56 protein-coding genes and 1 pseudogene (1 of these 57 cut by a window edge) are annotated in these 54451 nt (G+C 63.1%); 21 read left to right on the top strand and 36 right to left on the bottom strand.

Going from position 1 to position 54451, the window contains the following annotated elements:
• On the top strand, positions 1-649 hold the 3' portion of the coding sequence (locus ACSQ84_RS29320) for a hypothetical protein (RefSeq protein ID WP_436215215.1). It extends 5 nt beyond the left edge of the window; only the last 649 of its 654 coding nucleotides appear in the window; its start codon lies beyond the left edge, outside the window; it ends in the stop codon at positions 647-649.
• A 163-nt stretch (positions 650-812) separates the two neighbouring features.
• On the opposite strand, the gene ACSQ84_RS29315 is transcribed toward ACSQ84_RS29320, so the two are convergent.
• Positions 813-1793: an NAD(P)H-dependent flavin oxidoreductase gene (locus ACSQ84_RS29315; RefSeq protein WP_436215395.1), complete on the bottom strand. Its 981-nt coding sequence runs from the start codon at positions 1791-1793 to the stop codon at positions 813-815.
• A 97-nt stretch (positions 1794-1890) separates the two neighbouring features.
• Between ACSQ84_RS29315 and ACSQ84_RS29310 the strand changes: the two genes are divergently transcribed.
• Complete coding sequence (locus tag ACSQ84_RS29310) at positions 1891-3453, top strand: AMP-binding protein (protein WP_436215214.1); 1563 nt, start codon at positions 1891-1893, stop codon at positions 3451-3453.
• A gap of 176 nt (positions 3454-3629) precedes the next feature.
• Here the strand turns inward: ACSQ84_RS29310 and ACSQ84_RS29305 are convergent, their stop codons facing one another.
• From ACSQ84_RS29305 to ACSQ84_RS29275, 7 genes are all read right to left on the bottom strand, one after another.
• Positions 3630-4115 carry a GFA family protein gene (locus ACSQ84_RS29305; protein ID WP_436215213.1) on the bottom strand — a complete coding sequence of 162 codons (486 nt, stop codon included), beginning with the start codon at positions 4113-4115 and terminating at the stop codon, positions 3630-3632.
• A 94-nt stretch (positions 4116-4209) separates the two neighbouring features.
• Positions 4210-4509, bottom strand: coding sequence for a cell division topological specificity factor MinE (minE, locus tag ACSQ84_RS29300; protein ID WP_436215212.1), 300 nt, complete (start codon positions 4507-4509; stop codon positions 4210-4212).
• Positions 4506-5321 (bottom strand): septum site-determining protein MinD, encoded by an 816-nt coding sequence (gene minD / locus ACSQ84_RS29295; protein ID WP_436215211.1) that lies wholly within the window; start codon positions 5319-5321, stop codon positions 4506-4508. Before minD ends, minE begins: the two co-directional genes overlap by 4 nt.
• Before the next feature lie 20 nt (positions 5322-5341).
• Positions 5342-6037, bottom strand: a complete 696-nt coding sequence (minC, locus tag ACSQ84_RS29290) for a septum site-determining protein MinC (protein ID WP_436215210.1) — start codon at positions 6035-6037, stop codon at positions 5342-5344.
• A gap of 140 nt (positions 6038-6177) precedes the next feature.
• The gene (locus ACSQ84_RS29285) at positions 6178-6951 is read right to left on the bottom strand and encodes a thioesterase family protein (RefSeq protein WP_436215209.1); all 774 of its coding nucleotides are present in this window, start codon (positions 6949-6951) and stop codon (positions 6178-6180) included.
• 116 nt (positions 6952-7067) lie between these two features.
• Positions 7068-7805 carry an SDR family NAD(P)-dependent oxidoreductase gene (locus ACSQ84_RS29280; RefSeq protein ID WP_436215208.1) on the bottom strand — a complete coding sequence of 246 codons (738 nt, stop codon included), beginning with the start codon at positions 7803-7805 and terminating at the stop codon, positions 7068-7070.
• 174 nt (positions 7806-7979) lie between these two features.
• Positions 7980-9068 carry a substrate-binding domain-containing protein gene (locus ACSQ84_RS29275; protein ID WP_436215207.1) on the bottom strand — a complete coding sequence of 363 codons (1089 nt, stop codon included), beginning with the start codon at positions 9066-9068 and terminating at the stop codon, positions 7980-7982.
• A 114-nt stretch (positions 9069-9182) separates the two neighbouring features.
• On the opposite strand from ACSQ84_RS29275, the gene ACSQ84_RS29270 reads away from it, so the two are divergent.
• Complete coding sequence (locus ACSQ84_RS29270; protein ID WP_436215206.1) at positions 9183-10670, top strand: aldehyde dehydrogenase family protein; 1488 nt, start codon at positions 9183-9185, stop codon at positions 10668-10670.
• A gap of 181 nt (positions 10671-10851) precedes the next feature.
• On the opposite strand, the gene ACSQ84_RS29265 is transcribed toward ACSQ84_RS29270, so the two are convergent.
• The 5 genes from ACSQ84_RS29265 to ACSQ84_RS29245 form a co-directional block, all read right to left on the bottom strand.
• Positions 10852-11820 (bottom strand): NAD(P)H-dependent flavin oxidoreductase, encoded by a 969-nt coding sequence (locus ACSQ84_RS29265; protein WP_436215205.1) that lies wholly within the window; start codon positions 11818-11820, stop codon positions 10852-10854.
• Between the two features lie 188 nt (positions 11821-12008).
• Positions 12009-12590, bottom strand: coding sequence for a hypothetical protein (locus ACSQ84_RS29260; protein ID WP_436215204.1), 582 nt, complete (start codon positions 12588-12590; stop codon positions 12009-12011).
• A gap of 83 nt (positions 12591-12673) precedes the next feature.
• Positions 12674-13255: a YqaA family protein gene (locus ACSQ84_RS29255; RefSeq protein WP_436215203.1), complete on the bottom strand. Its 582-nt coding sequence runs from the start codon at positions 13253-13255 to the stop codon at positions 12674-12676.
• A 62-nt stretch (positions 13256-13317) separates the two neighbouring features.
• Entirely contained in the window at positions 13318-13758 is a 441-nt protein-coding gene (gene hisE / locus ACSQ84_RS29250) for a phosphoribosyl-ATP diphosphatase (RefSeq protein WP_436215202.1), read from the bottom strand.
• Between the two features lie 123 nt (positions 13759-13881).
• On the bottom strand, positions 13882-14304 hold the full coding sequence (locus ACSQ84_RS29245) for a hypothetical protein (protein WP_436215201.1): 423 nt from the start codon (positions 14302-14304) through the stop codon (positions 13882-13884).
• A 285-nt stretch (positions 14305-14589) separates the two neighbouring features.
• Here ACSQ84_RS29245 and ACSQ84_RS29240 point away from each other — a divergent pair, with 285 nt between their 5' ends.
• The 6 genes from ACSQ84_RS29240 to ACSQ84_RS29215 all read left to right on the top strand — a co-directional run bounded on the left by ACSQ84_RS29240 (position 14590) and on the right by ACSQ84_RS29215 (position 22331).
• Positions 14590-15654, top strand: a complete 1065-nt coding sequence (locus tag ACSQ84_RS29240) for an ABC transporter substrate-binding protein (protein ID WP_436215200.1) — start codon at positions 14590-14592, stop codon at positions 15652-15654.
• A gap of 93 nt (positions 15655-15747) precedes the next feature.
• Positions 15748-17526, top strand: coding sequence for a glucan ABC transporter ATP-binding protein/ permease (locus ACSQ84_RS29235; protein WP_436215199.1), 1779 nt, complete (start codon positions 15748-15750; stop codon positions 17524-17526).
• 259 nt (positions 17527-17785) lie between these two features.
• Positions 17786-19291 carry a D-alanyl-D-alanine carboxypeptidase family protein gene (locus tag ACSQ84_RS29230; RefSeq protein ID WP_436215198.1) on the top strand — a complete coding sequence of 502 codons (1506 nt, stop codon included), beginning with the start codon at positions 17786-17788 and terminating at the stop codon, positions 19289-19291.
• A 181-nt stretch (positions 19292-19472) separates the two neighbouring features.
• Positions 19473-21155, top strand: coding sequence for a long-chain fatty acid--CoA ligase (locus tag ACSQ84_RS29225; protein ID WP_436215197.1), 1683 nt, complete (start codon positions 19473-19475; stop codon positions 21153-21155).
• A 27-nt stretch (positions 21156-21182) separates the two neighbouring features.
• Positions 21183-21737, top strand: a complete 555-nt coding sequence (locus ACSQ84_RS29220) for a DUF924 family protein (protein ID WP_436215196.1) — start codon at positions 21183-21185, stop codon at positions 21735-21737.
• A gap of 108 nt (positions 21738-21845) precedes the next feature.
• The gene (locus ACSQ84_RS29215) at positions 21846-22331 is read left to right on the top strand and encodes a peroxiredoxin (RefSeq protein ID WP_436215195.1); all 486 of its coding nucleotides are present in this window, start codon (positions 21846-21848) and stop codon (positions 22329-22331) included.
• Positions 22332-22639: 308 nt separating this feature from the next.
• On the opposite strand, the gene rnhA is transcribed toward ACSQ84_RS29215, so the two are convergent.
• The 3 genes from rnhA to ispH are packed head-to-tail and all read right to left on the bottom strand — an operon-like array spanning position 22640 to position 25074.
• Positions 22640-23110 carry a ribonuclease HI gene (rnhA, locus tag ACSQ84_RS29210; protein ID WP_436215194.1) on the bottom strand — a complete coding sequence of 157 codons (471 nt, stop codon included), beginning with the start codon at positions 23108-23110 and terminating at the stop codon, positions 22640-22642.
• A complete protein-coding gene (locus tag ACSQ84_RS29205) occupies positions 23107-24087 on the bottom strand; it encodes a homoserine kinase (RefSeq protein WP_436215193.1) in 981 nt (326 codons plus the stop codon). Before ACSQ84_RS29205 ends, rnhA begins: the two co-directional genes overlap by 4 nt.
• Before the next feature lie 9 nt (positions 24088-24096).
• Entirely contained in the window at positions 24097-25074 is a 978-nt protein-coding gene (gene ispH, locus ACSQ84_RS29200; protein ID WP_436215192.1) for a 4-hydroxy-3-methylbut-2-enyl diphosphate reductase, read from the bottom strand.
• Between the two features lie 220 nt (positions 25075-25294).
• On the opposite strand from ispH, the gene ACSQ84_RS29195 reads away from it, so the two are divergent.
• Entirely contained in the window at positions 25295-25990 is a 696-nt protein-coding gene (locus tag ACSQ84_RS29195) for a DUF1013 domain-containing protein (RefSeq protein WP_436215191.1), read from the top strand.
• Between the two features lie 79 nt (positions 25991-26069).
• On the opposite strand, the gene ACSQ84_RS29190 is transcribed toward ACSQ84_RS29195, so the two are convergent.
• From ACSQ84_RS29190 to ACSQ84_RS29165, 6 genes are all read right to left on the bottom strand, one after another.
• Entirely contained in the window at positions 26070-26330 is a 261-nt protein-coding gene (locus ACSQ84_RS29190) for a SemiSWEET transporter (protein WP_436215190.1), read from the bottom strand.
• Positions 26331-26624: 294 nt separating this feature from the next.
• Positions 26625-26843 (bottom strand): alkylphosphonate utilization protein, encoded by a 219-nt coding sequence (locus tag ACSQ84_RS29185; RefSeq protein ID WP_209841252.1) that lies wholly within the window; start codon positions 26841-26843, stop codon positions 26625-26627.
• A 180-nt stretch (positions 26844-27023) separates the two neighbouring features.
• Positions 27024-27230 (bottom strand): DUF6494 family protein, encoded by a 207-nt coding sequence (locus tag ACSQ84_RS29180; RefSeq protein WP_436215189.1) that lies wholly within the window; start codon positions 27228-27230, stop codon positions 27024-27026.
• A gap of 13 nt (positions 27231-27243) precedes the next feature.
• Positions 27244-27513 (bottom strand): hypothetical protein, encoded by a 270-nt coding sequence (locus ACSQ84_RS29175; protein WP_436215188.1) that lies wholly within the window; start codon positions 27511-27513, stop codon positions 27244-27246.
• Between the two features lie 265 nt (positions 27514-27778).
• The gene (locus tag ACSQ84_RS29170; protein WP_436215187.1) at positions 27779-29689 is read right to left on the bottom strand and encodes a propionyl-CoA synthetase; all 1911 of its coding nucleotides are present in this window, start codon (positions 29687-29689) and stop codon (positions 27779-27781) included.
• Between the two features lie 300 nt (positions 29690-29989).
• On the bottom strand, positions 29990-31348 hold the full coding sequence (locus tag ACSQ84_RS29165; RefSeq protein ID WP_436215186.1) for a tetratricopeptide repeat protein: 1359 nt from the start codon (positions 31346-31348) through the stop codon (positions 29990-29992).
• Between the two features lie 300 nt (positions 31349-31648).
• On the opposite strand from ACSQ84_RS29165, the gene ACSQ84_RS29160 reads away from it, so the two are divergent.
• Positions 31649-32107, top strand: coding sequence for a hypothetical protein (locus ACSQ84_RS29160; RefSeq protein WP_436215185.1), 459 nt, complete (start codon positions 31649-31651; stop codon positions 32105-32107).
• A 99-nt stretch (positions 32108-32206) separates the two neighbouring features.
• Complete coding sequence (locus ACSQ84_RS29155; protein ID WP_436215184.1) at positions 32207-33181, top strand: right-handed parallel beta-helix repeat-containing protein; 975 nt, start codon at positions 32207-32209, stop codon at positions 33179-33181.
• Positions 33182-33267: 86 nt separating this feature from the next.
• Here ACSQ84_RS29155 and ACSQ84_RS29150 read toward each other — a convergent pair whose 3' ends face one another.
• The gene (locus tag ACSQ84_RS29150; protein ID WP_436215183.1) at positions 33268-34038 is read right to left on the bottom strand and encodes a hypothetical protein; all 771 of its coding nucleotides are present in this window, start codon (positions 34036-34038) and stop codon (positions 33268-33270) included.
• 211 nt (positions 34039-34249) lie between these two features.
• Here ACSQ84_RS29150 and ACSQ84_RS29145 point away from each other — a divergent pair, with 211 nt between their 5' ends.
• Entirely contained in the window at positions 34250-35020 is a 771-nt protein-coding gene (locus ACSQ84_RS29145) for a hypothetical protein (RefSeq protein WP_436215182.1), read from the top strand.
• Between the two features lie 16 nt (positions 35021-35036).
• Here the strand turns inward: ACSQ84_RS29145 and ACSQ84_RS29140 are convergent, their stop codons facing one another.
• On the bottom strand, positions 35037-35840 hold the full coding sequence (locus tag ACSQ84_RS29140; protein WP_436215181.1) for an SDR family NAD(P)-dependent oxidoreductase: 804 nt from the start codon (positions 35838-35840) through the stop codon (positions 35037-35039).
• 256 nt (positions 35841-36096) lie between these two features.
• Between ACSQ84_RS29140 and ACSQ84_RS29135 the strand changes: the two genes are divergently transcribed.
• From ACSQ84_RS29135 to ACSQ84_RS29125, 3 genes are all read left to right on the top strand, one after another.
• Positions 36097-38136, top strand: a complete 2040-nt coding sequence (locus ACSQ84_RS29135) for a TRAP transporter permease (RefSeq protein ID WP_436215180.1) — start codon at positions 36097-36099, stop codon at positions 38134-38136.
• Between the two features lie 30 nt (positions 38137-38166).
• Positions 38167-39141, top strand: coding sequence for a TAXI family TRAP transporter solute-binding subunit (locus ACSQ84_RS29130; protein ID WP_436215179.1), 975 nt, complete (start codon positions 38167-38169; stop codon positions 39139-39141).
• A 449-nt stretch (positions 39142-39590) separates the two neighbouring features.
• Entirely contained in the window at positions 39591-40808 is a 1218-nt protein-coding gene (locus tag ACSQ84_RS29125) for an EAL domain-containing protein (protein WP_436215178.1), read from the top strand.
• Between the two features lie 17 nt (positions 40809-40825).
• Here ACSQ84_RS29125 and ACSQ84_RS29120 read toward each other — a convergent pair whose 3' ends face one another.
• Together ACSQ84_RS29120 and ACSQ84_RS29115 are read right to left on the bottom strand one after the other, a co-directional pair.
• A complete protein-coding gene (locus ACSQ84_RS29120) occupies positions 40826-41428 on the bottom strand; it encodes a GNAT family N-acetyltransferase (RefSeq protein WP_436215177.1) in 603 nt (200 codons plus the stop codon).
• Positions 41429-41521: 93 nt separating this feature from the next.
• Positions 41522-42001 carry a hypothetical protein gene (locus ACSQ84_RS29115; RefSeq protein WP_436215176.1) on the bottom strand — a complete coding sequence of 160 codons (480 nt, stop codon included), beginning with the start codon at positions 41999-42001 and terminating at the stop codon, positions 41522-41524.
• Between the two features lie 196 nt (positions 42002-42197).
• Here ACSQ84_RS29115 and ACSQ84_RS29110 point away from each other — a divergent pair, with 196 nt between their 5' ends.
• Positions 42198-42503 (top strand): hypothetical protein, encoded by a 306-nt coding sequence (locus ACSQ84_RS29110; RefSeq protein WP_436215175.1) that lies wholly within the window; start codon positions 42198-42200, stop codon positions 42501-42503.
• A gap of 52 nt (positions 42504-42555) precedes the next feature.
• Here ACSQ84_RS29110 and ACSQ84_RS29105 read toward each other — a convergent pair whose 3' ends face one another.
• From ACSQ84_RS29105 to ACSQ84_RS29095, 3 genes are all read right to left on the bottom strand, one after another.
• Positions 42556-43743: a hypothetical protein gene (locus tag ACSQ84_RS29105; protein ID WP_436215174.1), complete on the bottom strand. Its 1188-nt coding sequence runs from the start codon at positions 43741-43743 to the stop codon at positions 42556-42558.
• A gap of 76 nt (positions 43744-43819) precedes the next feature.
• Complete coding sequence (locus ACSQ84_RS29100) at positions 43820-44800, bottom strand: Bug family tripartite tricarboxylate transporter substrate binding protein (RefSeq protein WP_436215173.1); 981 nt, start codon at positions 44798-44800, stop codon at positions 43820-43822.
• A gap of 185 nt (positions 44801-44985) precedes the next feature.
• Positions 44986-45615, bottom strand: coding sequence for an NUDIX hydrolase (locus ACSQ84_RS29095; protein ID WP_436215172.1), 630 nt, complete (start codon positions 45613-45615; stop codon positions 44986-44988).
• 79 nt (positions 45616-45694) lie between these two features.
• Between ACSQ84_RS29095 and ACSQ84_RS29090 the strand changes: the two genes are divergently transcribed.
• Together ACSQ84_RS29090 and ACSQ84_RS29085 are read left to right on the top strand one after the other, a co-directional pair.
• The gene (locus tag ACSQ84_RS29090; RefSeq protein WP_436215394.1) at positions 45695-46123 is read left to right on the top strand and encodes a PaaI family thioesterase; all 429 of its coding nucleotides are present in this window, start codon (positions 45695-45697) and stop codon (positions 46121-46123) included.
• 225 nt (positions 46124-46348) lie between these two features.
• Positions 46349-47362, top strand: a complete 1014-nt coding sequence (locus ACSQ84_RS29085; protein WP_436215171.1) for an aldo/keto reductase — start codon at positions 46349-46351, stop codon at positions 47360-47362.
• Between the two features lie 319 nt (positions 47363-47681).
• On the opposite strand, the gene ACSQ84_RS29080 is transcribed toward ACSQ84_RS29085, so the two are convergent.
• From ACSQ84_RS29080 to ACSQ84_RS29060, 5 genes are all read right to left on the bottom strand, one after another.
• Positions 47682-47855 (bottom strand): hypothetical protein, encoded by a 174-nt coding sequence (locus ACSQ84_RS29080; protein WP_436215170.1) that lies wholly within the window; start codon positions 47853-47855, stop codon positions 47682-47684.
• Positions 47852-49252 carry an amidase gene (locus tag ACSQ84_RS29075; protein WP_436215169.1) on the bottom strand — a complete coding sequence of 467 codons (1401 nt, stop codon included), beginning with the start codon at positions 49250-49252 and terminating at the stop codon, positions 47852-47854. Before ACSQ84_RS29075 ends, ACSQ84_RS29080 begins: the two co-directional genes overlap by 4 nt.
• A gap of 31 nt (positions 49253-49283) precedes the next feature.
• Positions 49284-50633: a TRAP transporter large permease gene (locus tag ACSQ84_RS29070; RefSeq protein ID WP_436215168.1), complete on the bottom strand. Its 1350-nt coding sequence runs from the start codon at positions 50631-50633 to the stop codon at positions 49284-49286.
• On the bottom strand, positions 50630-51250 hold the full coding sequence (locus tag ACSQ84_RS29065; RefSeq protein WP_436215167.1) for a TRAP transporter small permease subunit: 621 nt from the start codon (positions 51248-51250) through the stop codon (positions 50630-50632). The genes ACSQ84_RS29070 and ACSQ84_RS29065 overlap by 4 nt, the downstream gene beginning before the upstream one ends.
• A gap of 104 nt (positions 51251-51354) precedes the next feature.
• Complete coding sequence (locus ACSQ84_RS29060) at positions 51355-52479, bottom strand: TRAP transporter substrate-binding protein (RefSeq protein ID WP_436215166.1); 1125 nt, start codon at positions 52477-52479, stop codon at positions 51355-51357.
• Between the two features lie 540 nt (positions 52480-53019).
• On the opposite strand from ACSQ84_RS29060, the pseudogene ACSQ84_RS29055 reads away from it, so the two are divergent.
• Together ACSQ84_RS29055 and ACSQ84_RS29050 are read left to right on the top strand one after the other, a co-directional pair.
• Positions 53020-53250 (top strand): annotated as a pseudogene (locus ACSQ84_RS29055) (TRAP transporter large permease subunit); the annotation flags it as partial.
• Between the two features lie 212 nt (positions 53251-53462).
• The gene (locus ACSQ84_RS29050) at positions 53463-53723 is read left to right on the top strand and encodes a DUF1488 domain-containing protein (RefSeq protein ID WP_436215165.1); all 261 of its coding nucleotides are present in this window, start codon (positions 53463-53465) and stop codon (positions 53721-53723) included.
• A gap of 13 nt (positions 53724-53736) precedes the next feature.
• On the opposite strand, the gene ACSQ84_RS29045 is transcribed toward ACSQ84_RS29050, so the two are convergent.
• Both ACSQ84_RS29045 and ACSQ84_RS29040 read right to left on the bottom strand, forming a co-directional pair.
• Positions 53737-53964 carry a hypothetical protein gene (locus ACSQ84_RS29045; protein ID WP_436215164.1) on the bottom strand — a complete coding sequence of 76 codons (228 nt, stop codon included), beginning with the start codon at positions 53962-53964 and terminating at the stop codon, positions 53737-53739.
• A gap of 271 nt (positions 53965-54235) precedes the next feature.
• Positions 54236-54451: hypothetical protein (locus ACSQ84_RS29040; RefSeq protein ID WP_436215163.1), on the bottom strand; the 216-nt coding region annotated here is incomplete at its 5' end.

The raw sequence follows: 54451 nt of genomic DNA, 5'->3' as shown, positions 1-54451 counted from the left end.
AGAGACAACAGCCGAAACGACGATCGCCGCAACCAGGCCGTCGGTCCGCACCGCCCTGTTGGCGGCCAGCGTCATTTCGATCGGCACGCTGCTGCTTGCGACGTTTGAATTGTCGATGGCGGACTTCCCGTCCGCCTTTGTGCTGCTCGGCATTCTGCCGCTGACGGCGCTGATGTTCGTCGGCTGCGGCATCTGGACGGCGACGCTGCTGCTTCGTATTCGAACCGGCGGCGCGAAATTCGCGCTCCCGTTCCTGGTCTGCGCGGCGACGCTCGCGATACTCGTCTACGCCCCGCTGCAGCAAGTCGCGCTGCAGCGGAATTTCTACTGGCACCGCGCCGATCGCGAACGGATCGTGGCCCGCATCGAGGCCGGCGAACTCAAGCCGAACGTTCCCTACAATAAATCCATGATCGCGCTGGGCGCCAGCGAGCCCAATGTTTCCGCCGGCGGCAACGACATCGTCATCGACCAGGCCAGGGGCGGCACCTACGTGCTGTTCCTGACCTCGCGCGGCCTGAAGCACTATTTCACCGGCTTCCTGCGCGTGCCGCCGGGCAGTGATCCCAAGGATTTTTTCGAGTTCGACGACAAGCCGCCGAGCCAGCTCGTGCGCTACGACAAGGATTGGTATTACGTGTCGAATTAGCCGGGCTTCATCCTTCGAGACGGCGCTGCGCGCCTCCTCAGGATGAGGTCTGATCGCTCAGGTTGATGACTAAAACCCTCATGGGGAGGAACGCGGCAAAGCCGCGCGTGCCCGGACGATGCAACGCATCGCCGGTCGAACCACGAGGCCGCAGAACTCGAAACTAGCCGATCTGGACCCGCGCAACCGCCGCGCGGTATTCAGCCAGCGTCCGCGCAACGAGTTCATCGACAGCGAGAACCTCGGACACACCAGACGTCGAATGCCCGGCGCTCCAGATGTCGCGCCAGCGTGTCGGACGGTGGTCGCGGGCGCCGATATCGATGTCCTTGCCGATATCGATGGCGCCGCGCGCCGGCAGATCGTCGGGATCGAGGCCGGCGGCTGCGATCGACGGCCGCAGCATGTTGGTCTGCAAGCCCGTGAACGCCGTGGTCAAAAGAATGTCGTCAGCGCTGCTGGCGACCAGCATCTCCTTGTATCTCGGGTCCGCCATGCTCTCGCGCGTGGCGATGAATTTGGTGCCCATGTAGGCGAGGTCGCAGCCGAGCGCCTGCGCCGCGCGCAAGGCGTGGCCGTCGCTGATGCCGCCGGCGAGCACCAGCGGCCCGTCGAAGAAGCCGCGCACCGCACGCACGAACACGAACGGGTTGAGCCAGCCGGTCTGGCCGCCGGCGCCAGCCGTCAGCAGCACGAGGCCATCGGCGCCGGCGGCGACCGCGCGTTCGGCATGGCGAATGCTGGCGACGTCGGCAAAAACCAGCGCGCCGGCATCATGCAGCGGTGCCAACACAGGTGCCGGCGAGCCAACGGAGGTGATGACGATCTCGGGCTTGTGGCGGAGCAGCACGGCGAGATCCTGCGCCAGCCGCGCATTGGAGCGGTGCACGATCAAGTTCGGGCAAGTCGGCGCGGCGGGTTTTCCACTCTCATCGGAATGGCGCTGCAAGCGGCCTTCGATCTCATCGAGCCATTCGTCGAGCTGCTCGGGGCTGCGGCAGTTCACCGTCGGGAATGAACCGATCACGCCGTTGCGGCAGGCGGCGACCACGAGATCGACGCCGGAGACGAGAAACATCGGCGCCGCGATCAGCGGCAGGCTGAGGCGATCGTGGAAGCGCGCGAGGAGATCGGTTGTATGCATCATCGTGGCTTGAGCCGTGCCCTTGTTGTGCTAGCGTCGGAGAAACATTGGCACGATCGACAGTCGATTACAAAAGTTGCCGGGGGAAATTTAGGAAATGGACAATCCACTGTACGCGTCTCCGGTTGCTTGCGAGCAAACGCTGCGGGCGCTGGCGCGTTATCCGGAGCGCACCGCGTTCAGCTGGCCCGGCGGATCGATCACCTACCGGGGCACGACCGATCTGATCGGCCGTATCCAAAGCGTGTTCATGCAGCTGAACTTCAAGCCGGGCACCCGCGTCGCGTTTCTCACCGCCAACCGCGCCGACAGCTGGTGCGCCGGTGTCGCCGCGCAATTGTCGCGGCTCGCGATCACCTGGCTGCATCCGCTCGGCTCACTGGACGATCAGCTGTTCCAGATCGAGGATTCCGAAGCGCAGATGCTGGTGGTCGACGGTACTACGTTTCGCGATCGCGGCGGCGAACTCGCGGCCAGGGCAACCGGCCTCAAAACCGTTTTCACACTCGGCCCGGCCGAATACGGCGCTGACCTGCTCGCCGCAGTGGAAGCCTTCGGTAGCGCGACGCCGCGCTGCTTCGCCGGCCGGGACGATATCGCGATTCTCAACTACACCGGCGGCACCACGGGCAAGTCCAAGGGCGCGCTGCGCTATCACCGGGAAGCGGCCGGCTCTGCCAACGCGATCCTGGCTGATTTCGAAATTCCGGATCGGCCGAGCTACCTCACGGTGGCGCCGATCAGCCATGTCGCGGGGACAAAGGTGCTGCCAACCCTGATGCGCGGCGGCACCGTGCACATGCTGAAAGGCTTCGACCCCGAAGCCGTGTTCAAGACCGTCGAGCGCGAGCGCATCAATTTCACGCTGCTGGTGCCGACCATGATCTACGTGATGCTGGATCACCCGTCGCTCGACAAGACCGACCTCTCCTCGCTCGAACTGCTGCTGTACGGCGCCTCCGCGATGTCGCCGAGCCGGCTGGTCGAGGGCATCGCGCGGATCGGGCCGGTATTCTCGCAGCTCTACGGCCAGACCGAGTGCTATCCTTTGTCGGTGCTGCGCAAGGCCGACCACGATCCCAAAACGCCGGAAATGTTTTTGTCCTGCGGCTTCCCGGTGAGCGCGTGCGAGGTCAAGGTGCTCGATGACAACGACCAGGAGGTCGCGACCGGCGAGGCCGGAGAAATCTGCGTGCGCGCGCCGCATGTCATGGCCGAATACTGGAAGCGGCCGGAGCAGACCGCCGAGACCTTGAAGAACGGCTGGCTGCACACCGGCGACATCGCGCGATCAGACGAGCGCGGCTATTTGTTCATCCTCGACCGCAAGAAGGACATGATCGTCTCCGGCGGCTTCAACATTTTTCCGCGCGAGGTCGAAGACGTCTTGTCGCAGCACGCCGACGTCGCAATGGTGGCCGTGGTCGGCGTGCCCGACGACAAATGGGGCGAGGCGGTGACGGCCGTCGTGGTGGCGCGCGAGGGTACAAAACCGAACGCGGACGAGCTGATCAACCTCGTGAAAACGAAAAAAGGTTCGGCGCACGCGCCCAAGCACATCCAGTTCGTCACGGAGCTGCCGATGACCGGCGTCGGCAAGGTCGACAAAAAGGTGCTGAAAGCCGGCTTCTGGACCGGTCGCGACCGGATGGTGGGGTAGTTCGCGCGGACTCGTGTCCCGGACGCGGTGCAGCGCCCTTCGCGCTGCTCCGCAGAGCCGGGACCCACGCAGCGCGATGCTCCGATAGATGGGTCCCGGATCAGCAGCGCACCACGCCGCGAAGTGCTGCGCGCTGCGCAGCATCCGGGACACGAGAGTGCCCTCAACCGCGTGGACTATTTTTCCGGAAAAAACTCCGGCCACAATGCGCGCCATTTCTCCGCCAGCGGCGCGAAATCGCTCGGGCCGATCTCGTGGCATTCGGCGCTCGGCGCAGGCGCGATCCACGGCTGCGCGCTCTTCATGTACATATGCGCCACCGGCGTCAGCCAACTCGTATCGTCAAGCGTCCCGGCCCGCAAATTGACGATCTGCTCGCGCCCCGCGCGGTCGCCGGAGATGCGGCCGCCGCAATCGCCGCAAAACCAGGAGATGACCGCAACGCCCATCGGCGAAATGTGGTGCCATGGCTTCGGCGCACCCTTCAGGATATGAAAATCCCTGGCGAAGACCGGCATGTTGAGCGCAAAGGCGCTGCCGGAGGCGGTCTGGCAATCCGTGCAATTGCAGCTGTAGAGCAGCAAGGGAAACGACGCGACCTCGTAGCGGATCGCGCCGCAGGAGCAGCCGCCGGTCAGGGGAAGCACGGGTCGCGTGGTCATGGTCAGCCTGGCCGCGAGGGACGCCGCATCCTATCCAAAAAGCGGTGTCCAGGCGACCCCGCAGCCGCGCGATGGCGCGGCTGCTACGGCGGTATCAAGCCGCCCCAGCGCGCCGTTCGACCTGAAGCTTGGTCTGCTCGAAGTTATTCGGCACTTCGATATCGACTTCGAGCGTCGATACGGTCGGGCCGCGATCGAGCCTGACCGTGACCTTGTCGGGATCAAGCTGGATGTGGCGCGAAACCACCGCCAGAATCTCCTCGCGCAGCGTAGCCAACAGGTCCGGCTGACCGCGCAGACCACGCTCGTGCGCCAGCAGAATCTGCAGCCGTTCCCGCGCCACCGGGGCGGACGCCTTGCGGCCGCTGAACAGTCGCAGCAAATTCATGCTCATGCCGCCCTCCGTCCGAGCAACCGGTTCATCAGGCCCCGGCGTTCGGCCGGCACGATCATGTCGACGGTTTCGCCCAGCAGGCGGCGAGCGGCGTCGAAATAGGCCCGCGCCGGCGCGCTGGCCGCATTGTTCAGCGTAACGGGAGAACCGACATTCGAGGCGCGAAGCACGTCCTGGCTCTCGGGAATGATGCCGAGCAGCGGGGTGGCCAGAATTTCGAGAATGTCGTCGATGCTCAGCATCTCGCCGCGCGCGGCGCGCGCCGGATCGTAGCGCGTGATCAATATGTGCTTGGTCACCCGCTCGCCCTGCTCCGCCTTGACGGTTTTCGAATCCAGCATCCCGATGATGCGGTCGGAGTCGCGCACCGAGGAGACTTCGGGATTGGTGACGATCACCGCCTCGTCCGCATAGCGCATCGCCAGCATCGCGCCGCGTTCGATGCCCGCCGGGCTGTCGCACAGGATCCAGTCAAATTTCGTGCGCAGCTCCGCGATGATCCGGCCGACGCCCTCGTCGGTCAGCGCATCCTTGTCCCTGGTCTGGGATGCCGGCAGCAACCACAGATTCTCCAGACGCTTGTCGCGGATCAGCGCCTGCTGGAGCTTGGCGACGCCCTGCACCACGTTGATGAGGTCGAACACCACGCGCCGTTCGGCGCCCATCACCAGATCGAGGTTGCGCAGGCCGACGTCGAAATCGATGACGACGACGCTCTCCCCGTTCTGGGCAAGTGCCGCACCGAGGGCGGCCGTGGACGTCGTCTTTCCGACGCCCCCTTTGCCGGATGTAACGACCAGGACTTTGGCCATAGCGTGATCTCCTTAGCCGGTTAATTCAGCGGGGTGATTTTCATGGTGTCGCCTTGCAGCCAGGCCTGGGCCGGGCGGTTGCGAAGCGAAGCATCGATTTCTTCAGCGGTCTGGTAGTAGCCGTCGATCGCGAGCAGTTCCGCCTCGATCTTCTGGCAATAAATCCGTGCCGACGAATTGCCGTTCACGCCGGCCATCGCCCGACCGCGCAGCGTGCCGTAGACGTGGATCGAGCCGCCGGCGACGATTTCCGCTCCTGAGCCGACCGAACCCAGCACGGTGACGTCGCCATCGGTGAAGACGATCGACTGGCCCGAGCGCACCGGGCTTTCGAGCAGCAGCGAGTTCGGCTTCGGTTTGGCCTCAGGCTTTTCGGTGGGCTCGGTTCGCGTGATGACGCAGGAACGGCCGCCGGTCAAAAGCGGCGGCATGCTATTGGTGAGCTTCTCGGCGTCGACGCCCTCGATACCCAGCACGCGGATGTTGCGCTCTTCCAGATTATTGACGAGGTGGGTGATGGCCGCACGGCTGAGGTCCAGCGCCGACAGGTCGAGCACGACAGGCTTGCCAACGAAGAAGCCCGGCGATCGCGCCAGGGTCGCATCGATCTCCGCGAGCCAGCCGAGAATCGGAATCTCCGGCGTAAACACGAAGGCGACATAGGAGCGGCCCCGCATGCGAACCAGTTGTCGCGTTGCCCCCGCTGTTGCGTGCATGATGGATCCGCCCGATCGTGGTTACTGAATAATTAAGAATGGGGCTGATTTGGTTAACGAGTGATTAATTGCCAGCACGCATTCACCGGCCGCGTCCCGGTTTGTGCCGACCCTGATGCGGCTGACCGACCGCCGGCGAATCAGCGCCGCTCGATCACCAGGCTCTGGACGGCGCGGCCGAAATAGCCGCGGCTGTCCGCCAGCCGGGCCATGGCGAGGCCGGCACCGTCGGGGCCAATCCAGGACTCGGCGTCGAGCAATATCCAGTCACCGACCGGAGCCCGCGCGAAATTGACGGTGAGATCGGCGTTGAGAAACGTCCATTGCCGGAAATCCAGCACCGCCGAGGTGCCGTTGCAGAAGTCGGCGGCGACCATGGCCCGCATCGCCTGCGACACCGCGAAGCCTTGGACGATCGGCCGATCGACGCGATACCAGATCGAGCCCGGACCGGGAACGCCGAACCGGCCGCGGGCGGCGCGCAGCGACATGCCGGTCACGAACGGGCTCGAGGAAAAATCCGCCGGCTCGACCCGCGATTGCTCCGGTCCCGGCAGCGTGACCGGCTCGATCACGGCTTCCGGCGGCAATTCGCTCGCCTGCAGTTTGATCTTGAGTACGGTGGCGCCCACCACGACGACGCCATCGGCGCGAAGTTTTACGGCGCAAAGCTGAATCTTGCGGCCCTCGCGCAAAATTTCGGTCTCGATCGTCAGCGGCGCCACCGGCACGGGCCGCATCAAATCCACGGTCACCCGCGCAATCCGCATCGGCACGGCCGTGGGCAATGCTTCCGCCGCCCACACCACCAGCGCCGCCGGCGGCGAGCCGTGCTGCATGCTCGGGTCCCATGGTCCGGCTGCAAGGGGACTGGTGAGGACGCTGTTGCCGTCCACGCGAAAAATAGCGTCCATCAATCAATGATCCCTTGTGAGGAGAATATTGCTTTCTGCCCGCTCGCTGTCGGAGAGTCGAGAGCACGGCGACACAGGGCGCCGTGCGCGATTTGCACGGGCTGCTCAGGCTTTCGTCAAATGAACGCCATGCCGCCATTGAGGATGATGGTCTGCCCGGTCATGTAGTCGTTGCCGAGTACCATCGCGACGGCCTGCGCCACTTCTTCGGGCTGGCCCATTCTGCCGAGCGGAATGTTACGGGCGAGATCGGTGCGGCCGCGCATCATGTCGGTCTCGATCAGCGACGGCGCCACGTTGTTGACGGTGATGCCTTCCTTGACCAGCCGCGCGGCGTACCCCCGCGTGAGTCCCTCCATGCCGGCCTTGGACGCATTGTAATGCGGGCCGATGGCGCCGGCGCCGCGCGCGGCGCCCGAGGAGATATTGACGATGCGGCCCCATTGGCGCGCCCGCATCGCCGGCAGAACGGCCTGAGTGCAGAGGAATACCGACTTCAGGTTGACCAGGATGGTCTGATCGAAATCGGCCTCGGAGAGTTCGTCGACGCTGCGCACGAGCGCGATGCCGGCATTGTTGACGAGAACGTCGATCGGACCGAGGTCGCGCGCGACCTGTTCGACCATCGCGGTGACGGCGGCGGCCTGCGATACGTCGGCGGCAACTGCGATCGCGCGGCCACCACCGGCCTTGATCTTCGCGACCACCGCTTCTGCGTCAGCTGCGCGCTCGCGATAATTGACCGCAACGGCGGCGCCGAGTTCGGCCAGCATCATCGCGATCGCCGCACCGATGCCGCGCGAGCCGCCCGTCACCAGCGCGACATGCGCGCTCAGATCCTGTTTGGTCGTCATGATACTCGATCTCGCTGATTGCAAGTTTGGAGGCCTGTGACGATATCATTTTGTGCCTCGTCATGCCCGGCCTTGTGCCGGGCATCTACGTGTTGCTTCACTTGAGTAAGGAAGGCGTGGATGGCCGGGACAAGCCCGGCCATGACGGAAGGGCTGCGGTGTCGCGCGAAATTCTTACGCCGCGCCGCTAGCCACGCTCTCCAGAAACCCCTTGACGTTGCTGACCATGCCGGTGTCGGTCGCGACATAACCGGGCAGGCTCGCCACCTCGCGCTGGAACTCGCGGCCCTTCATGATGTCGATGACGCGCCGCATCGGTTCGGTCTCCAGAAACGCGCGCTTGCAGACAAAGAAATAGTCCTCGGTCAGCAAGCGGATGAAATCGAGCCCGAACTGCCGCGCCGCGGCCTCGACGCCAAAACTCACATCCGCCATGCCGCTGGCGACATAGGCGGCGACCGCGGCGTGCGTGAACTCCATCTGCTGGGCGCCGTTGATCTTGGCCTCGTCGATTTTGTGCAGCGCCAGCAGTTGATCGAACAGCAGCCGTGTCCCGGAATCATGATCGCGGTTCACGAAGCGCGCCTTGCGATCCACGATATCCTTGATCGATGAAATCTTGAGCGGGTTGCCCGGCTTGACCATCAGTCCCATCTCGCGCGTCACGAAACTGATGACGCGGTCCTCGCGCGGATCGAGCCATTCCTTGCAGGCGCGGATGCCCTGCGCCCGCAGTTCGCCGCGTGGCAGATGCACCCCGGACAGATCGCAGGCTCCCTGCGCCAGCGACAGCAGCGAGTTCTGGTTGCTGACATAGCGCAGGTCGACGCCGATGCCGGGTTCGCGGTCGAGCAATTCGCGCAGCTTCGAGACCGCAAAACCGTGGCTGGCGTGAACGCGGATCACGGACGGACGCTGGTGCAGGAACGGCTTGATCTCGGTCGCGAGTTCCTGCGCCAGATTTTCAAGCTGCGGGCCGAGCCGCGCCTGCATCCGCTCGCCAGCCCAGACCAGCTTCTCGCCGAACGCCGTCAAAATCGTGCCCTTGCCGCGCTGGGTCTCGACCAGCGGCACGCCGAAGAAATCCGACCATTGCTCGACCAGATTCCAGACATGGCGATAGGACAGATGCGCGTGCGTGGCTGCGCTGGTGAGTTTGCCGGTTTTGCGGATCTCGTTGAGAATTCCGAGCATCACCACGGCGGTCTGCGGGCTGCCCTCCTTGTGAAACCGCCAGACGGTTTCGATCTCGATGTGGTGCATTGCGCTCAACCTATGAAGTCGACTGCATATCCTGGATCGTTCATAGGCAAATCATATCATATTTACTGCGGAAAATATCCTCCTAGGCTGAGATCAGAAATTGGAGGTAATATGATGTCTATTGCATATGATTACGTCGATGCGGCGGCGCCCGCGATAGCGGCCGCAAAACCCCGGTTGCTGCTGATCGATGGCCAGCACGTGCTTTCCCTCTCCGGGGTTACGTTCAAGACGCTCAATCCGGCCACCGAACAGGTGATTGCCACCGTGGCCGAAGGCAATGAGGCCGATGTCGATCGCGCCGTAGCCGCGGCCCGCCGGGCCTTCGAAGGCCCCTGGCGCAGCCTCCGCGCCGCCGAGCGCGGGCAGATCCTGCTCCGTCTTGCGGAGTTGATGAAAAAACACGCCGACGAAATCGCGGCGCTCGAAAGTCTCGATGCAGGCAAGCCGATATCAGGCGTGCTGCGGCAGGATCTGCCAGCCGCTATCGACACGCTGACCTACTACGCGGGCTGGGCCGACAAGATCAACGGCGAGGTGGTCTCGACGCGGGACGACGCACTGACCTACACATTGCGCGAGCCGGTCGGCGTGGTCGCGGCGATCGTGCCCTGGAATTTTCCGCTGATGATCGGGATGTGGAAGCTGGCGCCGGCGCTGGCCTGCGGTTGCACGATCGTGATGAAGCCCGCCGAACTGACCTCGCTGTCGGCGCTGCGGATCGGCGAGCTGGCGCTGGAAGCGGGCCTGCCGCCGGGCGTGCTCAACATCGTCACCGGCCCCGGCCGGGTTGTCGGCGACGCGCTGGTCAATCACCCTGACGTCGACAAGGTCACGTTCACGGGATCACCCGGCGTCGGCCGCGGCATCCTGCGCGGTGCAGCCGGCAACTTCAAACGGGTGTCGCTCGAACTCGGCGGCAAATCCGCCAACGTGATCTTCGACGACGCCGATATCGAGGCGGCCAGCAAGGCGGCGGCCTCGGGGATCTTCTTCAACGCCGGGCAGGTGTGCTCGGCCGGTTCGCGTGTACTCGTCCATGAGAAAGTGTACGACGAAGTGGTCGAACGGCTAACGCAGCGCGCCCAGTCGATCCGCATCGGCGACCCCGGTGATCGCGCCACGGCGCTCGGTCCCGTGATCTCCGAAAAGCAGATGAAGAGCATCCTCGACTATGTCGATATCGGCCAGAAGGAAGGCGCGCTGCTGACGACCGGCGGGACACGCGTCGGCGACCGCGGCTATTTCATCAGCCCCGCCGTGTTCGCTAACGTCAAACACGAGATGCGCATCTCGCAGGAGGAAATTTTTGGGCCGGTCGTCAGCGTCATCAAGTTTCGCGATGAAGCCGATGCGCTGCGGATCGCCAACGGCACCGCCTATAGCCTCGCCGCTGGCGTATGGAGCCGCGACATCGGCCGCGTCCAGCGCTTTGCCAGGAAGGCAAAGGCCGGGACGGTCTGGATCAACACCTATGGTTATACCGATGTGCGGTTGCCCTGGGGCGGCGTGCGCGACTCCGGTTTCGGCAGGGAACACGGCTCAGCTGCGATCGAGAATTTTACCGAGCCGAAGGCGGTGTGGATGAATCTGAACGTGTGATGGCGGCGCCGCGACGGAGCGTCGCTTTCTTCCCTCTCCCCTTGTGGAGAGGGTGGCTTCGCGAAGCGAAGACGGGTGAGGGGTTCTCTCCTCACCGTAAGATTCGAGAGGAGGATACAGAGCTCTCATCCGGCGCTTCGCGCCACCTTCTCCCACAAGGGGAGAAGGGAAGATAAGAATCTCACAGCGGCGGATCGATCGCCTCAGTGTATTCCTTTTTGAATCTTGCGATCAGTTCGGCTGTCGGCAAGACTTTTGCGACGCTGCCGACGCCCTGGCCCGAGCCCCAGATTTCCTTCCAGGCCTTCGGCTTGGCCCGTTCGCCCGAAGCGTCGGTGCCGAAACTCATCTTCGACGGATCCGAGATCGGCAGGTTTTCGGGGTCCATGCCGGCCGCGACGATCGACGGCTTCAGATAATTGCCGTGCACGCCGGTGAACAGGTTGGAATAGACGATGTCTTCCGCGGCCGAGGCCGTGATCATCTCTTTGTAGCCTTCCACTGCATTGGCCTCGGCGGTGGCGATGAAGGCGGAGCCGATATAGGCGAAGTCGGCCCCCAGTATGCGAGCCGCACGAATGGCGCGGCCGTTCGCGATCGCGCCCGACAACGCGATCGGGCCGTCGAACCATTGCCTGGTCTCCGCCACGAAGGCCAACGGCGAGATTTCGCCGGCATGGCCGCCGGCGCCGGCCGAGACCAGGATCAGGCCATCGGCACCCTTCTCGACCGCCTTGTGCGCGAACCGCTGATTGATGACGTCGTGGAACACGATGCAGCCCCAGCCGTGCGCCGCCTGGTTGAGCTCTTCGCGCGCGCCGAGCGAGGTGATCATCATCGGCACCTTGTGCTTTTCACAGAGCGCCAGATCCTGATCGAGGCGGTTGTTCGACTTGTGCACGATCTGGTTGACCGCGAACGGCGCCGAGAGCGCTTGCGGATTCGCCTTGTCGTGAGCCGCGAGTTCTTCCTTGATCCGGGCCAGCCATTCGTCGAGCAGCGCCGGCGGGCGCGCGTTCAGCGCCGGAAACGAGCCGACCACACCCGCCTTGCATTGCGCGATCACCAGATCAGGCACGGAAATGATGAACAGCGGCGCACCGATCACGGGGATCGAAAGGCGGCCCTTGAACAAGGCAGGCATGGACATTCGAAGCAATCCTTTTGCGTGTTCCGGTACTGGCATGGGCATGACCCAAGAGACACCTCATATCTCAAGAGATGCCGGACGTCATACCAACAAGGCAATCTTTCCAGTGTCAAGTATTGCGTTTTGGCGCTATTTTTGGGCGCATGACCTCTTCGGAAAACCGGTGCCCACTTTTCCGGGTCAGTGCGCTATTGGCACAACGCGCGCGTGACGTAATTTTCGGTCTTGCAGTCGCCCGGCTCGCGCTTGCGGCCGGGGATGAACACTTTCGGCGAGCATTTCTCGGCCGCATCGGTGTCGAGGCTCTTGCCTTCCTTGTAGCCCTTGGTCTGGCAAAGCCTGTCGGCGCCCGCCTTGCAGTCCGGCGCGCCATTGGCCGACACCAGGCAGGCCGCGCGTCCGCTGACCATGATCGAGGGCCGCGCCATGTTCGACAGGCTCTCGCCGGCACCTTTGGCGCGGCTGTTGAGGTCGTCCATGGTCTCGCCCGGGCTCTTCAGGCTCGGCAGCATCGACTTGGATTTCTCGAGCAGCTTGCCGATTTCGTTGATCAGGCCGGGATTTTCCGGCTGGGGCGCCGGCTCGATCTGCTGCGGCGCCGGTCCTTGCGGCACCGGCTGCTGGGCCGGCGACTGCACGCCGAGCGAGGGCTGCGGCGCGCCTTGCGACCAGGCCGCGTCAGAGGTCAGCGCCAGCATCGACAGCGCGAGGCCCGCGGCCGCGAACTCCGTCCCGAATGACTTGAAACCATGGCTGATTCGATCGGGCATGGAACGAGCGTAGCCTGAAGCGGGCGTAGTCTGAAGCGGTCTTGACTTGAACACCTGGACCGGCAAAGCGCGCCGCGCGCAGGTCAGACCAGTTTAACCGCAATGACGAAGCCGAGCACCAGCACCACCGCGCCGATCGCGACCCAGAGACCGAGCCGCTTTTCCAGCTCGCTGCGAATGAGATCGCCGTAACGGTTGAGCAGGACGGCGACCACGAAGAAGCGCCCGCCCCGCGCGATGATCGAGCACAGGATGAACAGCCAGATATTGTAGCCGGCAAATCCTGACGTGATGGTGACGAGCTTGTAGGGGATCGGCGTCAGCCCCTTGCCGATGATGATCAGCGCGCCCCATTCGGCATAGGACTGGCGAAACGCCTCGACCTTGCCGCTAAGCCCATAGATGTTGATCAGCCACTGCCCGATCGAGTCGTACAGCAGCGCGCCGATCGCGTAGCCGACCACGCCGCCGGCCACCGAGGCGATCGTGCACACGGTCGCGAACCACCATGCCCGCTTCGGCCGCGCCAATGACATCGGCAGCAGCATGACGTCGGGAGGAATCGGGAAAAAAGAGCTTTCCGCGAACGATACCGCCGCCAAAATCCAGAGCGCGTAGGGCTTGTCGGCAGCGCCGATGAACCATTCGTAAGATCGTTTCAGCATGGCCGCATGAACCATCATGGAGCAGATTTGTCCATGCCGGGAAACGACGGAATTTTGGGGATTTAATGCCGCTTTCGCAGGCTGCGGCCTTCCAGCGCGACAATTCGCCGCCGAACCGCAGGCGGTGTCACGGCTTTGGATAACGCCTTGGCGGCGGCCTCATCGGCAATGGCTTTGGGCGGCTTGGCTGTCGATTTCGGCAGCTTCTCGGCAATGCCGAGCATCTCCTCGCGGCGCGCCATCTCGCGCCAGACATCCTCCGGCTTGACGCCGGCGGCTGCCCACAGAACGGTCAGATTGTAGAGCAGATCAGCGCTCTCGCGGACCACCGCATCGGTATCGCCGTTGACGGCGTCGATCACGACTTCGATGGCTTCCTCGGCCAGCTTCTTGGCCATCTTGGCCGGGCCGCGCTGAAACAGCCGCGCCGTTCGCGAAATTGCCGGATCGAGATTCCTGGCCGCGAGTACCGCCTGATAGAGCCGTTCGAGCGAATCACTCATCCCTCAAACCTAATCGAAAGTCGTGGCCGGCGTGTTAACGGCCGGCTTCACAACTAAAAAAATCCACCGGCCGAGCGCGGCCGGTGGATTCGTGTTTAACATCGGCCTTAGCAGCGCCCGCAATTACCAGGCGTTGGGATTTTTGTAGCCGCCATAGTACCGGTCGCGACCGTAATAGCCGTAGTACGGGCTGGGGCCGTAACCGTAATACGCCGGGGGCGCGTAATAGACCGGGCCGCCGCCGTAGTAACCATAGCTGTCATAGTAGTAGTCGCGGCGGTTCTGGGCGGCCGCAATCGCAAGACCGGTGCCGACGATGCCGGCGAAAGCCAACGCCGCCGCAGCGCCACCGCCGCCGTGATATCTCCTGCGGTGCGAGCTGAAATCGGTCGCGCCGCTGGTCCCGGTCGTGGCCGTCACACCCTTGGCGGTCGCCGAGCCCGCGAAAGCGGTCGACGGCTGGTACGTCGTCAGCGCCAGCGCGACGACCGTCGCCACCGCGCTGGCGCGGCCGATCGATGAAAACACTCCTTTTCGTGCAAACATCTCAATGTCCTCCGTGGCAGCTTGGCCTGACAGGCCTCGAATTGCTAACCACTGAGCGGATATTAGGTTCCCCAAACCATACGCAAGCTGAACGATCTCTGGCCAAATCGTGGCAGTCATCGCCCGTTCAGGTTAGCTGCGACAGAATGCCTGCGTTTAAGGCTTGTAATGCCGGTATTCTTGTCATGAAACAGACATGCGATCTGACAAACTCGCGATCTAACAAACTAGCCGACAACCTTGGCCCGCGCGGCAACTTGCCCCTCACCTGCTGACGTAAGCTCAATGCGTGCACGCCGAACCAACGCCCTTCGCTCGATGCTCGCCTCGCTTGCAGGCCTTTGCGCAGTGGTGTGCTTCGGTGCGGGCCAGAGCCTCGGCGCGGACGAGCCGCGGCCGCCGGTCGCGATCCAGTTCTCGCTCGACCGGCCCATCGATGCGACGGACGCGCCCTTCGTGATGGCGGCCACCGGCGGGCTGTTCAGCGCCGAGGGGCTCGCCGTCACCACCAACATCGCCAGCGGATCGCCGGACGCGATCGCGCGCGTCGCGGCCGGCAGCAGCGATTTCGCGCTGGTCGACATCAACGCGCTGGTGCGTTTTCGCGACAAGGACAAGCAGGGCGTCCCGCCGGTCAAGGCGGTATTCGTGCTGTTCAACAAGGCACCCTACGCCATCATCGCCCGCAAGAGCCGCGGCATCCAGGCCATGTCGGACGTCCAGGGCAAGAATCTCGGCGTCGCCGAAGGCGATCTCTCGATCCGGCTGTGGCCGGCGGTGGCCAGGCAGAACGGCATCAAGATCGCGGGCGTCAAGCAAAGCAACATCAGCGCCGCCGTGCGCGAGCCGATGCTGTCGGCGGGCCAGATCGATGCGGTCACCGGATTTTCCTATCTCTCGGCGATCAACCTGAAGGACCGCGGCGTGCCGGCCGACGATCTGGCGGTATTGAAATTCGCCGACTATGGCTGCGACGCCTATGGCTTCGCCGTTATCGTCAACCCGGCGCTGGCGGCCGCCAAGCCGGAAGTCGTGCGGGGATTCGTACGGGCGGCGATCGGCGGTTTGCACCTTGCCATCAAGGACCCCGCGGCCGCGGTGACCGAGATCGTCAACCGCATGGACGGCGGCTCGGGCGATCTGGAGCTGGAGCGGCTGCGCGCCATCCTGCGCGACAACATCCTGACCGGCGAGGTCAGGCGCAACGGCATCGGCGGCATCGATGTGGCACGGTTCGAGCGCTCGATCGATCAGCTCGCGGAAGGCTTCAAATTCCAGAAGCGGCCGCAGACTTCGGACATTTTCGACGACCAGTTCCTGCCCCCGGTCAACGGCCGGCTGATCAACTGAGCAAAACTTGAGCGGACGCTGGTTCTCGGCTGCGATCCCTGATTAGAATGCGGCTCGATTGATCGCGCCCAATTGCCCTCCAGTGCTTCCGGCATGTCCATGATCCGCCTTTATACCCGCGTCCTCGAGCTGCTCGGCAAGGAGGCGCGGCTGGGCTGGATTCTGGCCGGCGCCAATCTGCTGCTGGCCGGCGCGCAATTCGCCGAGCCCGTGTTGTTCGGCAAGATCATCGACGTGCTGTCCGGCAAGCCGGCGCCGGGCCCGCTGTCGTCCTCATCGGCCTGGCCGCTGCTGGCGGCCTGGGTGGCGTTCGGCCTGTTTACCATCGGCTGCAGCGCCATAGTGGCCCTGCACGCTGACAAGCTGGCGCACCGCCAGCGGCAGGCGGTGCTGACCGACTATTTCGAGCACATCATGCAGCTGCCGCTGACCTTCCACACCGGCACCCATTCCGGGCGCCTGATGAAGGTGATGCTGAACGGCACCGATTCACTGTGGCGGCTGTGGCTCGGATTCTTTCGCGAGCATTTTGCCGCGATCATGTCGCTGGTGGTGCTGCTGCCGCTGTCGCTCTACATCAACTGGCGGCTGGCGATCCTGTTGTTCCTGCTGTGCGTGGTGTTCACGGTGCTGACCACGCTGGTGGTGCGCAAGACCTACGGCATGCAGAGCGAGGTCGAGGAGCATTACTCAAACCTGTCCGCGCGCGCCTCCGACGCGCTCGGCAACGTCGCGCTGGTGCAGAGCTTCGTGCGCATTGATGCCGAGGTGCAGGGCCTGCGCTTCGTCGCCGACAAGCTGCTCGCGGTGCAGATGCCGGTGCTCGGCTGGTGGGCGCTGGTCACCGTGATCACTCGCGCTTCCACCACCATCACGGTGCTCGCGATCTTCACCGTCGGCATCGTGCTGCACGGGCAGGGCCTGACGACGGTCGGCGAGATCGTGATGTTCGTCAGTTTCGCGACCATGCTGATCCAGAAGCTCGAACAGGTCGTCAGCTTCATCAACAGCGTGTTCATGGAAGCGCCGCGCCTGCAGGAATTCTTCGACGTGCTCGACGCCGTGCCCGCGGTGCGCGACCGGCCCGGCGCGATGGACACCGGCCGGCTCTCGGGCCTCATCGAATTCAACGACGTCTCGTTTTCCTATGACGGCAAGCGGCCGGCGATCGAAGACCTCTCGTTCACCGCTTTGCCCGGCCAGACCATCGCGCTGGTCGGCCCGACCGGCGCCGGCAAATCGACCGCGATCGCCCTGTTGCATCGCGCGTTCGATCCGCAGTCCGGCATTATCAAAATCGACGGCATGGACATCCGCGCCCTGAAGCTGACGGCGCTGCGGCGGAATATCGGCGTGGTGTTCCAGGAAGCGCTGCTGTTCAACCGCTCGCTCGCCGACAACCTTCGCGTCGGCAAGCCGGACGCCACCGAAGAGGAAATGCGCACTGCGGCGGCGCGGGCGCAGGCGCTCGAATTCATCGAACGCAGCGACAAGAAATTCGAGACCCATGCCGGCGAACGCGGCCGCATGCTGTCCGGCGGCGAACGGCAACGGCTGTCGATCGCGCGCGCGCTGTTGAAGGACCCGCCGATCCTGATCCTCGACGAAGCCACCAGCGCGCTCGACGCGGTCACCGAAGCAAAAGTTAACGCCGCTCTCGACGAAGTGATGAAGGGCCGCACCACGTTCGTGATCGCGCACCGGCTCTCGACCATCCGCAACGCGACGCGCATCCTGATGTTCGACAACGGCCGCGTGATCGAAACCGGAACTTTCGATGAACTGGTGGCCCAGGGCGGCCGTTTTGCGGAACTCGCGCGGGCCCAGTTCATGGTGCAGGAGAACGCGCGGGCCGGTATCGAGGCCAGATAGCCCGCCTTGCGGATTGAATTATCGTCGAAATTGCGGCTATTTCGTCCACGATTTAATTCCCCGGCCTCTGTTCTCAATCGGCAAGCCGGTATAGGTTTGCAGCCGCCGTGAGCGACGGCGCAAATTAGGTTTCACAATCGCACGCCTGAAATCCGCACGCCTGAAATCCGCACGCCTGAAACCCGCACGCTTGAAACCCGAACGTCAGATATCAGGGCCTCCTTTTCGAAGGCGGGTCTCCAAGGACCGGAACGCAAAAGTGCATCTTATTCGCCCGCCGCTTCGCCATCCATTGTTGAGCCTGATCCTGCTTGTTGCCGCGCTTGCGTTCGCAACGCCGCGCACCGTGCACGCCGAGGCGTGGCTGGTCGTCGAAGCCGACACCGGCAGGGTGCTGCAGGCCGATAATGCGACGATGCCCTGGTATCCGGCATCGGTGACCAAGATCATGACGGCTTACGTCACGCTCAAGGCCGTCAAGGAGGGACGCCTGTCGCTCGACAGCGTGCTGACGGTCTCGCCGGTCGCAGCTTCGCAATCGCCGTCGAAGATGGGCTTCAAGCCGGGCACGCAAGTCACCGTCGAAAACGCGCTGGCGATGGTGATGGTGAAGTCGGCCAACGACATGGCCGTGGTGCTCGCCGAAGGCGTCGGCGGCTCGGTCGACGGCTTCTCGGCCATGATGAATGCAACCGCGCAACGGCTCGGCATGACGCAGACCAGCTACGTCAATCCGAACGGCCTGCCGGCCGAAGGCCAGGTCACCTCGGCGCGCGATCTTGCGATCCTGGCCCGCGCCGTGATTCGCGATCTGCCCGAATACGAATATTTCATGCACATCCCGGCGATCCGTTTCGGCCGCCGCACCACCAACAATTTCAACAAGCTGATCGGCCGCTATGCCGGCGCCGACGGCTTCAAGACGGGCTTCATCTGCGCCTCCGGATACAATCTGGTGGCGTCGGCGACGCGCAACGGCAAGCGGCTGATCGCGGTCGTGCTCGGCTCGAACTCCGGCCAGGCACGCGCGGTGCGCGCCGCCCAACTGCTGGAGCGCGGCTTTGCCGGCAACGGGCTGGGATGGCTGCGGCCCTCGCTCGGCACCGTCGACGGTCTGGTGCCGATCGACGCCACGCCGCCGAACCTGCGCGAGGAGATGTGCAACGGCAAGCGCAAGCGGCCCGCCACCGACGAGGACGCGGACACGACAATGGCCGCCGCCAGCGGAGGCGAAAGCCCGGCGCTGGCGTTCTTTGCCGCCGGACTGCAGGCGCCGATGGCAAAACCCTCGGAATTGCTCGCGACCGCGTATACGGCCGGCGAACCCATGGTGGTCTATACCGGTCCGAAGAAGACCGGCCCGGAGCTGATTGCCGCCGTGGCTGCGGATGACCAGAAGCAGACCACGCGGCGCGCCAAGAAATCGCGGGTCGTGGTGGCGGTGAAGAAGCCGGACGCGGACAAGTCCAAGACGGAGGCCAAGTCCGACGCCAGGTCCGAGGCCAAAACCGAATCCAGGACTGCCGCAAGGACCGACGCCAAATCCGACGCAAAACCTGCGGCCAAGCCGGCGGCCGCCCGGCATGCCAATGTCAAACCGGACACTGCCGCCGCAAAGCCCGTCGCCGCGAAGCCGGCCGTAGCTGCAAAGCCTGCCGCCAAGCCGGCCGAGAAGCCGGTCGCCTCGGGCGATAAGCCGGCCGCGAAGCCCGCCAAGCCCAACGCGGCCGCAAAACCCAAGAGCGAATCCAAGCCAGCCAGTTAAGGGGCCCAATGCCCCGCAATTAGGCGGTTTTCGCCCGTTCCGGGCACCGAGTTTTCGATTGCCAATGCGTCGACAGCGCGTAGCCGCTTGCCATCGGCGGCGGCATTCTCAATACTGACCAAAACAAGGCATCCCGGCCCAAGAATTTGAGAAATCGGGAACTAACCAGAGGGGAAATACCATGGAGCGGATCTGGCTCAAGCAATATCCGGCCGGCGTGCCCGCCGATATCGACGTCAATCAATACTCGTCGCTCGTCGAGTTGCTGGAAGAGAGCTTCAAGAAGTTCGCCGACCGCAAGGCGTTCATCTGCATGGACAAGTCGATCAGCTACCGCGACCTCGACCAGATGTCGGCTGCCTTTGGCGCCTATCTGCAGAGCAAGGGCCTGCAAAAGGGCGCCCGCGTTGCGCTGATGATGCCGAACGTGCTGCAATACCCGGTCGCGACCGCCGCCGTGCTGCGTGCCGGCTACGCGGTGGTGAACGTCAACCCGCTCTACACCCCGCGCGAGCTCGAACATCAGCTGAAGGATTCCGGCGCCGAGGCGATCGTGGTGCTGGAGAATTTCGCCACCACGGTGCAGCAGGTGATCGCAAGAACCGCGGTCAAGCATGTGATCGTCGGCAGCATGGGCGACCTGCTCGGCTTCAAGGGCGTGATCGTCAATCTGGTGGTCCGCAAGGTGAAGAAGATGGTGCCGGCCTGGTCGATCCCAGGCTCCGTCTCCTTTAACGACGCGCTGGCCGCCGGCCGCGGCATGAAGCTCAACAAGCCGCAGCTGAGCCGCGACGACGTCGCCTTCCTGCAATATACCGGCGGCACGACAGGCGTTTCCAAGGGCGCGACGCTGCTCCACCGCAACATCCTCGCCAACGTGCTGCAGAACGACGCCTGGCTGCAGCCGGCGCTGAAGAAGCCGCCGATCGTCGACCAGATGGTCATCGTCTGCGCGCTGCCGCTCTATCACATCTTCGCGCTGACCGCGTGCTACCTGCTCGGAGTGCGCGCCGGTGGCACCAATCTGCTGATTCCCAACCCGCGCGACATGGCCGGCTTCGTCAAGGAGCTGACCAAGTACCAGGTCAGCTTTTTCCCGGCGGTCAACACGCTCTACAATGGCCTGTTGAACACGCCAGGATTCGACAAGCTCGATTTCTCCAAACTGAAGGTCTCCAACGGCGGCGGCATGGCGGTGCAAAGACCGGTCGCCGAGAAGTGGCTGAAGGTAACGGGCTGTCCGTTGGCGGAAGGCTATGGCCTGTCGGAAACCTCGCCGACGCTGACCTGCAACCCCGCCGACACCGACAAGTTCTCCGGTTCGATCGGCATTCCCGTGCCGTCGACCTATATCTCGATCCGCGACGACGACGGCAAGGAAGTGCCGCTCGGCGAGCCCGGCGAGATCTGCGCCAAGGGTCCGCAGGTGATGGCAGGTTACTGGAACCGGCCGGAAGAGACTGCGAATGTCATGACGGCGGACGGCTTCTTCCGCACCGGCGACATCGGCGTGATGGATGCCGACGGCTACGCCAAAATTGTCGACCGCAAGAAGGACATGATCCTGGTCTCCGGCTTCAACGTCTATCCGAACGAGGTCGAGGAAGTCATCGCCGGCCATCCGGGCGTGCTGGAATGCGCCGTGATCGGCGTCCAGGACGCAAAGTCGGGCGAGGCGGTCAAGGCCTTCATCGTCAAGAAGGACCCCAACGTCACCGCAGACGAAATCATCAAGTTCTGCGGCACGCAGCTGACCGCCTACAAGGTCCCCAAGCAGATCGAGTTCAGGACCGACCTGCCCAAGACCAACGTCGGCAAGATCCTGCGCCGCGAACTGCGCGACGAAAAGAAAGCCGCGGCCTGAGACCGGAATGCGGGCGAGTGTCCGATCATGAGTGACGCTCGCGACCCGACGCCGGCGGACATCCTGAATTTCTGGCGCGAAGCCGGCCGCGAGCGCTGGTACAAGCGCGACGATGCGTTCGACGCGCAAGTGCGTCAGCGGTATCTCGGCCTGTGGCAGAAGGCGGCCGCGGGCGAATTGTCGTCATGGGAGGCGAGCGATAACGGCGCGCTGGCGCTCACCATCGTGCTCGACCAGTTTCCCCGCAACATGTTTCGTGGTGACGCTCTGATCTATGCGAGCGACAGGCTGGCGCGCGAGGTTGTGGCCCGTGCCATCGACCTCGGCGCCGATAAGCGTATCGACCCGGTCCTGCTCGAATTCCTCTACATGCCGTTCATGCATTCGGAGCATTTGCCCGACCAGCTGCGTTGCATCGAACTGTTCCGCGGGACCGCCAATACCGAAAACAAGGAATATGCCGAACACCACGCCGACATCATCCGCCGGTTCGGGCGCTTTCCGCACCGTAACCGCATCCTGGGGCGCGAGACGACGCCTGAAGAACAGGCATTCCTCGACGCCGGCGGGTTTACCGGCTGATGACAGAACAGTGAACGGGCGGCACCATTGCCGTTTCCGGGACACCGAATATTGTGCCGGTCATCCGCAAAGGTTAAGACACCTCCGCACATTGAGGGAGAATTGACGATGACGATCCAAGTTGGCGACAAGCTGCCGGAAGCCAAGTTTCGCGTGATGACGGCGGAAGGCCCGCAGGTCAAAACCACCGACGATGTCTTCAAGGGCAAGAAGGTCGCGCTGTTCGCGGTGCCGGGCGCCTATACCGGCACCTGCCACAAGATGCATCTGCCGAGCATCTTCCTCAACGCCTACGCCATCAAGGACAAGGGCGTGAACACCATCGCGATCGTCTCGGTCAACGACGCCTTCGTGATGAACGCCTGGAAGCGCGATACCGACCAGCGCGACGAAGCCACCTTCCTGGCCGACGGCAATGCCGACTTCACCAAGGCAATCGGCATGGAGCTCGACGCCTCCGGCAACGGCCTCGGCATCCGCTCCAAGCGCTATTCGATGCTGGTGGAAGACGGCGTGGTCAAGAAGCTCAACCTCGAGGCGGCCCCCGGCAAGGTCGAAGTCTCCGGCGGCGATACGCTGCTGGGGCAGCTGTAAGTTATTCGTCATTGCGAGCGCAGCGAAGCAATCCATCTCCCCGCGCGGGGATAGATGGATTGCTTCGTCGCTTCGCTTCTCGCAATGACGGTTGATAGTGTAGCCTCACACACAACTGTCATCGCCCGGCTTGACCGGGCGATCCAGTACGCCGCGGCCTTTCGGCTTTATCTCAACCGTCTCTGGAATACTGGATCACCCGCTTTCGCGGGTGATGACAGCTGTGTTTATTGCTACGTTGTGGGATGGGTAGAGCGCAGCGAACCCATCGCCGCGAAGATGGTAGGTTTCGCTACGCTCCACCCACCTTACGAATCTCTGATGTGCGTCTTCAGCCTTGCCATCGCGACGCCGTCGCGGGCCAGCTGATCGGCGCGCTCGTTTTCGTCGTGGCCGGCGTGGCCCTTGATCCAGTGCCAGCGCACCTCGTGCGCCTTCAGCGACGCGTCGAGGCGCTGCCACAAATCGACATTCTTGACTGGCTTCTTGTCTGACGTGCGCCAGCCGTTCCGCTTCCAGCCGTGGATCCACTCGGTGATCCCCTTGCGGACATACTGGCTGTCGGTGGTGAGATCGACGACGCAGGCTCTTTTCAGCGCTTCCAGCGCCGAGATTGCCGCCATCAGCTCCATGCGGTTGTTGGTGGTGTGCGGCTCGCCGCCCTTCAGTTCTTTTTCGGTGTCGCCGAATTTCAGGATCGCGCCCCAGCCGCCGGGGCCGGGATTGCCCGAGCAGGCGCCGTCGGTAAACACCGTGACATGCGGCTTTGAATCGCTCACGCAGCGTATCCCGGCTGCGTCAGGCCGTAATCGCGCGCGGACTGGACGCTCTGGTGGAAGCGCAGCTTGCGGGCATATTCGAGCGGATCTTTCGGCTTCACCAGCGCGCCCGGCGGGACGTTGAGAAAGTCGACCAGACGCGTCAGCAAAAACCGCAGCGCTGAGCCGCGCGCCAGCAGCGGCAGCGCATCCTGCTCGGCATCGGACAATTTTCGTTCGCGGCCATAGGCGCCGAGCAGCGCCCGCGACTTGGTGACGTTGAAGGAATGATCCGGCTCGAAGCACCATGCGTTGAGGCAGATCGCGACGTCATAGGCCAGGATGTCGTTGCAGGAAAACGGGAAGTCGATCAGCCCGGACAGTCTGCCGCCGAGGAAGAAGACGTTGTCGTTGAACAGGTCGCCATGGATGACGCCGAGCGGCAGATCCTTTGGCCAGTTCGCCTCGAGGTGATCGAGTTCGCGCGCGATGAAATCGCGCAAGCCGGGCTGCACGTTGTCGGCACGCGGCGCCGACGAATCGAACAGCGGCCGCCAGCCTTCAACCGACAGCGGATTTTTGCGGAACATCGGAAAGTCGCGTCCCGCCAGATGCATTTTGGCGATCGCCTCGCCGACACCGGTGCAATGCGCGGCGTTGGGCCGCCGCGGCCACATGCCTTCGAGGAAATTGATGATCGCCGCGGGCCGCCCGGCCAGATGGCTGTAGACCTCGCCCTGGCGGTTCTTGGCCGGCTGCGGGCAATGCACGCCACGCTCCGCCAGATGGGCCATCAGCGACAGGAAATAAGGGATATCGTCGATCGCCACGCGCTTCTCATAAAGCGTGAGGATGTAGGCGCCCTTGCTGGTGTGCATCAGGAAGTTGGAGTTCTCGACGCCTTCGGCGATGCCCTTGTAGGAGAGCAGTTCGCCGATGTCGTAACCCTTGAGGAATTCCGCGAGGTCTTCGGCGGCAACGTCGGTGTAAACCGCCATGGCAGAGCCTTAAGCGGCGTCGGGCCGCAGCGAACGCGGCAGCGGGAAGAATTCGTTTTCTTCCGCGGCCGAGACCGTCTCCACATGCAAATTATAGCGCTCGGCGAACGCGCCCATGATTTCCTCGACGATCACCTCCGGCGCGGACGCGCCCGCGGTGATGCCAAGGCTCGTGATGCCTTCGAACCGCGACCAGTCGAGGTCGCTGGCGCGCTGCGCCAGCACCGAGACCGGGCAGCCCTCGCGCTCGGCGACTTCGCGCAGGCGCTGCGAGTTCGACGAGTTCGGCGCGCCGACCACGATCAGGGCATCGACCACCGGCGCCACCTTCTTCACCGCAAGCTGGCGGTTGGTGGTGGCGTAGCAGATGTCTTCCTTGTGCGGGCCGGAGATGTTGGGAAAACGCTCTTTCAGCATCGCGACGATTTCGGCGGTGTCGTCGATCGACAGCGTCGTCTGGGTCACGAAGGCGAGGTTGTCCGGATTCTTCGGCGTGAAGGTCTTGGCGTCTTCGTTGGTCTCGATCAGCGTCACCGCGCCCTGCGGCAACTGACCGAGGGTGCCGACGACTTCCGGATGATGCGAATGCCCGATCAGCAGGATTTCACGGCCGCGCTTGAAATGGATCGCGGCTTCCCGGTGCACCTTGGTGACCAGCGGGCAGGTGGCGTCCAGCGAGAAGAAATTGCGCGCGCGGGCGTCCGCCGGAACCGACTTTGGCACGCCGTGGGCAGAGAACACCACCGGTGCGTTGGTATTGTCGGGGATTTCGGCCAGTTCCTCGACGAAAATCGCGCCCTTGGTCTTCAGGCTGTCGACCACATAGCGGTTATGCACGATCTCGTGGCGGACATAGACCGGGGCACCGTAGATCGCGAGCGCCCGCTCGACGGTGTCGATCGCCCGTACCACGCCGGCACAGAAGCCGCGGGGGGAACAAAGCACGATTTTGAGGTCTGGTTTCGCTGACGCTGACAAAGAGGACATCGGGGCTATCTCGGGGACCGAATCACCCCTTGCCGGCGGGCAGGGAACGGCCAATTTGCATAAGCACTTGGGGCTGCTTTTGGGCGCTGTCAAGGCACTTTAGCAGGCCATTGCGCCAATGACCCCTCAAGGGGTATATAGGCCCGGAATTCCCGTCATCCCCGATGACCGCAGACTTCGCCTCCAAAAAGAGGTGGGCGAGGCACAAAGGAGATTTGCCATGAGCAATGCACCGCTGATGCCAAAGGCGACGGCCGTGTGGCTGGTTGATAATACCGCGCTGACCTTCGACCAGGTGGCCGATTTCACCAAAATGCACCCCCTCGAGGTCCGCGCCATCGCCGATGGCGACGCGGCGCAGGGCATCAAGGGCATGGACCCGATTTCGACCGGCCAATTGAGCCGCGACGAGATCGAAAGGGGCGAAAAAGACCCGAACTACCGCCTCAAGCTCGGCGAGAGCAAGGTGACCCTGCCCCCGGCCGCCAAGAAGAAGGGCCCGCGCTACACCCCGGTTTCGCGCCGCCATGAGCGGCCCAGCGCGATCCTGTGGCTGGTGCGCAACCATCCCGAGCTGAAGGACGCCCAGATCATGCGTCTGGTCGGCACCACCAAGACAACCATTGCGAGCGTCCGCGACCGCACCCACTGGAACGCCTCGACGCTGACACCGATGGACCCGGTGACGCTCGGCCTGTGCTCGCAGATCGAACTCGATTTCGAGGTGCAGCGCGCGGCCAAGGAAAAGCCGGTCCCCGCGGCCTACGGCGGCGCCACCCTGCTGCCGGCCTCCGAGACCACCAAGAAGGAGCCGGAGTTCGAGCCGACCGAAAAGCAGCGCGACGACCTCAACGTCGACGCCGTGTTCGCCAAGCTGAAGACGATCGGCGGCAAGAAGCAGGACGACGAGGAATAGGTTTCTGGTATCAGGGCTACGGGACTTCGAACGCGGCGGGGAGACCTGCCGCGTTTTTGTATGTGCAGGCGTTAAGCGCTCACCCGTATTTCAGCTTCATCCATAAAATTCCGCCGGCCAGCACGATCGTGATGGCATTGGCAACGATCAGCGGCCCGTCTCCGGAAAGCAGGCCGTACACCAGCCACAGCAGAATGCCGAGCACCATGACGAGAAACATTCCGAGCGAAATGTCTTCCGTCGAGCGGGTTCGCCAGACTTTTACGAATTGCGGGGCGTACGCCAGCGTCGTGCACGTTGCGGCAGCAAAACCCAGCAGCTTGATGGCAATCGGTTCCATGGCCGCTTTATAGCATCGATTCGAGAATCAGATGAGCGTCGTCGGTAAGATGGCCGCCAACCGTCGGGCAGCGTTGTTGATTGTACTCGATTTTATTCTTCGTCATCCCTGAGCGGCTTGCCTCTCACGCACTTGATGCCGAGCGACGAGGCATCTCACCGCTGTCATGCCCCGCGAAAGCGGGGCATCCAGTACGCCGCGGCTTCTCGATCGATCGCAAGGAGCCTGTCATCGGGCGGCCATTCGGCCGACCGTTGGCGGGCGACGACACCTGTCCTGGAGGCGAACTTCAACTCACGCCTTCTTCAGAAACTCCGTGCGCAGTACCAAGCCCTTGACCTTGTCGGTGCGGCCTTCGATCTCGTCAGCATTGTCGGTGAGATGGATGCCCCTGATCACGGTGCCGCGCTTGAGCACGGTGGACGAGCCTTTCAGCTTCAGGTCCTTGATCAGCGTGACGGTGTCGCCCTCGGCGAGCAGCGCGCCGTTGGAATCTCTGACTTTGATGTCCATGAAGTACGTCTTTCCAAAACGTTGAAGCGCTTCTTACTTCCTTCTCCCCTTGTGGGAGAAGGTGGCGCGCGAAGCGCGTCGGATGAGGGGTCTCTATCCGCGGAGACAACCCCTCATCCGCCTTCGCTGCGCGAAGGCACCTTCTCCCACAAGGGGAGAAGGAAGAAAGAACCGTTCGCTTTAGCCCAATTCGATCTCGCCCGTTATCTCGTGCGTGAAGCTAATTCCGCCGAGCGTCAGCGTCATCTTCGCCGGCAGTTTTTCGTTGCCCTTGAGGCGGCCGCTGGCGAGGGCGTCACGGACCGCCTTTTCGATTTCGCGCTGCGAGGTGATACCGACCTTCTTGAGAAAGCCGCGCAAGCTGGTGTTGAAAACGTCCTCGTTCATGATGGACTCCTGATCAGGGCCTGGTGGGATTGTTCAGCATCTGCTCGGCGAGGTTTCGCTGGGCACGGTCGGTGCGCGCGTTGGCGTTGCCGCGCTGCACGTCGCGGTTCTTGCGGCAGATGACGTAGTCGTTCGACCCCGGCGCCACATTGTTGGCGCGGCAGAACGCATCGTCGTCGGCGCCGGTATCGGCCATGGTCGGCTGGCCCTTCTCCAGGCAGCCCGCGAGCAAGGGCGCAGTGAGCAGGAGGGCGAACAAGAGGCGTGAGGGGTTGTGTCGCATGACTGGTCCAATGGTCCGGTTTCGTCATTGCCGGGCTTGACCCGGCAATCCATCGAAATCAAGGCATTTTTGCCTGATCGGAGGCGGAATAATGGTTCCTCCTTTCGTCATTGCGAGCCACCGGGTCGCGCGAATGCGCGCCCGATGACAGGCTCCGCGAAGCAATCCATTTCACCACGCAAAAGGAAGAATGGATTGCTTCGTCGCCAGCACTCCCTTGCGCAAACGCTTCGCGTTTGTCGCAGGCAATGACGGCTGAGGGCAATCACCCCCTGCCCTTCAGCGCCTCGCCGATTTCGTCGAGCACCTTGGGATCCTCGATCGTCGCCGGCATGGTCCAGGCGTCGCCGTCGGCGATCTTCTTGATGGTGCCGCGCAGGATCTTTCCGGAGCGGGTTTTCGGCAGGCGGCCGACGGTGATCGCGAGCTTGAAGGCGGCGACGGGCCCGAGTTTATCGCGCACCAGCGCCACGACTTCTTTCTCGACCTCAGCCGGGCTCTTCGAAACGCCGGCTTTCAGCACCAGAAAGCCGCAGGGCACCTCGCCCTTGATCGCGTCCTTGATGCCGAGCACCGCGCATTCGGCGACGTCCGGATGGGAGGCCAGAATTTCCTCCATGCCGCCGGTGGAAAGCCGGTGGCCGGCGACGTTGATGATGTCGTCGGTGCGGCCCATGACGAACACATAGCCGTCGGCGTCCTTGTAGCCGGCGTCGGAGGTTTTGTAATAGCCGGGGAATTCGGTGAGATAGGCTTCCCTGAAACGCGCATCCTGTTCCCACAGCGTCGGCAGGCAGGCCGGCGGCATCGGCAGTTTTATGACGATCGAGCCCATGGTGCCCGCAGGCACCGGTCTCGCCGCCTCGTCGACCACGTCGACCTGATAGCCCGGCATCGGCACCGTCGGCGAGCCGTGCTTGACCGGCAACATGCCGAGCCCCACCGGATTGCCGGCGATGCACCAGCCGGTTTCGGTCTGCCACCAGTGGTCGATGACAGGCACTTTCAACTGCTGCTCCGCCCATTCCACCGTCGGCGGATCGGCGCGCTCGCCGGCCAGAAACAGGGTGCGGAATTTCGACAGATCGTACTTACGGATGAATTTGCCGTCCGGATCTTCCTTCTTGATGGCGCGGAACGCGGTCGGCGCAGTGAAGAAGGCGACCGCCTTGTGTTCAGAGATGACGCGCCAGAACGCGCCGGCGTCGGGCGTGCCGATCGGCTTGCCCTCGTACATGATCGAGGTCGCGCCATGGATCAGCGGTCCGTAGACGATGTAGCTGTGGCCGACCACCCAGCCGATGTCGGAGCCGCACCACCAGACCTCGCCGGGCTTGACGCCGTAGAGGTTGAACATCGACCATTTCAGCGCGACCAGATGCCCGCCATTGTCGCGCACGACGCCCTTGGGAATCCCGGTGGTGCCTGAGGTGTAGAGGATATAGAGCGGATCGGTCGCCTTGACCGGCACGCATGGCGCGGCCTTGCCGGCATCGAGCGCGGCGCGGCGCAATTGCGCCCAGTCGTGGTCGCGTCCGTCCGTGAGTTCGCAGGCCTGCTGCGGCCGCTGCAGGATCACGCAGGTTTGCGGCTTGACGCTCGACAGCCGGATCGCCTCGTCGAGCAGCGGCTTGTACTGCACGATGCGGCCGGGCTCGATGCCGCAGCTCGCCGAAAAGATCAGCTTTGGTTTCGCATCCTCGATCCGGCTCGCGAGCTCCTTCGCCGCAAAGCCGCCGAACACCACCGAATGAACAGCGCCAATCCGCGCGCAGGCCAGCATCGCGAACACGGCCTCCGCTACCATCGGCATATAGAGGATGACGCGGTCGCCCTTTGTGACGCCGAAATCGGCCATCACGGCCGCGAGCGTCTGCACCTCCTGCAGCATCTGCGCGTAGGTGAATTTCGTAACGGTGCTGGTCAGCGGCGAATCGTGGATCAGCGCCACCTGATCGGCACGGCCATTTGCAACGTGGCGGTCGAGCGCGTTGTAGCAGGTGTTGACCACGCCATCCGTGAACCAGCGGCCGTAAGCCCCCATCGCGGGATCGAAAATCTTCCTTGGGGTTTCGATCCAGTCGATCTCGCGTGCCGCCTCGGCCCAAAAGCCTTCGGGATCCCGGAGCGAGCGGGCGTGGATGTCGTGATACCGGCTCTTTTCGTCGACGTTCATGGCGCGCTCCCGGTCTGTCGCCTCGTCCTTCGTCATGCCCGGCCTTGTGCCGGGCATCCACGTTCTTTGCTACCCACTAGGGAAGCAAGACGTGGATGGCCGGGACAAGCCCGGCCATGACGGTGTGGGCGATACTGGCTTGTTCTTTCAAGCCATTGTCACGGGAAGCGCCGCCAGATCAAGCCGGAACAGTTCGTCGGTTCGAGCTGAAGCCCGGCCAACCGGGCTGCAGCTTATTGAGTTGACGCGTTTTCTTCACGCGAACCGGTAGCCACTTCGCTCGAAAACGCTATGAAAACCCTACTGCCGGGCGATGCTATTGAGCGTCTCCAGCCGCTCTTCCATCGCCAGGCGCAGGTCATAGCCGCGGCGGCCGAATGAGGCGTTGCGCTTGCCGATAAAGTCGCGCTGCTGCCGGGTCAGCGCCAGCGCTGCGCGGTGGCTGTCGGATTCGGCGTTCGCGACCACCCGCAGGAAGACGTCGTTGATGTTGCGGTCGAGCTGGGCGAGGCCGGGATCGGCGCAGATCGCCTTTTCGACCTGGCGCTTCGCGGTGGCGCAGTTGAAGCTCGGCAGGTTCTTCTGGTAGGTCAGCGAGCCCAGCCGCTCGATCTGCTGCGCGATCTCCTGATGGTTGGTGGCCGCGGTCTTGTCGGAGGGATTGAGCCGCACCGCTTCGGCATAATCCTGCAACGCGCGCGCGCGATCGCCCTTCTTGACCCATGCCGCGCCGCGGTTGTTGTAGGCGCGCTGGAATTTCGGATCGAGCTTCAATGCCGCGTCGTAATCGGCAATGGCGCGGTCGTAATCCTTGCGTGCCTGATAGGCATCGCCGCGGTTGGCCAGGAATTTCGGCTGTGGCTGGATCTTGATCGCTTCGTCGTAGTCGGCGATCGCACCGGCGTAGTCGCCGTTGGCGGCGAGGTCCAGCCCGCGATTGTCGAAGAACTCCGGCTCCGACGGATCGATCCGGATCGCCGACGTAGAGTCCTGCAGTGCGCGGTCGGTACGGCCGATTTTCTTGTAGGCCGCGCCGCGGTTGGTATAGGTCCGCGCGTTGTTCGGATTGAGAAGGATCGCAGCATCGTAATCGGCAATCGCCTTCTTGTACTCGCCCTTGAAGTACCAGGCGGCGCCGCGATCCGAAAACGCCTGCGCGAAATCAGGTTTCAGCCGCAGCGCCTCGTTGTAGTCCTCGATCGCGCGGTCGTATTTTCCGGCATTATTGAAGGCGTTGCCGCGGTTGGCATAGCCATTGGGGTTTTCGGGCTCGAGCCGGATGGCTTCGTTGAAGGCGGCAAATGCCGCCTCCGGCCTGCCGCCCTGGCGAAGCATCTCGCCGCGGGCCCGGAAGGCGCGGGCACGATGGGGATCCCTGGCGATGACGGCGTCGATCTCGGCCATGGCCCTGGCGGCCTGGCCGCCGCTATAGAGCGCGACGGCGCGGGTGATGGTGGCATCGAGACGATCGGCGTCGGGCGTCGCCGGATTGTCGATCAGCGCGGTGCAGCTTTCGATCAGCCTTGCCGGCGCGGCGTCGGTCAGGGGCGCGCAGATGACCGGCGGCTCGGTGGCGGTTTGGGCGATGGCCCCGCCGGAAGTCAGGAGAATGACGGCAAATGCCGCGCTTGCGGCAAACGGCGAAACAAATGATCGCATGATCAGCTCTCGGCAATCGTAGCTGTGTTAAGCGGCAATGCAGCGTCGCTTTGTCGCGCCAAGTCCGCGCAAGGTTCGAAAGCCAGCCATTGCCTGGACTATGCCACCCGATTCGCTGCGAAAAAACGCCCTCGCCAACCCGGCCTGAACGCTTTCCTGTGAAAGGGTTCACAGACTTGTTTTATTGATCGGGTCTATTGTCGCCAGGAGTTTGCGAACCTCGGTATCGGCGTGTTGCGAAACACTACTTTAAGTGGCATAATGTCTAATCTACATGCGGAGGAAACGATGCGGTATGCGATGCCAATCTTCCGACTGCGTTACAGCTCAATCTGGCTCGGCGCCGCCATGCTCGTTGGGACCAGCGTGGCCACACCGGCGCAATTCATCGTTCAGCGCCCGACCGATCCGAACCAGAGACAGGTGGTCATGGTTCGACAGGACGCGTCTGATTGCTCCGGTCGCGATGTCCCCAATGTCGACTCACCGTCGGTCGGCGGCACGATCTGGGCAACGCGGCTGTTCGACGGCAACACCGGCGTGAAGGTGGCCATGACAGCCAAGCCCAACACGACCTATCGTATCTCGCTCAAATGCGTTCGTCCGATCGGCGAGGTCAAGACCGACGACGAGGGCATCGCCAACCTGTCGCTGGTGTTTCCAACCAATCTGGTCGGCGCGGAATATTCCTTCGAACTGGCACCGGAGGGCGCTCCAGCGGGAAGTCGTTACCAGAGCGCACAAATTTCATTCCAGTAACTGACTCTCCCCGCAAGGGGCGAGCCGCCAACCATGCATTCATTCCGTGTCCTTGCCGGCAGGGCCGTCAGCAATCGCCACATCATTTCGGAGAGCACCATGAACAGGATTGCACTGTCGCTCACCATCGCCGCAACATTTCTGTCGTTCATGCTGCCGACCACTTCCGCGCACGCCCAGGCCTCGCGGACCTGGGTGTCGGGCGTCGGCGACGACGTCAATCCGTGCAGCCGCACCGCGCCCTGCAAAACCTTCGCGGGCGCCATTTCCAAGACTGCAATGAACGGCGAGATCAATTGTATCGATCCCGGCGGCTTCGGCGCGGTGACCATTACCAAGTCGATCACCATCGACTGCAGTGCGGAATTTGGCTCGATTCTGTTCAGCGGCACGAACGGCATCAATGTCCCGTTCAACAATTTTTCGGCGGCGGATGCGCGAAAGACGGTCCGGCTGCGCAACCTCAAGCTGAACGGTGTCGATACCGGTATTGTCGGAATCCGGATCACCGGCGGCTCCGTCATCGCCGGCGGCGTCGTCATTATCGAAGATACCGTGGTCGACGGCGCTTTTGCCGGCGGGGCAACGGGCATCCTGGATGAACGCACGGCGGGAGGCGAGCTGTATATTACCAACACGACCGTCCGGAATACCGGGACTTTCGGTATCGCGATAAGACCCCCGGCCGCCGGACAGCGAATCGACGCCACGTTCGACAATGTGCACGTGCAGAATTCGGCCAATATCGGAATTCTCATCGGCAACAACGGCCGCGCCATGATCAACCGCGCCGTGATTACGGGCAATACCCAGATCGGCATTGGTGCATCTGGCATCGCTGCATCCGCCGAAATGAACCTCAGCAACAGCGTGGTCAGCAACAACGGTCTCGGCGTGGGTAACCTCAACGGAACGGTCACGATCCGTCTTTCCAACAACGATATCTCCTTCAACACCACCGGGTTCAGTGGCGCCACGCAGTCGTATTTCAACAACCGTGTTCAAGGCAACGGCTCGCTCGGCCTGGCCCCGACGGCGATCGGCTCGACCTCCAACCCCACCGGTCTGCAGTAGTCGCGCCTTGGTCCCAGGCTGGCTGCATCTGCCGGCGGTGTGGCGGGCTCGATGGAAGCGGCGTAGAGCGCCGGACGCGCCGGCGTTCACCGCGGCTCAATCGCCTGCAATTGGTCGAGCCGTTGCTGCATCGCTGTGCGCAAATCGTAGCCGGGCTGGCCAAACGCTGTGTTGCGACGGGCGACGAAATCGTCCTGCGCTCGCTGCAGGGCGCGGCCGGCACGCGGGCTGTTGGCGGTCGCCTCGCGGACCAGCCTGGCATTCAGCGCATAGATCTCGCGGTCGAGATCGGCAAGCGCCGGATCGGCGCAGATCGCCTTCTCCACGGCGCGGCGGGCAACGGCACAGTTGAAGCTCGGCTTGCCCGCCACCGCCTTCAGCACGCCAAGGCGTTCGAGTTCCTGCGCCAGCGATTTATAATTGGCGCGCGCAACGGGATGGTCCGGAATGAGCTTGATCGCCATGCCAAAATCGGCCAGCGCCCTGGGCCGGTCGCCCTTCTTGCGCCAGAGTTCGCCGCGCGCGTTGAAGATATCGGCCAGCGCCGGATCGAGCTGCAGCACGTCGTCATAATCGGCGATCGCGCGGTCGGTCATGTCCTTGCGCTGGTAGGCGCCGCCGCGCGCGATCAATGCCTTGACGCGGTCGGACCTTGCGGTCTTTTCATTGCCGATCAACGCGCCGCAAACGCTGATGGTCTTGTCGTCGTCATCGGCCGCCGCGGCCGCAATGCACGGCGCCGGATCGACTTGCGGATCTCCGGCCGGCTCGGCGCCGGTTGCCAGCCCGCCCTGTACCAACGCCGTCCACAGCAGGCAGGCGACCACAACACTGCGGATGATTGAACAACCTCGCATCAACGGACCCGAAAAAGCGCTCTCGACGACGGGCGATCCTAGCAAGCGAGGTTCGCTTCCGACAGCCGGCCACCGCGAATTTCGCGGGCCGTTCGGGTCCCGGCCTCGCCGAAACCTGACGTGCGGAAAGCCGGGCTCTTCACGTGCAAGTAGGCACGCGCATTGGAGAATTTCCGTTGAACCTTTCGCCGGTTTGGTCGACTCAAAAACCATGACAGCCCTGACCGACACCACCTCGCCGCGTCCGATCGCGTATTCTCAAACCGGCTATTTCTACTTCTACATGGCGCTGGCCTGCACGGCTGTCGCGTTTCTCGGCTTCGCCCCGACCTATTGGCTGCCGATGATGTCGCGATCGATTTCGGCTTCGCCTGTGGTCCATTTTCACGGCCTGCTGTTTTTCGCCTGGTCGCTCTACTTTACGTTCCAGACCTGGCTCGCCGCATCGGGAAAGGTCACCCGACACCGCACGATCGGCATGATCGGCGTGTCGCTGGCGACCGCGATGACGATCTTCGGCTTCCTGGTGGCGGTCAACGCGATGAAACGATCGGCCGCGGCCGGGCTCGCCAGCGAAGGAATCGCGTTTGCGATCGTCCCGCTCAGCGGCATTCTTTTCTTTGCGATGGTGTTCGCGCTGGCTATCGCGAACATCGGCCGGCCGGAGACCCACAAGCGGCTGATGCTGCTGGCCGGCATTTCGCTGCTGGACGCCGCCGTGGCGCGCTGGTTTCTCACTTTCCTGGCGCCTCCCGGTCCGCTCGGCCCGCCGCCGGTGCCCGTCACCATCCCGCCGGCCCTTGTCGCCTATCTCCTGCTCGTGGTCGCCATCGTGCACGACTGGCGTACGCGCGGCCGGGTGCATCCGGTCTATATCTGTGGCGGCGCGGCGCTGATTGCCGTGAAGCTGCTCAACTGGCCGATCAGCGCCTCGTCGTTCTGGCATTCCTTCGCCGGCGGAATATTGGCGATGGCGCAGTAGCGCGAGAGCGCTTCGTTTACGCCGATTTCACCGTCAGCCCGCCATCGACCACCAGTTCGAGTCCGGTGACGTAACGGGATTCGTCGGAAGCCAGAAACAGCGCCGCGTTGGCAACATCCCAGGCGTCGCCCATGTGCCCCATCGGCACTTGCGAGTCCCTTGCTCGCCACATCGCCTCGACGTCGCCCTTGGCATAACTCGCCGCAAGACCTGCGGAGTGCTCGACCATCGGTGTTTTCATCAGACCCGGCAGAATGCAGTTCACCCTGACATGATCGGGCGCGAACTGCACCGCCGTGGTGCGCGTCATCTGGTTCATCGCCGCCTTCGACGCGCCGTAGCTGACATAGGAAATGCCGACGTGGCGGATCGAGGCGATCGACGAAATATTGATGATCGAGCCACCGCCCTGCTTTTGCATCACCGGAATGACGTGCTTCATGGCGAGGAACGCGCTCTTGAGGTTGACCGCGAACACGCGGTCCCATTCGGCTTCCGACACCTCGACCACGCTGCCCATTTCGGCGATGCCGACGTTGTTGTCGAGCACATCGATACGGCCATAGGTATTCAGGCACGCCGCCACCATCGCCTCGACCTCGGCGGCGCGGGCGACGTCGGCGGTGAAGGCCACGGCCTTGCCGCCCTCGCCCGTGATGATCTTCACGGTCTCTTCGGCGGCCGCCGCGTTGCGATCGACGCAAAACAGCTGGGCGCCTTCGCGCGCAAAGGTCACCGCGGTCGCCTTGCCATTACCCCAGCCGGGACCGATCGAACCCGCGCCGACCACCATCGCCGTCTTGCCCTTGAGCCGTTCCATCGACTTCTCTCCCTTTGCATTTTGCTGAGTTCATCGTAGCCGGGATGAAGCGAAGCGCAATCCGGCGATCCGCGCAAACCAAAGTCCCGGATTACGCTGGCCCTCCATCCGGGCTTGCAGCAATGTTCGCATGGATCAATCATCCCAAATTCTCTGGATTTATGCCCTTGCCACGGTTGCCCAAACCGGCATGAATGCGCCGCCGTCAACGGCCCCGGCGATCCAGCCGGGAAGATAGAAGCGTTCCGGGGGAAGTATGGCCGCACAGGATCGACCGACAGGCAATTCGCTGCCCAATGACGACGTCATCGCCGTTTCTGACGAGGCGCTGCATAAGGCGGAATTGTTCATCGAGGCCGAGGAAGGCGCGGCCAACCGCCTGATGGGATGGCCGGGACGGATCTCGACCACCATTGCGGTGGCGATGAGCCTGTTTCACCTCTATGCGGCCTACGCGATCGTTCCGACCCAGGAACTTCGCTACACCCACGTCGCGTTCACGCTGGTGCTGAGCTTCCTGCTGTTTCCGCTGGCGACGCGGTTTCGCAATCGCGTGCGCTGGTGGGACGTGGTGCCGGGGGTAGTTGCGGTCGCGACCATCGTTTATGCGCTGTGGGGCGGCGAGGATTTCACCGACCGCGCCACCTCGCCCGACCGCTGGGACGTCATCGTCGGTATCGTATTCATCGTGCTGTTGCTGGAGGCGACGCGGCGCACCACCGGGCTGATCATGCCCGTCGTCGCGGTGCTGTTCATTGCCTATGCGATGCTCGGCCCGCATTTGCCGGCGCCGTGGACCCATCGCGGCTACGACCTGCCCCGGCTGGTCGGCCATCTCTTCATTACCCTGGAAGGCATTTTCGGCGTCGCAGTCGACGTGTCGGCAACCCTGATCATCCTGTTTACGATCTACGGCGCGTTCCTGGCGCAATCCGGCGCCGGCAAATTCTTCATCGACTTCTCGCTGGCGCTGATGGGCGGCAAGCCGAACAGCGCCGGCAGAACCGTGGTGCTGTCCTCGTTCCTGCTCGGCGGCCCCTCCGGATCGGGCGTCGCCACCACCGTGATGATCGGCACCGTGGCCTCTCCGATGCTGGCCAAGGCCGGCTTCGAGAAAAACGCCGCCGGCGGATTGCTGGCGGCGGGCGGGCTTGGCGCGATCCTGTCACCGCCGGTGCTGGGCGCCGCCGCCTTCCTGATCGCCGAGTTTCTCAAGATCAGCTATCTCGACGTGATCTGGATGGCGACCATCCCGACGTGCCTTTACTACATGTCGCTGCTGTTCATGGTCGAACTGGACGCGAAGAAGTTCGGCGCCAAGGACGTCAACTTCACGCCGGAAATGTCGCTCGGACAGATGACCCGGCGTTACGGTTTCCATTTCATCTCGCTGCTCGCCGTGGTCGTGTTCATGGTGATCGGCTATTCGCCGTCGCTGTCGGTCTTCTACGCCATCATTGTGACCTTCGCGCTGAGCTTCCTGCGCAGGGAAACCGCGCTGGTGCCGAGCAAACTGGTGAAGGCGCTGGCGGACGGTTCGATCGGCGCGCTGAACGCCGCGACAACCTGCGCCTGCGCCGGCATCGTGGTCGGCATCGTGACGCTGACCGGCCTCGGCCTCAAATTCTCGTCGATCGTGATCAGCTATGCCGGTGGCAGCTTGCTGCTGACCGCGATCTATACCTCGCTCATCGTGTGGATCATCGGCCTGGCGGTGCCGGTGACCGCCTCGTACATCATCTGCGCCGTGATCGCCGCGCCGGCCTTGATCAAACTTGGCGTGCCCGATTACGCCGCGCATATGTTCATTTTCTATTATGCCGTGCTGTCGGAGGTGTCGCCGCCGACCGCGCTGTCCCCGTTCGCGGCCGCCGCCATCACCGGCGGCGATCCCTACAAAACCACGCTGCAGTCCTGGAAATACACGCTGCCGGCGTTTCTGGTGCCGTTCGTGTTCGTGCTCGACCCGCAGGGCGTCGGATTGCTGCTGTCGATCCCCAAGGGCGGCTCGTGGCTCGATATCCTCGAAATCACGATCAAGACTACCCTGGGGCTGCTGGCGCTGGCCTCGGTTGCCCAGAACTGGGCGCTGCGGCAAAATACGCCGGTCGAGGGCGGCCTGCTTCTGCTATCCGGATTGCTGCTGGTGTTTCCGAGTTTGATCGAGGCAATCGTCGAATGGATGATCGGCCGCGATATCAGCTATACCTACGTGCCCGGGCTGGTCATCGGCCTCGGCGTGTTGCTGTGGCAGGCGAGAACACGGGCGCCTAAACAACCGGCGCTTACAACTTAAGTCCAAGGAAGGTTAAAGGGAGTCATTGAGATGAAAATAATGAAAAAGACCGTAGCGGTGCTGGCTGTGACTGTTGCGGCCGGGCTCGCGTTCGCCGGCATCGTCCATGCGCAGCAGAAGACGATGTCGATCGGCACCGGCGGAACCGGCGGCGTCTATTACCCGCTCGGCGGCGCCGTCGCCAACGTGCTGTCGAAGAATCTTCCGAACGTGCAGGCCACCGCGGAGGTGACCGGCGGTTCCGTCGATAATCTCAAGCTGATCGCGTCGGGTCAGAGCGAGATGGCGTTCACCATGGCCGATGCCGCACTCGACGCGCTGCAGGGCCAGGACAAGTTCAAGAGTGCCAAGGTGCCGTTGCAGGCGCTGCTGGTGGTCTATCCGAACCGCATGCACGTCGTGACCGTCGAAGGCACCGGCATCGAAACCATGGCGGACCTCAAGGGCAAGCGCGTCTCCACGGGATCGCCGGGCAGCGCCACCGAAGTGATGGCGTTCCGCGTCATCGAGGCCGCCGGTCTCGACAGGGACAAGGACTTGAAGCGTGAGCGGCTCGGCGTCGCCGAATCGGTCAATGCCGTCAAGGATCGCAAGATCGACGCGTTCTTCTGGGTCGGCGGCATTCCGACCGCCGCGGTGACCGATCTTGCGGCGACCCCCGGCTTGAAGATGAAGCTGATCGACCACGCCGATACGGCCGAAAAGATGAATGCCAAATACGGCAAGCTCTATACCGCCGCCAAGATCAAGGGCGGCTCGTATCCAGGCGTCGACAAGGACAACGCCATTGCCGAAGTCTGGAACCTGATCGTGACCGGCAACAAGATGAGCAATGACGATGCCTATGCGATCGTCAAGACGCTGGTAGAGAAGAAGGCCGATATCGTCGCCGTGCACAAGGAGGCCCTGAGCTTCTCGCTCGACAACCAGGTGCAGGAACGCTCGCCGATCCCGTTCCATCCGGGCGCGCTGAAATATTTCAAGGAAAAAGGCATCGGCGGCTGACACGCCTCACCGGTTCGCTTCACGATTCGTCAGGCGGCGCCATTGTGCGCCGCCTGTTTTTTTGCCGACATCACCAAGTTCGCAGCCGCCAGCCAGAGTGACGAAGTATGCAGCAGATGCCGCGCATCGAAGAGATTGTTGTGTCGGACACCGAACATAAACAGTCGCCGCGCCGACAAGCGACCACAGGCGTTAACGCGGTCCAGCAATGAAACAGCGCGTAGAACGCGCGCGTCGGCTCATCAGCTACGCTCACGACAAAAACGAACAACGGGTTAGGTCGTGAGCCGCTATATTGCAGCCAGATGACACGTCGCTTTCGCTAAAATTCTAGTTTAAATGGCGGCTTTAACCCTACTCGCGCATTCATCGTCGCGTCCCTAAAACTCCATGATTAGTGCCGCCGCGCGGATGTACGACTATCGCCGACATCTGTGATGGGGAATGGAATGAATCTGAACAATCCTGACGCGCATGCGTACGCCGGCGGCTTCGGACTACGAAGGATGATACCCCGCGCCTGCGTGGCCGACGTCAAGAAACACCTGCGATTGTTCCTTTCTGACGCTCTCGAGGAGCTCGGCTTCATCACCAGCGAATGCGCTCATGCAAGCGAGCTGGCGCGGATGCTTGACGCACAACAGCCTGACCTCGTGGTGCTCGGCGTTTCCGTCAACGGCACCGAAGTCGCTGAAATTCTCGAAGTTTTGGTCCGGAAAAATTTTGGCGGCAAGGTGCTCATTATCGGCCCGCCGGACTCGATCATGGTAAAGGCGGTTCGACAAATTGCCGAGGAATACGACATCGCGATGCTGCCCGCGCTACCGACGCCTTTCAGCGCTGGAACGCTGCGGGCCAGCGTCGCGTCGCTGCTGCCGGCCGAACCGGCGCCGAGCCCGGCGGTGGACGTGGCCGAGGCGCTGAAGGCCGGCTGGCTCGAATTGTGGTATCAGCAAAAGATCAATGCCCGCACCCTGGTTCCGAGCGGTGCGGAAGCGCTGGTGCGGATGCGACATCCCGCCTGGGGCGTCGTTCCACCGGCTTACTTCATTCCGGACGAAAAGGATCCGTACTATCGCGCCCTGTCCGAGTTCGTGATCGGCCGTGCGATTGACGATTGGCACTACCTTCTGGAGCAGCAGGGTCCGGTCGATCTTTCGATCAACCTGCCGGTTTCGTTTCTCAGGGATCGCGAAACGGTGCGCGACATGTGCCTCGGAATGCCCGACCATCCCGCGTTCGGCGGCTTGATCATCGAGATTAACAGCACCGAGGTGGCAGACAATCTGGATCTCGTGATCGATGTCGCCAGACAGGTGCGGCTGCATAACATCGCGATTGCAGTCGACAATGTCGGCCCCGAGTGGCCGTCCCTCATGGGGCTCCGGAACTTTCCATTCGTCGAACTGAAGGTCGATCATCAATTCATCACGGGCTGCGCCGATGACCGCCTGAAGCAGACCGTATGCCGCCGCATCGTCGAGCTGGCGCAGGACCATGGTGCGCGCGCCATTGCTCAGGGCGTCGAAACCCGCGCCGATTATCTCGCCGCGCATGGCATGGGCTTCGATCTGGTCCAGGGCTATCTCTTCAGCAAGCCGCTTGGGGTCAAGAAGTTTGCCCGCTCGCCGCCTGTGCTGACACCTCCCGCCGGGCAAAGACCGTGAGGGGTCGCTCGGTTCGATCAGGAAGTTGTCGGCACGTGGACCAGCCGGTTGCGGGCGCGGCCATGTTCGTCGAAATTCTCATCCGCGAGCCACGCCGTGATGGCGGCGCGGCGGACCGGCCACTCGGCGGCGATGATCGAATGCCACGCCACGTCGCAGCGACGCCCCTTGCTGAGGGCCGAGCCACGCCATGTACCCTCCGGCGTAAAACCGTAGCGCGCGGCCGCGTTCAGCGACGCCTGGTTCGCAGCGTTGCAGCGCCAGACCAGCCGCTGATACTGCAATTCGTCCATCGCATATTGCATCAGCAGAAAGATCGCTTCGGTCGCAGCCCGGGTTCGCTGCAGCCGCGGCGAAAACCAGATCGCCCCGATTTCGATCGCGCCGTCAGCCGGATAGATATCGCACAGCGAAAGCCAACCTTGGGCCGTCCGGCTGCTCTCCGGTCGCACCGCCCAGAACGGCTGATCCGCCCGCCCGGCCAGTTCGGTGACCAGCTTCTCGAGGTCGCGCTGGTGCGCAAACGGCCCGTAACGCAAATAGGCAAAAGACGCATCGGCGCCCTCTGCGACGCGCCAGAGTTCGTCAATATGCCCGCGGCCTAGCGGTTCAAGGGACACCGAGCGTCCCTCAAAGGCAAGCCGTTCAGGAAACGGCCAGGGCGGTGGCGACAAACCCGGCGCGGATGGAGAAGTTGTCACGCCCGCCGTCCATCAATCGAACTTCATATCGATGCATTTCGCGATATCGGAGCCGAGACCGGACGAGATGATGATGCAGCCGCGCACCCTGCGCGCATTGTTGTCGCTGGCCCATACCGCATAGCCGCCCGGACCGAAGAACGAATTGGTGTTGGGCGGTTCGGTTTCGGTGGCGTCGAACGAATAATTCGCATCGGTATCGAAGATGCGCGGCTTCTTGGCGCAGCTGCCGTCGGCCTGCACGTTGATGACTTCCTTGTTGTCGCGCGTCAGCGCCAGCGAGACCTGGCAGCGGTAATATTCCGAGGTCTTGATGTTGAAGACGTATGCAAAGGATCTGCAGGTCGCGGTGTTGAGCTTGCCCGGGCTCAGGCCCCGGCTGCAGGCAATCCGCTGGTTGTTGCTGAGCTTGAATTCGTCGGCCTGGGCCGCGGAGGCCAGCGTCATGAATGACAGCGCAGCACCGAGACCGATCTTCATGACGAGGTTCATCCGAATCATCCCTATAAATTTTCTCGCAGCGCGTTTGTAACCGGCAACCGGAACATAGTCGCGAAGTCTAAGGCGGGAAATCACAAACTCGCAGGGGAGCCTGATGCGGCAAAGCTGCCATTGACGGAATAATGGCGTTCGTGATTTGTTCAATGAGACGGGGCAGAAGCCGATTGGGCCGCTCGGAGGGACGACGATGACGAGAATTTCAACCAAAACCTTTTTGACCGCGGCCGCGCTCAGCGTGCTGACGTCGTCCGCGTTCGCACAGGCCGCCGCGCCGACGCCCTGGGAGCTGCAGTCCGACATGGCCTATGCCTATGGCAAGGACGGCAAGACCTTCGCGTACAAAATGGGCACCAACAATGCCGGTACGTTGCTGAAGGGCGCCAAGAAAGTGCCGAAGGGCACGCTGTTCTTCATCGGCCAGAACGGCCAGCTCTATATGCGAAGCGGCCCCTATCTCGAGGGCGACGGCAAGTTCATGTTCGGCGCGAATTGAGAGGCGCGTCTAACCACCACTTGTCGTCCCGGCGAAGTTTTAGCAGAGTTTCCTAAAACGCCGCCGCCAGTTCCTTGGCACCCGGCTTGGTGCTGTTGACGTCCATCCGCTCGTCGGTGATCGCCAGCAGTTTCGCCACCGTGTTGTGGCGGATCGCGACCGGGTTGCGTTCATAACCGCCGCGCTGGAAGAAGTTCGCCGTCGGCACCCGCTCGCGCATCGCCTGCGGCATCGTCACCATGTCTAAACCGGTGCTGTCGCCGGTCAGGTTCATCATCTCGAGTTCGGCGGCGCTGAGCGGCCTGGTATAGCCCTTGGCGCGCGCGAACAGCACCGAGGTCAAGAGCTTGTGGGTCTGCAGCAGCGGGCCGACGTCGATGTCCAGCACCATGGCGTGGACCCCCCAGCCCTGCGGCGTGTTGGCGAGCTTCTCGTGCTCCGACCATTGCACCGGCACCGAGCGCGTGAACGCCACCATCCGCTTCAATACTGCCAGTTTGTGATCCATCGCCTTGCGCGCTGGCCCGGACAGGCCGGCGGCCCTTTCCGTCAACGCCTTGACGATGTCATGCCCTTGTTCGGCGAGCAGCGAGACGGTGTTGGTGGTGAGCAACTGGTTGTAGCCAACCGCCGTCGAGATCGCCCGCGAGCCCGGACGCGAGGCGCTCAGTCCGGATTGCATGTCGTGATTGCCGGTGCCGCCGGTCTCGAACGAATAGACCCGCACGATCTGCTCGCGCGTCAGCCCGGAAGCCAATGCGACGCGGCCATAGGCGCGCTTGAACTCGACCTCGCTGGCGGGCCGCTGCGGCGAAAACTGGAAATGCGCCGCGGCGGCTTGCAGGAAATCGGCGACCACCGGAAGGGGCTTGCGCTCGCGGGGCTTGTCGTCGGGCTCCGGATCCACCGGCCGCTTCGGTCCGTCGTAAAGCGGTGGCTGTGTCAGGACATAATCATCGAGCGTGATGGCCTGGCGCTCGCGCCGCTTGGCATTGCGGCCGCGCCGCTTTTCGGCAATCGCGGTCCAGTAGGGTTCGGCCACCTGTTCGAACGCGGCGCGCGCGGCCTGATATTCCTTCAGCTTGCGGCGATATTCCGCGATGGCCTGGGGCGAGACCGCCTGCGCCATCGCATTGGCCGTTGAGGCCGGCAGCGCGTCCATCGCCAAAGCCGGCGGCGCGCCCGCGGATAGCGCGAGCGCGACAAGACCAAAATAACGGCGAATCAATTGCGGGCGCATCGCCTCGTTGTAGCAACTGCGCAGGCCAAGTCAGCTAACAATATGGCAACCTCGAGACGGCGCGACGCCGTGCCGCTCACTCCTGCTCGACACCGCTGGTCTTGATCAGTTGCGACCACTTCTTTTCATCCTTGTCGATGAAATCGGCGTAATCCTCCGGCGTGCCCGGTGTGATCTCGGTGCCGTCGTTCGCCAGTTGCCTCTTGACCTCGTCGGAGCCAAGCGCGTCGCGCAGCGCCTTGTTGAGCTTGTCGATGATGGGCCGCGGTGTGCCCGCAGGCGCCGCGAGGCCGTAATACAGCGACGCGTCGAAGCCGGCCACGCCCGCTTCCGCCATCGTCGGCACCTCCGGCAACAGGCTGGAGCGGGTCGTGCTGGTTACCGCGAGTGCGCGTAATTTGCCGGCCGAGACGTTGGGGTGCGAGGCCGGGATCGGTGCGAACGCCATCGGGATATGGCCACCCAACAGATCGGTCAGCGCCGGGCCGGTTCCCTTGTAGGGAATATGCACCAGCGTGATCCCGGCGCTGCGGGCGAAATATTCGCCGGTGATGTGGCTGACCGTGCCGGCACCGGCCGAGCCGAAATTGACCTTGCCTGGATTGGCCTTTGCGTGGGCGATCAGTTCGGCGACGGTCTTGGCCGGAAACGACGGATGCACCACCAGCGAATTCGGCGCATTGCCGATCAGCCCGATCGGCGCGAAATCCTTGCGCGGATCGTAGCCGGCACTCCTGTAGAGCGACGGGCCGATCGCCAGCGTGCCGGTGTAGCCCAGCACCAGCGTGTAGCCATCGGGCTCGCTCTTGGCGACGGCCTTGGTGCCGATCGTGCCACCGGCGCCCGGGCGATTGTCGACCACGACCTTCTCACCAAGCAGTTCGCTCATCTTGTCGGCGATGCCGCGGCCGACAATCGAGGTCGAGCCACCCGGTGCAAACGGAATCACCAGTGTGATCGCGCGGGTCGGATAGGTTTGCGCGGACGCGCTGCTGAAGCCGGCAGCCGAGCACAATGCAACGGCGACGGTGACAGCTGAAGCGTTCCAGATGCGCATGCGGCACCTCCCTTTTGATTTCTTGTTGGTCGTATGGTCGCGGAAACAGCCGGTGTCCGCAACCCGCGTTCCGGACAACCCTACCCGTCGTCATTGCGAGCGAAGCGAAGCATCCATTCTTGCTTTGCCGCGCGATGAATTGCTTCGCGGAGCCTGTCATCGGGCGCGCATTCGCGCGACCCGTCCTATTTCCAGGCAAACACCGGCTGTTCCAGTTCGGCCACGCGGGTATTGCGACCTGCCAGCACTTCGCGGAATTGGTAGATCAGCGCCGCGGTCGGCGCGTGGATGTGCTGGCCGGCCAGGCGAAAACGGATCACGCGCCGCGTGCTTTCCGGGATCGTGGCGAAGCTGAACGCGTCTTCCCGTTCGATGGTATCGAGCGCGATGCGATGCACGGAAGCAACTTCCGCCGGGTTCAGCGCGAGCGTGGCGTTTGTGCTCGCCCACACCACGACCGGCGTGATCAGGTAGCCGGAGCGCGTCGGATAATCATCGAGCACGCCCAGCACGTCGCCCTCGCCCAATTCAAGGCCGACCTCTTCGTGAAGCTCGCGCAGCGCTGCTCTCGCCGGCGTTTCGCCGGGATCGCAGCGGCCGCCCGGCAGCGCCCATTGGGCCGCGTGGGACCGCAAGGTTGCCGCGCGCTGGGTCAGCAGGAACGTCGCGCCCGCGCCGGTCTCGCTGGCGGTGAGCGCAATCGCGACCGCAGCCCGCTTCAGCGCCGGCATGGGCTCATCCGCCGCCGCCCGCGTGAAGCCTGCAACGAGCTCTGCGATATTTCGCCGGGTGGCATCATCAAATGAACGGGCCATGACGCTTGACTACAATACTCCCGCGCTTGATGAAATGACCGTCGAGACATGACCGCCTGCAGGAAACGGAATGCATCAGATGACGTCCAGGGCTGCCACCGAGAAACTCAAATCCGATGGCTGGAAAATCGTCGAAACGACAGGGTTCATGCATCTGATCGGACCATTGTGGGAAAGGCTCGTCGACGACGAGCTTGAGTTCGCGCTGATCACCGAGGACAAGCACCACAACCGCCGCGGCCTGGTGCAGGGCGGCGTACTGATGACGTTCGCCGACCGCACCTGCGGCATCACCGCGCGACACGTGTCGGGCAAGCCGACGCTGGCGACCGTGCAGCTCGATACGCATTTCGTCGAGCCCGGCAAAATCGGCGAGGTGCTGATCTCAAAGCCGCACGTGGTGCGCACCACCCGCAGTTTGATTTTCATCACCACCGAAGTCACCGTCGACAAGCGCTGTATCGCGATGGCCTCGGGCGTGTTTAAGGTGTTGAAGAACGATACGTAGCTCTCTGTCCTTTAACCTCGCCCCGCTTGCGGGGAGAGGCATAGGCCGCCTTTGGCGGCCGTTTTAGGAAGAACGCCGAAGCGAAGCTTCGGCTATGTCGCAGCGCCGGGTGAGGGGGTACAGGTCTCGTCAGTCTTTACTCGGAGAGAGGCCCCTCACCCCAACCCTCTCGCCGCGAAGGGCGGGGAGAGGGAGTCGATAAAGCCGTCAATGGAGCCCCACCCGATGCAATACCGCCAACTCGGCCGCAGCGGCCTGAAGATTTCGCCGATCTGCCTCGGCACCATGATGTTCGGCGGTCCGACCGACGAAGCGACGTCGTCGCGGATCGTGGCGATGGCACGCGAGGCCGGCATCAATTTCATCGACAGCGCGGACGCCTATAATGGCGGCCAGTCCGAGCAAGTCGTCGGTCGCGCGATTTCGAACAGCCGGCAAGACTGGGTACTGGCGACAAAACTCGCCAACCAGCTCGGCGATGATCCCAATCGCGGCGGGCTGTCGCGGCGCTGGGTGCTGCAGGCGGCGGAGGAAAGCCTGAAGCGGCTCGGCACCGACCATATCGACATCTACTATCTGCATAAGGAGGACCATTCGACGCCGCTGGAGGAAACCGTGCGCGCGATGGGTGACCTGATGCGGCAGGGCAAGATCCGCTATTTCGGTGTTTCGAACTACCGCGCCTGGCGCGTCGCCGAGATCTGCAATATCTGCGACCGCAACGGCATCGACCGTCCGATCGTCAGCCAGCCCTATTACAACGCCATGAACCGGATGCCGGAGGTCGAGCACTTCCCGGCCTGCGGCTATTACGGCCTCGGCATCGTGCCCTACAGCCCGTTGGCGCGCGGCGTGCTGACCGGCAAATACCGCCCCGATGCGCCGCCTGACCAGGACAGCCGCGCGGGGCGCAACGACAAGCGCATGATGCAGACCGAATGGCGGCCGGAATCGCTACGGCTCGCGCAGCAAATCAAAGAGCATGCCGAGGCGCGCGGCATCACCGCCGGGCAGTTCGCGGTGTCGTGGGTGCTGAATTCGTCATTCGTCTCGGCGGTGATCGCCGGTCCCCGCACCGAGGAACAATGGGACGATTATCTGCGCGCGCTCGACTATCGCTTCACGGCGGAAGACGAAGCGTTGATCGACCGGCTGGTCGCGAGTGGGCATCCATCCACACCGGGGTTCAACGATCCGGCCTATCCGATCGAGGGACGGCGGGCGCGGAACTCCGCCTAGAGCCTTTTCCGTTTCGATAGAAACGGGGCTCTAGATTCTTGAATTGACGCGTTTTCTTGACGCGAACCGGTCTCCACTTCGCTTGAAAACGCTCTAACTGGAGGGCACCCCCCGGCGTGATCCTGCGCGCGATCGATTTTCACTGACCGCAATAATTGGAGTGATTTCCAACCGTTACCCGGTCTCGCCTGGGGCCGAACCGCTGCGTTCTTCGAGGAGAAGCCAAGCGCAGAAGCCTAGCGCGCTGGCGCGCCCGACCGGGAGCAGTCGATCCCGTGCAGGAGTCCCGCGCGTCGGCGTCCTTCTTCGACGCCGGACGTCAGCGACGCGCGCCGTTCGGCGCCCGCAGCGATTGCACGAAATCGATCACCGCCAGAGTCATCACGCCCACAACAATGACGATGAGCGGGATCGCCTTGACCCAAACCACCATAAATCCCAGAAATAGCATCACAAGCGCGAGGCCGATGATTCCGGTGATCAGATTGGTCATCGCGCTTTCCTTTTCTCGGCGCCGGGCGCCGGCTTCGACCTAACGGTCGGGACTTTGCGCCGGCCACTGCGACTAGTGCGCTCGACATTCTTGACGAGCCAGCGCGCAGTGCGCAAGAGGCGCGCATCGTTGCCGCGGCGGCCGACCAGCTGAACGCCCAGCGGAAGGCCGGTTTCGGAACTCATCAACGGCAAGCTGATGGCGGGCACACCGAGATAGGTCCAGGTCGCGCAGAAAATCGGGCTGCCGGTCGTCTCGATTCCGGGCGCCGCGCCAGGCGCAGCGGGCGTCAGAACGGCGTCATATTCGTCGAAAACAAAGTCCAGACCCTGGTTGAGCGGCGTGATGCCGGCCAGGGCGGCGCAATAGTCCATCGCGAGATGCGCGCGGCCACGCTCGATCAGCTGCCGCAGCTGGGTGCTGAGCTTGTCGCCGCCTCGCGTGTAATCGCGGCGCAGATTGTGCGCCATCTCAACTTCCATGATGGCGCGGTGCATATCGACGACCTTGTCGAAGCTCGGCCCAAGCTCGACTTCGCTCGCAGCCTCACCCAACGTCTCGACAAGTTCGCCGAAAGCTTCACGCGTCACCGGCTCGGCCTGCTCCCAGACCGCGGAGCGCACGAAGGCAAATCGCGGCGGCAACGGCGGCTCGCTCGCCGCTACGGCAGAAAATCCGGGACGCGCAACAGGCTGCGTGTCCAAATCCTCCTCGTCGAACCCGACCATCACCTCGGCCAGCAAGGCCACGTCCTCGATGCTGCGCCCGAACACACCGACATGATCGAGCGTGCGCGACAATTCGAGCGCGCCGCTGCGCGGAATGAGGCCATGCGTGGGCTTAAAGCCGACCACACCGCAGAATGCCGCAGGACGTATCACCGAGCCATTGGTTTGCGACCCGATCGCGCCCGGAACCATGTGAGCGGCCACAGCCGCGGCCGAACCGCTCGAAGAGCCGCCGGGCGTATGCTTCGGATCATGCGGGTTGCGGGTCTTGCCGGGATGGAAATAGGCGTATTCCGTGGTGACGGTCTTGCCCATGATCACGGCACCGGCGGACCGCAGCCGGGCAACCGCGGCGGCGTCGGTTCGCGGCGTGCGGCCTGCCCACAACGGGGAGCCGAATTCGGTCGGCATGTCGCTGGTGTCGAAAATGTCCTTGATGCCAATCGGCACCCCATGCAGCGGACCCAAAGCCCTGCCCTGCTTGCGGTGGGCATCGGCCGCTTCCGCCTGTTGCATCGCGTAGCTACGGTCGAGGAACGCCCAGGCCTGCACCTTTTCGTCCACCGCCGCGACCTGCTTGAGACAATCCTCCATCAGTTCCGCGGAGGTGATGCGCCCCTCGCGAATGTCCGCCGCGGCCTCGGCAAGGCTGAGTACGCACAGGCTCATTCATGCACTCCGCGCGTGCGCACCATACGACTCATCGTACTCCATAGAGATAGTCCGGCAGCCACAGCGCGATCTGCGGAAAGATGTAGACCAGCGCCATCGTGAAGAACACCATGAAGACGAACGGAAGGGCACCACTGAAAATGTCCGTAAGCTTCACCCAGGGCGGCGCGACGCCTTTCAGGTAAAAGGCAGCCATCGCGACAGGCGGTGTGTTGAAAGCGGTTTGAGTGTTCAGCGCGACCAGGATGCCGAAGAAGATCGGGTTGATACCGAAATCATCCAGCAGCGGCAGGAAGATCGGCACGAAAATGATGATGATCTCCGTCCACTCCAGCGGCCATCCCAGGAGAAAGATGATGACTTGGGTGAGCAGCAAGAACATCGTCGGAGACAGGTTGAGCCCCAGGATGAAGCTTTCGACGACCGACTGACCGCCGAGCAGCGCGAACACTGACGAGAAGGTCCACGATCCGATGAATAGATAGCAGACCATCGCAGTCGCGCGCGTCGTCAGGTACACGGATTCCTTCATCATCTGGAAATTCAACGCACCATAAGCAAATGCCAGAACGATGCTGCCGAGAGCGCCTATGCCGGCGGCCTCCGAAGGCGTCGCGAGCCCGAACAGAATTGCACCGAGCACCGACACGATCAGCAGAGCCAGCGGCAGGAACGATGTCGCCAGCGACCACACCACCTCGCGTAATGGCACGTTGGTCTGTTCCGGCGGCAGCTTGGGCGCGAGCGCCGGATTGATCATCGCCCGCGCGATCACGTACAGGACGTAGAAGCCCGCCAGCATGAAGCCCGGTATAAACGCCGCAGCGTACAGCTTGACGGCCGAGACGCCGGCGGTGGCCGCATAGACAATGAGAAGGATGCTGGGCGGGATCAGGATGCCGAGGCAGCCTCCGGCGCAAACCACACCAGCGGAGAGCTTCACGTCATAGCCGGCGCGCAGCATTGCAGGGAACGCCAGCAGGCCCATCAGCGTCACCACGGCACCGACGATGCCGGTCGCGGTTGCAAACATCGCGCAGGTTAGCAGCGTCGCGACGGCAAGCGCGCCGGGCACGTTCTTCATCGATATCTGCAGCGAATGGAACAGGCGATCGAGAATGTTCGAACGTTCGACCACGTACCCCATGAACAGGAATAGCGGCACGGCCGTCAAAACGTCACTCGATGTGACCTCGAACGTTTTCTGCACCAGCAGCGTGAAGATGCGGTTCTGGAAAAATTCCTGGCCCGGCGTGAAGTAGGCGTAGTAGCCGAACCCGACACCCATCGCGATGAGCGTGAACGCGATCGGGAAGCCCAGCATGATGATGAAAATGAACAGTCCCAGCATCAGCATGCCGATTTGAGGGTCGGTCATGCTCCAGTCTCCCTGTGGCCCGGCAACGGCTCGTCCACGACGCCGGCTTCCGCGAGATGCTGCTTCTCGCGGATGATTACAGACTCGGTTTCCTCGACGTCGTGCAGGCGTTGCGGCCATTCGCCGTCCTGAATGCACAGGATGCAACGAATGACTTCGGCCACTCCCTGGATGAACAGCAGCAGGCCGGTTACTGGAATCAAGGCCTTGAGCGGAAACACCGGTACGCCGGCGGGGCTGAAGATGCTTACTTCGCGGAAGCGGACGGACATCTCGGCGTACGACCACCCCGCATACATCCAGGCCGCAACAGCGGGCAAAAAGAACAGGATGTAGAGGACGAGATCCATGCTCGCCTGCGTGCGTGGTCTCCAGAACCGGTACAGCACGTCCGCCCGCACATGGCCGTTGCGCGAAAGCGTATATGCGCCAGCCATCAGGAACATCGCGCCATAAGTGATGTAGCTGAAGTCGAAAGCCCAGGTCGTCGGCGCCCCAAACACATAGCGCACCAGCACCTCGTAGCTGACCCCCAGCGTCAACACCAATATCAGCCAGCCGAAGCTCTTGCCGACCGACGCGCTCAGCGCATCGATGAATAATGGAATCTTTCTCATGCTAAATTCGAGCGCAAAAGTTTACGCCGTCCCCACTGTGCATCGGGCGGCGCGGATGCGCCGCCCTCCATGACCCGCCGGCACGCGTGTGCCGGGCGCTCCCCTCAGATCGCGAGCTTGCCGAAGTGATGCTCGTAAGCGCCGCGGTAGTCCGTGGAGTTGAACATGCCGTAATACACGACGCGCTTCACCCAGGCCTTCTGCGACTCCATGACCTTCTTCATGAACGGGTCCTTATCAAGCTGGGCGATGATACCGTCCCAAGCCTTGATCTGGGCATCGAACACGTCCTTCGGTGTGCGGAGAACATTGACCTTATCCTTGTCCCGCAGCTCGACGAGGTCCTTCGAGTAATAGTCCATGCCCTTCCACTCGTTGGCGGAAGAGACGGACTCGGCGGCATATTGCAGGATCGCCTGATGCTCCTTGGGCAGAGCGTTGAACTTCGTCCGGTTGAACATGATTTCGAAATACTCGGTTGCCTGATGATGGCTGCCCATCATGTAGTTCTTGGCGACGTCTTGGGCGCCGAAGCGGCGGTCCGAGGTCGGGTTGTTGAACTCGAAGGCGTCGATCACGCCGCGCTCCATGGCGGGCACGATTTCGCCGCCCGGAAGCTGCGCCACGGCAAGGCCCATGGCCTGCATCAGGTCGGCGGCAAGACCGACGGTGCGGTACTTCAGGCCCTTCATGTCGGCCATGCTCGTGACCGGCTTCTTGAACCAGCCAAGCGGCTGGGTCGGCATCGGCATCGCGAAGAAGCTCTTGACGTTAACCTTCATGATCTGGGTCTGCAGCTCTTCGAACAGCTCCTTACCGCCGCCATTGTGGATCCAGCCGAGACCTTCATTGGCGTTGAAACCGAACACCGGGCCGGTGCCGAACAGCGAGGCCGCCTTGTGCTTGCCGTACCAGTACACGGTCACGGTGTGAGCTGCATCGATCTGCCCGCCATGCACGCCGTCCAGCACTTGGAAGGGATGCACGACCGCACCGCCGACGAGAAAGTCAATCTTCAGCCGGCCGCCGGCCATTTCGTTGACGCGCTTGACGTAGTCTTCGGCCATCTCGTTGAAGACGTCCTTGGCTCCCCATGAGCCCTGCATCTTCAGAGTAGCAGTCTGCGCGCGCGACACCTGCGGCATGGCGATGGCGGCGGCACCGGTAGCGCCGGCGGCCAGCAAAAATTTGCGACGAGTTGCCTTGCTCTTCTCAGACTTTGCGGTCATGGAGGTCCTCCCTGGCGTTGTTGTTCGAACGGCACTTAAGTGCGCTTTTCGTATTAACCGCTGGAGGTAAGTCGTATTCCAGCGACTTCATCACAGTTTGGACGTAATGCCAGCATCCTACAAGTCGCGCGATGTCGCATTTGGACATAGGCGAGTATTTTTTTGGGCCTCTTTCCGGAGAATTGATAGGCGTTTCCCCGTCAATCCCGAGCCGTTGCGGGCCGGAATCCCGCCAGCCAGCCGCCCTTTTCCGCCTTTCGATGGCTCCAGAACCGGCGTGAATATTCGCGCTTTTGCGGCCCCGCTGTAAGACCGACGCGAGCGGATCATACCAAAGAATCCCGGCTTCACGCGGATGCCGCTGGTGCTGACATTGGCGCCGCTGGGCGCGGAGTGGGGTACGTCGTGATTCGTCGGCAGCCGGTCCCTCAGTAGCCGGTCACAAACGCGGCGCAGCAGAGGATGCAGACGGCACCTCAGATGTTGGAGCCGGCGCGCAACCCGCGGAAGAAAAGCTGGAGCAGTTGGGCGGCGCGGTTGCCGATCCTGTGGGGCGTGCTGGTGTTCGTGAACCTGCAGGCGGCCTTCCTGTGGCCGCCGGTGGCGATGTCGGCGTTCTACCTGAAAGGCGTCGCGCCCAAGCACGTCACGCTGAACCAGATTTTTTCCGGCATGATGCCTTACATGTTCATCGTGATCATCTGCATGGTCATCATGTATATGTGGCCGGGCATGACGCTCTGGCTGCCGAGGTATCTGTACGGCGGTTGAGGTCGCGGGACGCGGGTTCCAATTTCCCGGGAACAACGGCCCGAATGGACCGTTGAATCCTTCGACGCGCGGTAAACGCACGCCACAGGCCAGCGGAGGTTTCCGATGGAACCGATCCTGGGTGTTGAACCGATCCTGATCGTTATTGTCGTGGTACTGTTGTTTGGCAGCGGCCGCTATTGGGGCCGCCGTCACCGCCACTGGTGAGCACGATGATCGATTTTCCGAACCATAGCCGAGCGTATGACCATACCCGTCGCGCCGTGCGGTTCTGGGGCTACGACAGCGCGATCGAGGCCTCGTTCTACGTGCACGAGGAGGCGCTGGCGCGAATCCAGCCGGGCGTGCCGCTCGATGAATCCGGATGCCTGAACGCGTTCGACGCCAACCGCGACAGGATCTGCGCCGCAGCCGCCCGCGTGTACGTACGCGGCAGCCGCGGCTCCTACGATCTCGGCGCGGCAAACTTCTGAGGAAGTAACGGCCTCAATCCGCCGGGCACAGCCCCGCTTCAATCGCCGCCGATTGCAATTGGCCGGCGTCGGTGACGCCTGCCGCGGCGGTGGCGAGGATGCGCGACGCCATCTTCACCTTGATCGCCGATGTCGCGGGCCTGCCCGACGCGTGGTCGACATGGGCCGAAGCTATCTCCAGCACCGATTTCATCATGGAAACCAGTTCCGGATTGAAGTTGATCGGCGAAATCCTGGTCATGCGCACTCCCGTTGGCGCTGACATAGCCCGGCAACATGACTCCAATGCGACCCCGGTGTGAAGGCTTGGCCTTAGAGGTTAAGGAGGACCGGCTTCGCCTGCGGGCTACGCCGCGGCAAGCCCGGCTTCGTGCAATACCGACGTCGCGGCGGGCGTGGATCGGGTCTGATTCAATTTTCAAACAGCCCTTGTCGTCATCGCCCGGCTTGACCGGGCGATCCAGTACGCCGCGGCTTATCGGTTCAACCATCGACGTCTCTGGACTACTGGATCACCCGCATACGCGGGTGATGACAGCTGAATGTGTGTTCACGTTCTCGCGACGCATTGCGCCCGAGCTTTGCCAGTAATTTCCTTGCCCTTGAAAACAGAGGGCGCAGGGAAGACCGGATGCGCGCTGCACCCGCGGTCCCGTGTGCGGTTTGTAGATAGAAAGCTGCACACGAGCATACAGGGCAGCGGGGAACACCCGGCCTTCCCTGCGCAA

It is taken from the genome of Bradyrhizobium sp. LjRoot220 (assembly GCF_964252915.1).
GTDB lineage: Bacteria > Pseudomonadota > Alphaproteobacteria > Rhizobiales > Xanthobacteraceae > Bradyrhizobium.
Note: the sequence above shows the minus strand (reverse complement) of the source record. Positions and strands in the feature narration are given on the sequence as shown.

Coding starts and splice junctions, on each gene's coding strand:
- ACSQ84_RS29070 (WP_436215168.1), bottom strand. CDS start 50,633: ATGACCGACCCTCAAATCGGCATGCTGATGCTGGGACTGTTCATTTTC.
- ACSQ84_RS29170 (WP_436215187.1), bottom strand. CDS start 29,689: ATGAACGTCGACGAAAAGAGCCGGTATCACGACATCCACGCCCGCTCG.
- ACSQ84_RS29045 (WP_436215164.1), bottom strand. CDS start 53,964: ATGACCAGGATTTCGCCGATCAACTTCAATCCGGAACTGGTTTCCATG.
- ACSQ84_RS29125 (WP_436215178.1), top strand. CDS start 39,591: ATGAATCTGAACAATCCTGACGCGCATGCGTACGCCGGCGGCTTCGGA.
- ACSQ84_RS29140 (WP_436215181.1), bottom strand. CDS start 35,840: ATGGAACGGCTCAAGGGCAAGACGGCGATGGTGGTCGGCGCGGGTTCG.
- ACSQ84_RS29065 (WP_436215167.1), bottom strand. CDS start 51,250: ATGAGAAAGATTCCATTATTCATCGATGCGCTGAGCGCGTCGGTCGGC.
- ACSQ84_RS29060 (WP_436215166.1), bottom strand. CDS start 52,479: ATGACCGCAAAGTCTGAGAAGAGCAAGGCAACTCGTCGCAAATTTTTG.
- ACSQ84_RS29135 (WP_436215180.1), top strand. CDS start 36,097: ATGGCCGCACAGGATCGACCGACAGGCAATTCGCTGCCCAATGACGAC.
- ACSQ84_RS29100 (WP_436215173.1), bottom strand. CDS start 44,800: ATGCGCATCTGGAACGCTTCAGCTGTCACCGTCGCCGTTGCATTGTGC.
- minE (WP_436215212.1), bottom strand. CDS start 4,509: ATGAGCATGAATTTGCTGCGACTGTTCAGCGGCCGCAAGGCGTCCGCC.
- ACSQ84_RS29180 (WP_436215189.1), bottom strand. CDS start 27,230: ATGAACGAGGACGTTTTCAACACCAGCTTGCGCGGCTTTCTCAAGAAG.
- ACSQ84_RS29145 (WP_436215182.1), top strand. CDS start 34,250: ATGACAGCCCTGACCGACACCACCTCGCCGCGTCCGATCGCGTATTCT.
- ACSQ84_RS29195 (WP_436215191.1), top strand. CDS start 25,295: ATGAGCAATGCACCGCTGATGCCAAAGGCGACGGCCGTGTGGCTGGTT.
- ACSQ84_RS29160 (WP_436215185.1), top strand. CDS start 31,649: ATGCCAATCTTCCGACTGCGTTACAGCTCAATCTGGCTCGGCGCCGCC.
- ACSQ84_RS29115 (WP_436215176.1), bottom strand. CDS start 42,001: ATGAACCTCGTCATGAAGATCGGTCTCGGTGCTGCGCTGTCATTCATG.
- ACSQ84_RS29280 (WP_436215208.1), bottom strand. CDS start 7,805: ATGACGACCAAACAGGATCTGAGCGCGCATGTCGCGCTGGTGACGGGC.
- ACSQ84_RS29155 (WP_436215184.1), top strand. CDS start 32,207: ATGAACAGGATTGCACTGTCGCTCACCATCGCCGCAACATTTCTGTCG.
- ACSQ84_RS29190 (WP_436215190.1), bottom strand. CDS start 26,330: ATGGAACCGATTGCCATCAAGCTGCTGGGTTTTGCTGCCGCAACGTGC.
- ACSQ84_RS29305 (WP_436215213.1), bottom strand. CDS start 4,115: ATGACCACGCGACCCGTGCTTCCCCTGACCGGCGGCTGCTCCTGCGGC.
- ACSQ84_RS29245 (WP_436215201.1), bottom strand. CDS start 14,304: ATGTTTGCACGAAAAGGAGTGTTTTCATCGATCGGCCGCGCCAGCGCG.
- ACSQ84_RS29220 (WP_436215196.1), top strand. CDS start 21,183: ATGAGTGACGCTCGCGACCCGACGCCGGCGGACATCCTGAATTTCTGG.
- ACSQ84_RS29185 (WP_209841252.1), bottom strand. CDS start 26,843: ATGGACATCAAAGTCAGAGATTCCAACGGCGCGCTGCTCGCCGAGGGC.
- ACSQ84_RS29260 (WP_436215204.1), bottom strand. CDS start 12,590: ATGCCCGATCGAATCAGCCATGGTTTCAAGTCATTCGGGACGGAGTTC.
- hisE (WP_436215202.1), bottom strand. CDS start 13,758: ATGAGTGATTCGCTCGAACGGCTCTATCAGGCGGTACTCGCGGCCAGG.
- ACSQ84_RS29050 (WP_436215165.1), top strand. CDS start 53,463: ATGATCGATTTTCCGAACCATAGCCGAGCGTATGACCATACCCGTCGC.
- ACSQ84_RS29215 (WP_436215195.1), top strand. CDS start 21,846: ATGACGATCCAAGTTGGCGACAAGCTGCCGGAAGCCAAGTTTCGCGTG.
- ACSQ84_RS29110 (WP_436215175.1), top strand. CDS start 42,198: ATGACGAGAATTTCAACCAAAACCTTTTTGACCGCGGCCGCGCTCAGC.
- ACSQ84_RS29165 (WP_436215186.1), bottom strand. CDS start 31,348: ATGCGATCATTTGTTTCGCCGTTTGCCGCAAGCGCGGCATTTGCCGTC.
- ACSQ84_RS29085 (WP_436215171.1), top strand. CDS start 46,349: ATGCAATACCGCCAACTCGGCCGCAGCGGCCTGAAGATTTCGCCGATC.
- ACSQ84_RS29205 (WP_436215193.1), bottom strand. CDS start 24,087: ATGGCGGTTTACACCGACGTTGCCGCCGAAGACCTCGCGGAATTCCTC.
- ACSQ84_RS29090 (WP_436215394.1), top strand. CDS start 45,695: ATGACGTCCAGGGCTGCCACCGAGAAACTCAAATCCGATGGCTGGAAA.
- ACSQ84_RS29130 (WP_436215179.1), top strand. CDS start 38,167: ATGAAAATAATGAAAAAGACCGTAGCGGTGCTGGCTGTGACTGTTGCG.
- ACSQ84_RS29105 (WP_436215174.1), bottom strand. CDS start 43,743: ATGCGCCCGCAATTGATTCGCCGTTATTTTGGTCTTGTCGCGCTCGCG.
- ACSQ84_RS29150 (WP_436215183.1), bottom strand. CDS start 34,038: ATGCGAGGTTGTTCAATCATCCGCAGTGTTGTGGTCGCCTGCCTGCTG.
- ACSQ84_RS29270 (WP_436215206.1), top strand. CDS start 9,183: ATGTCTATTGCATATGATTACGTCGATGCGGCGGCGCCCGCGATAGCG.
- ACSQ84_RS29275 (WP_436215207.1), bottom strand. CDS start 9,068: ATGCACCACATCGAGATCGAAACCGTCTGGCGGTTTCACAAGGAGGGC.
- ACSQ84_RS29315 (WP_436215395.1), bottom strand. CDS start 1,793: ATGCATACAACCGATCTCCTCGCGCGCTTCCACGATCGCCTCAGCCTG.
- ACSQ84_RS29095 (WP_436215172.1), bottom strand. CDS start 45,615: ATGGCCCGTTCATTTGATGATGCCACCCGGCGAAATATCGCAGAGCTC.
- ACSQ84_RS29285 (WP_436215209.1), bottom strand. CDS start 6,951: ATGGACGCTATTTTTCGCGTGGACGGCAACAGCGTCCTCACCAGTCCC.
- minC (WP_436215210.1), bottom strand. CDS start 6,037: ATGCACGCAACAGCGGGGGCAACGCGACAACTGGTTCGCATGCGGGGC.
- ACSQ84_RS29235 (WP_436215199.1), top strand. CDS start 15,748: ATGTCCATGATCCGCCTTTATACCCGCGTCCTCGAGCTGCTCGGCAAG.
- ACSQ84_RS29080 (WP_436215170.1), bottom strand. CDS start 47,855: ATGACCAATCTGATCACCGGAATCATCGGCCTCGCGCTTGTGATGCTA.
- ispH (WP_436215192.1), bottom strand. CDS start 25,074: ATGTCCTCTTTGTCAGCGTCAGCGAAACCAGACCTCAAAATCGTGCTT.
- ACSQ84_RS29310 (WP_436215214.1), top strand. CDS start 1,891: ATGGACAATCCACTGTACGCGTCTCCGGTTGCTTGCGAGCAAACGCTG.
- minD (WP_436215211.1), bottom strand. CDS start 5,321: ATGGCCAAAGTCCTGGTCGTTACATCCGGCAAAGGGGGCGTCGGAAAG.
- ACSQ84_RS29225 (WP_436215197.1), top strand. CDS start 19,473: ATGGAGCGGATCTGGCTCAAGCAATATCCGGCCGGCGTGCCCGCCGAT.
- ACSQ84_RS29265 (WP_436215205.1), bottom strand. CDS start 11,820: ATGTCCATGCCTGCCTTGTTCAAGGGCCGCCTTTCGATCCCCGTGATC.
- ACSQ84_RS29175 (WP_436215188.1), bottom strand. CDS start 27,513: ATGCGACACAACCCCTCACGCCTCTTGTTCGCCCTCCTGCTCACTGCG.
- ACSQ84_RS29240 (WP_436215200.1), top strand. CDS start 14,590: ATGCGTGCACGCCGAACCAACGCCCTTCGCTCGATGCTCGCCTCGCTT.
- ACSQ84_RS29255 (WP_436215203.1), bottom strand. CDS start 13,255: ATGCTGAAACGATCTTACGAATGGTTCATCGGCGCTGCCGACAAGCCC.
- ACSQ84_RS29075 (WP_436215169.1), bottom strand. CDS start 49,252: ATGAGCCTGTGCGTACTCAGCCTTGCCGAGGCCGCGGCGGACATTCGC.